A 57671-nucleotide genomic window follows, 5' to 3' on the forward strand; every position below is an offset into this window, starting at 1 on the left:
CATGATTTCGCAGATCACGGCAGCGGGAATGAGCCCGGCGAGGCGGGCAAGGTCGACGGCCGCTTCGGTATGTCCCGCACGCTCCAACGTGCCGCCATCACGCGCGACCAGCGGAAATACGTGACCGGGCGTGACGATTGCGCGATGATCCAAGCGAGGATTGACCGCAGTCGCAATCGTATGCGCTCGATCGGATGCGGAAATGCCTGTCGATACGCCCTCGCTCGCTTCGATCGAGAAGGTGAACGCGGTTTGGTGGCGGGAATTCCCGGTGCGCGGCATCAAATGGAGACGGAGTTCGTCAGCCCGCCTCCGTGTCAAAGCCAGACAAATCAAGCCACGGCCATAACGCGCCATGAAGTTGATCGCTGGCGCAGTCACGAACTGTGCAGGCAGGACGAGATCGCCCTCGTTCTCGCGATCCTCCTGGTCCACCAGAACGACCATGCGACCTGCGCGCATTTCGTCCAGCAGTTCTTCCGTCGAGCTCAACGCCTGCGTAAGTTGACTACGCCGCGCGTGTGACGGGTCCGCACCTTGCATGCTCCATCGCCCTCGCATTTTTTCTCCCAGGCCCTTATTAGAATTTCGGTATGGTCTCGTTTGGCTCGTAATTCGGCAATGTCGCCGGGCCATGCCGACGATAGGGACGAGTGCTAGCCACCCACATACCGTTTGCTTCAGAAGTGCATTTCCGATCGACAGGGACTCTCATAGGCTCGCCCAGAGCCGTCGAAGTTCCTGAGCCACCTTTTCGGGTATTTCCAAGGGCGTCAGATGCCGCGAACCCTTGAACACCGTTAGCGTCGAGTTCGGAATTGCCCGATGCAGATCTTGCGCCATCGAAGGCGGTGTGGCGTAGTCCTCGTCGCCGACCGCAATGCGGGTGGGCATGCTAAGAGATCGGAGCGCGCTGCGCAGGTCGGTATTCCCAAGCATGTGGCAAGTCGCGGCATAAGCGTCGACATCGTTGCGCCGAAAGGCCGCGATGCATCCATTTACGACGTCTGGACGCTGCTCCCGAAACGCATCGCTGAACCATCGTGTCTTCTGGAAATCGACCAGCGCCTGCATGCCCGCGGAGATCGCCTTCTCCGCCCTTTCTTGCCAACGGAGGGAGGCGTCCGCGCCATACCAGGCGGTGGTATCGAACAGTCCCAGAGCAGCAGTGCGATGCGGATAAGCCGTTGCGAAAGCCAGCGCAACCGTACCGCCCATCGACGCGCCGACAACGATCGCGCGCGCCCATCCGACATAATTCAGAACCTCGGCCAGATCGTCCGCGAACTGGCCGACCGTATACGGCCCGGGCGGCTGGCTGGACTCGCCGTGTCCGCGACAATCGTAGGTGAGCACCTGCGCGTCGTTGCCGATCTCTTCGATGACCGGCGCCCAGAACGCACGGTTCATCGCCAAAGAATGAATCAGAGCAACGCGGTGCGGCGATGCTGCATTCCCGGACAAGGACGCGACCAATGTCTGATCGTCGCGGGTTTTGATGTGCATGTGGTCGTTGCTCCTTGCCGAGCCGCCTTACGTCGGCATGCACCAAAATAGAAGACAGGGTGGCATGTCGCATGCCGCCCCGTCGTGATCGCGACCTAACCGCGCAGGCGGGGCATGACCTCGCTGGCGAACATCTCCATGCTTCGCTTGGCGAGCGCATCCGTCATCACGCCGAATTGCAGCATGGCGACCAGATTGCTAAAGCCGGTAAGATCGCGCATCTTCTCGATCTTCTCGCGCACGGTTTGTGGACTACCGATGAGTGCCGTTCCGGATTCGATGAGCGCATCGACACTTTGATGTTTCGGACGCGTACCGAGCGCTGCGCGGGCCTTCATCATCCGCTTGGTCGATTCGAGCGACGTGTAGCCCGGCGGTAGCAACATCTCCCACGGGTTGTTTAGGTAGTCGTTGAATAGCGATTCGATCGGCCTCTTTGCCTCCTCGCGCGCGCGCTCGTCAGTATCGGCCACGTAGATTGGCACGGCCCAGCCCAACTGGTCGCCTCTCGGCTCATAGCCATATGCACGAGCCCTGTCGCGATACGCGTTCAGATAACGTGCGACGAGGTCGTGCGCGCTGAACGTCACGAGGAAAGGATACCGGCGCGAAGGATCGGCCGCCCAGTCGATGGTCTCGGCTGACCCCTGCGACGGTATCCAGATCGGCGGATGCGGGCGCTGGTAAGGTCGTGGCCAGAGATTGACGTAGCGGTAGTTGTAATTCTCGCTCTCGAATTCGAACGGGCCCGGGCGCGTCCAGGCCTGCACGATGAGATCGTGCGCTTCATGGAAGCGCTCGTGCGAGAATACCGGATTCAAGCCCGTCGCGTGATACTCGGTACCGATGCCGCGCACGAAACCGGCAATCAAGCGCCCGCGCGACAGATTGTCGAGCATGGCAAACTCTTCGGCGATGGTGATCGGATTATTGACAAGTGGGAGGGCTCGGCCGAGCACCGCGATCTTCACTCTTTTAGTGCGCTGAATAAGTGCGCTGGCGATGATGTTCGGCGCGGGCATCAAACCGTATGCGGTCTGGTGATGCTCGTTCACCGCAACGACATCGAAGCCCAACCCCTCGGCCGCAACCAAATGATCTATATAAGAGTCGTACTCGGCCGCACCCTTTTCGGGGTCGTAAAGCTCGTTGGGCAGGATGACCCAAGCGGAGCGATGTTTGTGTCGTTCCGCCATGTCGAGAGGGCGATAGGGCATCAGCGTGAAGCAGACAAACTGCATGATTTACTTCCTCCCGAGGAACGCGACGATACGAGACGCCGTCTCCGCGGCCTTCTCAACGTGGGGCAGATGACCGCAAGCCTTGATGATCTCGGCCCGGCTGTCCGGGATGCTCTCCGTCCAAGCGGACGCGTAGGCGGACGGGAAGAGTTTGTCGTCGTCGCCCCACAGAACAAGTGTCCGCACATCAATGCGGTGCAGCCAGCGCTTGAGTGCCGGATCGACCCAGCGGGGCTCCCACCCCAGGCGAGCCGCCATGAAGCGACTGTTCAAAGCAAGATCCGCCTCCTCGTCACTGAGCGCGTCCGCCAACATCCGGTCGGCAAAACTCTGATCGTGGAACAGATTTCTGACGGACTCCTCTGGTCCCCAGATGAAGTTGTCTCCGGAGGGAACGCCGCTCAAGCGGACGCCCGCCGGCGCAATTAACGTCAAGCTGGCGATATGGCTGGTGTTGCGGACCGCAATCTCGGCGGCGATCCAACCGCCGAGAGAATGCCCGACAAGGTGAACTCTGTTGAGATTAAGCGCATCGAGAATATCGAGATAGTGCATCGCCATGTCGGCGACATTCCGAATCCAAGGGGGAGCTACCGAAGCGCCGAAGCCTGGATGCTCCGGGACAGCCACGTCGAATTTGCTGGCCATCGTATCGAAAAAAGGGCTCCAGACAGGAAGACCGGCGGAACCATGCAGAAAAAGCAGCGGCTCGCCGCTTCCTGCCCGGAGAGAACGCCCGTCCAGATCGCGGAAGCGATGTTGCTCCATGGTTGGCATATTCAAGTTTCTCCATCGAAATATTTTTCATCCGTAATCCGCCGCGCGGGGGCTGACAAATATGGCTTTGTTATAGTGGCTATAACTACGTCGCAGCGCACACACCGGCTGCGTAGCGTAAGTACCGAACTCTTGCTGTCGTTATGCCGGGCATAACGGAAAGCAATTTGCGCACGCCATCGGGTTGTGAGAACCATTTCCGAAACGCAAGACAATCAACGACACGGATTCCGGTGCATGAGCGATCGCCTCCCCTTCATTGTTGGCCTAGGTGGCACAACGCGGCCCGGCTCGACCACGGAGCGCGCTCTTGATCTCGCGCTTGCCTGCGCGCGTCGCGCCGGCGCCACTACTGAGATGTTCTCCGGCCCAGATCTATTGCTGCCAATGTATCAGCCCGAATCAAATGCGAGCAGCGCAGCCGGCGCGCGTGTGATCGCGAGCTTGAGGCGTGCTGACGGCGTCATCATCGCATCGCCCGTATATCACGGGGGTATATCCGGGCTGATCAAGAACGCTCTGGACTACGTCGAAGAGATGCGCGCCGACCCGCGCGTCTATCTGGATCAGCGCGTAGTTGGTACCATTGCGTGCGGCTATGGCAATCAGGGGCCGGTAATGGTTCTGGGGCATTTGCGGGAAATGACCCACGCGCTGCGGGGGTGGCCAACGCCGCTTGGCGTCGCCATCAATTCCGCGCTGGTTCGATTTCAAGATGGCTACTGCACCGAAAAAGCCACTGCGGCGCAGATTGAGGCCATGGCACACCAGATCGTTGATTTCGCCAATCGCTTCATGGGCCGCGTTTCCGCCCACGAGAGTGGCGCTGAGCAAGCCGCTGAATGAGTTCAAGAAGCTGCGCTGAGCGGTAAGGCGAGGGCCATCGGAGGCGTGCACCCACCATCACCGAGATCGCGAAACCGATGCGCAGTTTGCTGTTCTTAAGGAACGTTGACGGCCGGTATCCCCCTCGTCGGAAGCGGCTCGAAAGTCTGCTGAGATGAACCCACAGGAGTATCAGCGTAGTGATTAAGGCAACAATCATACTGCAAAATACAGTCGCGCAACAGGCGATGAAAGTGTCGGCTTCACTCCTCCATGATGAGCACCAGACGCAATTCGCTTTCGGTCAATAGGCGCAATACGACTGCAATTCTCACTATCCGTTCTCATTGACCTTCGTTCCTACAACATCGCAGCGCTAACGAAGGGCTGAACGTGTGCGATGTGCTCTCACCTGCGATGGATCACCTGGAGGAAAGCCGCGAAAGGCAGAATAGCGGCCAATACCTCGCCTTCGTTCAACTCGACCCATATCAGCTTCTGCGATCGGATGAGTTGGCGTCTCAGTCATGCACCAGAAATAAGCGAATGGACCTTCTGCAGTCTTTGGGCGTTTGCGGTCGCCCCCTTCTCGATATTTCCGAGCGCTCCGCGCAATTCGGCAAGTCCGCCGTTGCACGCTTCAATCGCAAGCACGACTTCGGAAGATGAGGCCTCTTGGTTAGTGACTGACTCCGCTATTGTTCGGAGCATCTCTCTCATCTCTCGTACGTCCGCAGCAATGGACTTGACGGACCCAAGAGAATCTTGGGACGCCTGTTGAATTTGAGCCACCTGGGAGACAATATCTTCAGTTGCTGCGGACGTCTGATTTGCCAAGGCTTTTACCTCCGTCGCTACAACTGCGAAGCCGCGCCCAGCTTCTCCGGCTCGTGCCGCCTCAATCGTCGCATTGAGTGCAAGTAGGTTCGTTTGATTTGCTATCTTCTTTATGAAGAGAACAACGGAAGATATTTTCTGTACAGCCGACGCAAGTGTTCCCGAGTTAAGAAGTGCAAGCTCGGCGTTTCCGGTGATTTGATTGATCATCTGCGCAGCTGAATCTGCTTGCCCAGAAACTTCAGCTATCGACATCCTGATTGCTTGCGCAGAGTTAGTTGCGGACTGGGCCCCTCCCTCGATGTGGGCGCAGGACGTCGTCGCCTGGGCCATTGCACTGCGCGCATTTCCAACAGCCTTCATTAAGCTATTGAGCAACTCGGAAGCGGTCGTTAATCGATCGGACGCATCCAGATGAACCTCGGAACTGCCATTAGTCAGAGAGGAGCGATCCGAAAGACCGGTCACATCAAAGGCAGTGATCTCCCCGGAAAGACAATCAAGGATCTGCTCAGCGCTGATACCGGCGGCTTTCTTTTGCTCAAGATATTGAAGGAGTCTCTGTTTTGCCACCATCTATACTTCCTCTTGGGCACGGCGATCTGGGTCGAGAATGTCATGAGGCGGGCCGGAGCGTCGGCCGGGCGGCCAAGCCGATATGCCCAATCTCAATCTGCCCATGTTGGTTTTCGTGAGTTCAATCTGCACAGATTGTTTTGCGAGCGTCCGTCAAAGACATTGCAAGCTAGCTGCAGAGAGGACTGTGTAAGCAGCTTGAAACCCGGAGAACGCTACTACGACGGATAGATCTAGCTTACTTCGTCAACTGGCCGCGCGCGGGAGAAGGAAAATGAGCTCCACCGCCGAGAGACGGTGGAGCTCTGGCCGTCAACGCAAGCCACGGCCAAGTCTAGGGAGGAAGCGACGACAGCGAATACCGCAGGCACTCGCTGTCGCCCAGATACCGTTCGGCCAACTTGGAAAGTCGAACGGATTTCGTCGGGACGACCGCGCGCTTGAATAGCGCAACGCTTGGTCGTCGCAATGCTTGGCCATATTCATAGCTCCGCGTGGAAGACTAATGCCCTGGGCCAAAGATTCAGTTGACGATAACGGCGTGTATCAACGGTCGTTTGCGCAGTGTTCTTGATTTGAGTCCCCTGAAACATTGATCCACAATGGCACGAGGTTCGTGTAGTCGGGGCTGAACTGCGTCCTAACAGTTCGGCCAGGGCTTAGATCGCGAAAGCGAGATCAGAACGTGAATCGCATACCGACGGTCGGAGCCCACTCCGAAGTATTGAGGAAGGAGAATGCAAACCCTCCGTTTACAGTAGAATAGGTAAGTCCGGCGTAGAGTTTCAGGTTTTTTGTCCAGTCAAAATCAACTCGGGCCGACAGCACCTGCATAGCGCCAGCGCAGTTGATGAATGTCGAACTGGAACAGTTCGTCCTTGAGTAGGCTGGTGCAACGACGCCTGGAATATTGTTTACGCCCAGACCGTATGACGTCTGATCATAGCGATAGTAGCCGATTGCCGCCGACCATTGTGCATCGTGCTGATACTTGCCCGTTACAAAATACACATTCACCAAGCGATCCCCACCGGTGAAGGCATAGTTCACGATGCCTGCGGCACTTGAGCCGTTAGTCGAAAACACCGGCCCCAGTTGATATCCACCGATGGTTGCGTGCCCCGGCCCGACGCCGCCGTCGTGCGGATTCGAAAAATCGATACGGTTATAGCCGGCTGTTACTGTGAATTTCGGCTCAGATGGATCACTCAGCCCATTTCGACCGAGGTCAAATACGTACTTTCCAAACACGCCATACATGGTGGTGTCGAAAATCCGCGCCCCGAGAAAGGGGGAGCCTAGGTTGGCTGGTCCTGCAAGCGCGCTTGCGAGAACCATGTCCGAAGCATGCCCGCCTATGAGGTCGACGGAGAAGTTAGGCTGCGCGTAGCCGATAGACCCTTGGTAGAACTTATTCACGTTGGTATTCGGATTCCCGTACATGGCCTCGACGCGGACGGGGCCAAAATTATTGAGGTACTTCACAGAACTATCAACGCGAGCGGCCTCTCCGGTTCCCTGGCCCGCCATGATACCGACGAATCCCAGGAGCGAGAAACCATAGGAGGCAAGCGGATCGTATGCGCCGATCATGTCTACCGAAACGGCATTGTTGCGGCCGACATGCAGCGCGCCCCAAGTCTTGTCTTGGAAACCAGCCCAAGCCTCACCATTCAAGATCTGACCGGCACGTGGTCCGTCACCGTTGAAGTTCTGCTGAACCAGCGGAATGCCGTTTGCCAACCGCAGACTCTTTAGGGTGTCAGAGATCTCGCCCGTCGTTGGATTAAAGCCCATCTCCAATCGAGCAATAAAGTGCAGTTGATCGGTGATGCCTCGGTCGACCTTGAGGCCGATATATGACTGTGCAACCTGATTGGGAGCAAGAACCCAAGTGGGAGTCCTGTTCATCGGCTGGATCATGGCCGCGCTCGAATAGGTTGCGCCCGCATAGGGGGCGCCGACCGATTCGTATTGAGCCGCAACATCATATGCACCGATAAGAGTAATCCCGTTCCAAGTAAGGTCTGGCACGACGGGAGGAGCCTTTAGTGGAAACGAGAGATCTGCCGCGTCTGCGTGGCAGCAAAACAGGGCGGCAGCACACACCAGCCCTCCCGTGCTGACGGCCGTCTTCAAGACTCCTGATAATGAGATCATGGTACCCCCCCTATGACGTTTAATGACGTAAGTGCAAACGCGCCGGATCAGCCTTCAAATCTCCCAATCGGAGAATGAGCCTGCTCGGTTCTTCTATTGCCCAAGCATCAAAGCAGCTTGGGAAAGTATCGCTATTTTCGAGTGCTATTGGCCCAGTTAAAGCCGTAGCCGCTCAGACCCGTTCACACTGCCGGGAGTCACTCCAGCCGGAGCATCCCTCTGCATCATGCCCGATCCAATCTTTCCGGATCGTCCTACGATTCCATCCGACAGTAAAGTTCCCCACCTAAGCGCTCGGGCATTATGCACTTAGTTGCAACTCAGTCAACTGTGAATTGCTCGTGGTCTTTGCCGTGATAACCTGCCCTTTTTCTCACTCTTCCTACTCTGCCTCGGGATTCCAAGCGGACCCGCACGAGCAGCTCTACTGGAAGCGCTGCTCCACCGCAGTCCAACGAGATTCGCGCACCAGCTCACGGAACATTTCCCGCGCGGACTCCAGCTTGCCGAGCTCTTCTGGTCGCGGACCACCACGAACGAATGCCTGCAAGTCATGCGCCGCCTTCTCTGCAGCGAGCATTGCCCGTAGCATGATGAAGTTCGGATAAACGATCTGGGAAAAACCAATATCGGCAAATTCGGACGGCTCGACCCATGTCTCTCGACCGTCCACCATATCGACGACCAGGTAGGTGCCCTTGAAGGCTCGACCGACCCGAGCCAACTCTTCGACCGAGGGTATACCGGGAATGAAAATGCCATCCGCGCCTGCTTTCAAATAGCTCTCTACGCGACGAAGGCAGCCATCGAGCCCTTCGAGGCCGTAGGCATCGCAGCGAGCTATAAGCAGCGTATCGCCCTTTGAACAGGATTCGGCTGCAGCTCGCAGCTTTGGCATCATCTCGTCGACTGGTACAACGCTACGAGCTCTACTGTTTCCGGACTGTTTGGTCACTCGAATCTGGTCTTCGAGGACCACCGCTCCTGCGCCGATGCTCTGGTAGAGCTCTATCGTCCGCACGACGCTCTTGGCGTCGCCATATCCGTCGTCTCCATCTACAATGCAGGGGAGCTCGGTTGCGTGTAGGATGTCTCGCGCTATCTCGATCATTTCAGCTAGCGCTGCGAGACCAATATCAGGTAGCGCGAACCTGGCGGCAAGCATAGTCGAGCCGCCAAGCGCAAGAGCCTTAAAACCCGCGCGTTCAATAATTCTTGCCGTAAAGGCATCGTGTGCCGCTGGCGTGATGAGGGGCGCTTCCTCCTTCGCCAGCTCTCTTAGCGATTTACGTTTTCGCATCTGACATCCGCTTGATTGAAATGGAGACATACCGCCTGGCGCTACTCATGGCTGCGGCGCAACGGATAGCGCGAAGGCGCCTTATTCAAGAGCACGTAGCTCGAGCTCGTAAATCCAAGGCCTTCTAGCGCGATCATTGGCACGGAAATTACGGATTTCGTCCAACCCCAACATCGTGGTGCCAATTTCGTCCAGGCCCTGCAAAAGAGCTTCTTTTTTGCGCGCGGGAATTTCAAAAGTAAGGCTAAGGTCGCCGCTGCTTACGATTTGATTGGGAAGATCAACCTGGATCTGAAATTGGGAACGCTCAAGCTGAGCCACTAGCGCGGTCACATCGGCATATGAAAGTACGATCGGCAAAACGCCGTTCTTGAAACAATTCTCGTAGAAAATCTCCCCAAAGCTTGACGCAATCACACATCGGATTCCGAAGCGTTTGAGCGCCCAAACGGCATGTTCACGAGAGCTTCCGCAGCCGAAGTTTGGCCCCGCGACCAAAGCGCACGCGCGTGTGAACGGGTCGCGATTCAGAATGAACTCGCCTCGCGGTTTTCCCTCTAAGTCGAAGCGCCGGTTGAAGAACAGTCCGTGCGCCAGATCGGCAGTTGGTGTGCGCAGGAATGGCGCCGGAATAATAGCATCTGTATCGATGTCGGCTTCGAGGAGGGGCGCCGCCGAGCCGTTCAGCGTCAGAAACTTTTCCATCAGATGTACCTCCGGACGTCTGCGATTTTTCCTTCGAGAGCGGCAGCAGCTACGGATGCGGGGCTGGCGAGATGCGTTCGGCTGTTCGGACCTTGCCGGTGCTCGAAGTTGCGGTTTGACGAGGAAATGCATCGGCTTCCGGGCGGCACAAAATCGTCGTTGAGCGCGAGACACATGGAACAGCCCGACTCTCGCCAGTCAAATCCAGCGTCTTTGAAAACGCGGTCCAGGCCGAGAGCTTCGGCCTCGCGCCGGACAGTCGAGGATCCAGGAACGACCAGCGCCGTCACGTTTGAAGCCACCTTTCGTCCCTTGACCACGTCAGCCGCCGCTTGCAGGTCGCTCAGCCTCGCGTTCGTGCAGGAGCCGATAAACGCGTAGTCGATAGAGATATCGGTCAAGGGTTGACCGGGGACTAAGGCAAGGTACTCAAGCGCCTTAGCAGCCCTTTCGCGGAGTTGTGCAGTTGCAAACGACGACGGATCGGGTACTCGAGCTTCAACGTCGGTAACGTCTGCTGGTGTAACCCCCCAGGTTATCTGCGGAGCGAGATGGGAGCAGTCTACCGTGCGACTATGGTCGAAGACGGCGCCTGGATCACTCGGCAATGTGCGCCAAGTGCGCACCGCTAGCTCCCAGAGCTGGCCCGTTGGCGCAAATGGACGCCCCGCTAAATATTCGAAGGTCTTCTCATCAGGGGCGACGAAGCCGCAGCGGCTGCCGAGCTCTATCGACATGTTACATACCGTCATTCGCTCTTCGATCGATAAGCTCCGGATCAAGGACCCGCCATATTCGACGGCGTATCCGCCGCCAAATTGGGTGCCGAGTTGGCCGATAACATGCAGGATGACGTCTTTTGCATAAACACCGGGAGAAAGGCGGCCCTCGATAGCAAGATGCAGAGTCTTGAAGCGCTTTTGAAGAACGGTTTGGGTGGCAAGCACGTGCCCGACGTCACTCGTTCCAAAACCCCAGCTTAGCGTGCCAAGCGCACCATTGGTTGCGGTATGGCTGTCTGCGCAAACCACGGTACAGCCCGGAAGCACGAGTCCGAGCTCGGGCGCGACCACGTGCTCAATTCCCTGCCGAGAGTGATTGATATCGAACAGGCGTATCCGGTGCTCGCCGCAGTTTCGAGCCATGAGGACCAGATACGGCCTGCCACCTTCGTAGGTTGAGGCGTCTCGACCAGGCTTGGTAGACACGACGTGGTCCGTAACACCGACCGTCAAGCCGGGGCACTCGACGGAACGATTTGCATTCCGTAGCCCGTCGAAGGCTTGCGAGCACGCTGCTTCCTGAAGAATGTGTCGGTCTACATGGACCAGCGTCACCCCTTCACCCATCTCTCTGATAGCATGGGCATTCCAAATTTTTTCGAACATCGTAGCTGGTTGAGGCATTGCTTTGTCCTCCGAAGGCACCTGGCACGCTAGTTAATCCGCTCCAAGGGGCGGTTCTTGGTCTCGATTCCGAAAGTCACGAGAGTGATACTCAGCAGGATGTAGAGGCCTGCGATCGAGTAGATAACACCGCCCACTCCAAAGCTCTCGAACAACGCCACAACGAGAAACGGCGTGAAGATCGTCGCAACACGTCCAGCAAATTGCGCTAGACCGCTGCCGCGCAAGCGGTAGTTCGTTGGAAACAATTCTGGCAGATAGGTGCCTATTCCCAACGCGATGAGGAGCAAGATTGAGGCCTGTAGCAAGAAGCCGCAAATCGTGATTGCCGAAATCGAGGTTACGTTGGGGTAGATCACACCGACAACGGCCGTAAATACGGCAACGAGTGCGATGCTGTATCTTCGGCCAAGGTTGTCGGAAATCCATAAACCAAGAAGAGGCCCGCAAATCGAGCCTACCGCCATTAAGGTTGAGATCCACAGAGACGAGAAGACGTTGTGGCCTTGTTTGACGAGGAACGTAGGTATCCATGCGATAAAGCCGTAGTTGCCCGTCAGCACAACGATGGCCAAGAGCATACCAATCAAAGTGCGACCTAGCAGAGCAGACCGGAATAGTTCACGAATGTCGAAGGCCCCTTCACGCACGATCTCCATGCGCGCCAGCGGCTTTGGACCAGGCTCCATTCCCGCTTCGACTTCGATGTGACTGACGATCCGATCAGCCTCGTCGATGCGCCCCACCGATTCGAGCCAACGCGCCGACTCCGGCATGTTCTTGCGGAGCATCCAGACCGACAGCGCCATGACACCCGCAATGGCGAACATCCACCGCCATCCCAGCGTCGGAATGACGGCGAGAGCGACCAGAGACGCGATGAGCTGCCCCGAATTGGAGACAAGCGCAGCGACGGCAATGCTTCGGCCACGAACCGCAGGCGGGACGAACTCTGAGATGAAGCCGTAACCTATGACAAATTCGGCCCCCAAGCCGATGCCCATGAAAAAGCGGATGACTATGAGCCAGGACATGCTCGGCGCGAAAGCGGCGAGAAAAGAAAGCAACCCAAACAACAGAAGGTTGAACTGATATGACGCCTTTCTGCCGAATTTGTCCCCGATCACCCCAGCGAACAATGCTCCGGCCGCCAGGCCGGCGAAGGTTGCCGATATGAACTTCGCGTTTTGAGCGAAATCTGACACACCGGACTGCACCAAGGCAGCAAGCACCCCGCCCATGATCATGACCTCGAAGCTATCAACGAATAGCCCGAGCGCGATCAATGTGAGCATACGGTAGTGGAACTTCGAGAGCGGAATCCGGTCAAGTCGTGCTCCGATCGACGAACTGCTCATTGTAATTGACTGGTGCATGTACGTTGCCCCTCTCGCAACACTCAGATTGATTTTGTCCCGTGGCGGCGCTCCGTCGAGCTAGGCGCCGCCACGCTACCGGCGTGAAAGCCGGCTTGGATGGCCGTCGGATTCGGGCCGAGATGATCGGTGGGGCCCACTCCCCATGCCGCCCCCTCCCCGGAGATCCGTCTTTTCAGGAATCGAAAAGCCTCGGCAGTCGATATGCGCACGCGGCGGCGACACGGCGAATTTTACATCGAGATCTGCTGCAGTTGCGGTGGTCGTTGCTGAGAACGCGCACGAGCATGCCGGACACGTCGGTGCTAATCGCACAAATCGCTGCATCGGGCCGGGTCGACAGCGATCTTCGGTCTGATAGCCGTCCACCCTCCTCCTGTGGGCTATTGTTGAATGGGAAAGGGAAGCCGGTCCAAACGACGCAAGATGGCGCTGACTTGGCGACTGCAACCAGCGGTCTGCCGACCGGGGATGCTTGAGCCACTGCGACCGGATAGACGTTCCAAACTTGGAAAACTTGGTGCGAGATCCTGCTCGGCAACCCGACGCGAGAGATGGCACTCCCCTTCCTCCCTTCTGAGCCATTCTCTTTACCCGACCTTGGTCCAGGCGCGGCTCGCTTACGGGCGAACGTATCGCCCATCGATATCGTCGGACGATTTCGGGCAAATGTCAACGCCCTCGCGAACGTGAACAAGTCAATGGCTTCGGAGCTTCGATCCGTTCGCAATTGCACACCCCGTGTTCAATCTCGTGACGAAGACATTTTGCCGGCTTTGGTCGACGAACTGCGAGCGTTAAAGCGGATGGCGAAACGGCGCTCCGCAGAGCGCGGAGCGGTCAGGGTTGGCATGCCCGTTCAGTTGCGGCTAAAGCCCATTCGGACTGACGCGGCGCGGGGAGCAACCTGACACCTGCCGCTCGGGATTTCAGTCATGCTTGGTGCTATATTGCAGCGCCAGTGGTCCCTGTTTATGCTGACCGATCAGGGGCAGCAGTACTGAGGATTTCTCCGCAGAACTCTTGCTTGCGAGCAACGGACGCAATTAGGAGACTCATACTCAGTGGTGTCGAGATCAATCGCGGCCTCCGGATCAACGGCGGCGGTAGCTTCACCTGATTTGATAGTAGCAGACATCGTCGATGGATTGCGCACTGGGCGCTATTCTCCTGGGCAGAGGTTGATCGAACCGGATCTGATGCAGCGCTATCAGGTGAGCCGGGGCTCGGTCCGGGAAGCACTCCGGCGACTTGCGGCGGAGCGGGTCGTCGATATCCAAATGCACCGCGGCGCAATCATCCGCCTCTTGAGTCGCGATGAAATGATAGAGGTTTTGCAACTGATCGGCGCACTCGGTGAGCTCGCGATGAAGTTGGCGGCCGAAAGGGTTCGCCTCGGCGAAAACTGCGACGCCTTCAAACGCGCTTACCGGGAACTCATGGGGCTCAAGAACGCGTCCGACTTCTTGGCCGTTGTTCAGGGGCGAGAAGCCTTTTTTGGCGCAATCGTCGCTCTGAGTGGCAATCGCGAACTCGTGCGCACGTGGCCTGCGGGGCAGATGCAAACGACTCGCCTGCAGGTTTGGGACACTGTGATCCGCGAAAGGCTGTTTGACGACTACCGGGAAATCGGCGAAGGGATTCTAAAAGGTGATGGGGCCAGGGCTGCGAAGGCAATGAGCGCCCACATCAATGCCGCGATTCGCGCCATTAGGAAGCTCCCCGACCAAGCCTTTGCTGGTATTGGCAAATGAGCAGGCGGGGCTCGGAAAGCTGGCCGGAACTTATTGGATCCTGGTTGCTTGGGCAGAAAGGCGTTTGCGCGTCGCCCGAAAGGGCCATCGCCGGAGTAACGCCCTGCCGGAATCTAACCAAGAGCAACACTCCAGGGATTGAGTCGAGTCCGGCGAGAGTATGAGCCTGCTGTTCGCGTGAAGGCCGACTGACGCTTTCTCGCGACGTCTGCTGAAGCGAAGCTGGTACCCGGCCTGAAGCAGCCGGACGCCACTGCTTACGGGCGAGAGCGGCACCGCAGAAAGTTCCTCGGCTCCTGGCGACCATATCTCCCTTCGCCCGATCTTTCACCTTGGTCTTACCTAGTCGCAGACCAGACGGAAACGCACGTCCGTCTCGAACGGCTATGCCCACCGTTAAAACCATTTCACCTGATCCATCCGGTATGATATCGTCCTAATAAATCGTTCGACGATCTTGGGGGAACAGATGACTAGTGGCGATCTCGTTAGCGGCCTGAATGTATCGCTCGACGACAAATACTCTTTGGAGAGAGGTCGTGTTTACTTGACAGGGACCCAGGCCCTGGTCCGGCTGCCATTGATGCAGCGGACGCGGGATCGTGATGCCGGACTGAACACCGCCGGTTTTATTTCGGGATACAGAGGCTCGCCGCTCGGCGGTTATGATACCGCACTCCAGTCGGTCGAACCGCTTCTGCGGAAGAACAAGATCGTATTCCAGCCTGGGCTCAACGAAGATCTTGCTGCGACGTCGATTTGGGGCACCCAGCAGGTCAATTTATTCGAAGGTGCCAATGTCGACGGTGTTTTCGGCATATGGTATGGGAAGGGGCCCGGAGCAGATCGTTGTGGCGATGTATTCAAGCATGCTAACGGCGCGGGCACGGCCCCATGCGGCGGCGTGCTAGCGGTCGTCGGCGACGATCATGGCGCGCACTCTTCGACAATGCCGCATCAGAGCGAGCAGGTTTTTGTTGCATCTATGATGCCGGTCGTGGCCCCGGCTACGCTCCAGGACTTCTTGGACTTCGGTCTGCAGGGGTTTGCCCTATCCCGATATTCAGGTTGCTGGGTTGGATTTAAGGTTTCGTCGCAAACGGTTGAAACGGCGGGAACAGTGGATCTGGATCCTGAGCGACCCGCCATCGTCATACCCCGGGATTTTGCGAATCCATCAGGCGGCCTGCATATTAGGCTCACCGATCCCCCCCTTGACCAGGAGAAACGGCTTCACGGAGCCCGGATGACGGCCGTAGCGGCCTTCGCCCGCGTCAACCGATTTGATGAACTGGTCTGGAACCCACGTCAGGCGCGGATTGGGCTTGTCGCTGCCGGCAAAGCCTACCTGGATCTGCGGGAAGCACTCGGCGAACTCGGCATTGGTGAAGACATGGCGGAGCGTCTCGGCATCCGCCTTTATAAGATCGGTTTGGTCTGGCCCATTGAAGAAAGCGGCTTGAGGACATTCGTCGACAGCCTGCAGGACATCATCGTCGTCGAGGAAAAGCGTGGTCTGATTGAGGATCAGATCGCGCGAATATTATACAACGACCCGTCCCGCCCCCGCATCGCCGGCAAGCACGACCTCGCCGGCAACGTCCTCATCCCAAGCGAGGGGGAGATTGACCCCGTCTTCTTGGGCGCACGGCTCGGCAAGGTCATTCTTTCGTTGATCGGAAAGCACCCGCTAATCGAGCAGAACGTAGCGCGTCTGGAGCAAATTGGGCAGACGGCGTCGAAATTGACGACGCTGGTGGCGCGTCCGGCGTTCTTCTGTTCCGGTTGCCCTCATAATTCTTCGACGACCCTGCCGGAGGGAAGCCGAGCGATGGCCGGCATCGGCTGCCACGGGATGCTTGCGTTTATGCCGGAACGGCGGACGCACCTATGGAGTCATATGGGTGGCGAGGGACTGGCATGGGTCGGACAAGCCCCATTCACCTCGCAGAAGCACGTCTTCCAAAATCTCGGCGACGGCACCTACTCCCACAGTGGGCTGCTCGCAATTCGCGCGGCGGCTGCCAGCAAGGTCAATATCACCTATAAGATCTTGTTCAACGATGCGGTTGCCATGACGGGAGGACAGAGTGTCGAAGGTCACCTCACCGTTCCGCAGATCTGCCAACAGGTTCTTGCGGAAGGTGCCCACCGCGTCGTTGTCGTGACCGACGATCCTAGCAAGTTCCAGACACTGAAGTTACCTAACGGCATCGACGTACACCACAGGGATGCGCTCGACGAGGTGCAGCGCGAGTTGAGGGATATCAAAGGACTAACAGTTCTGATCTACGACCAGACATGCGCCGCAGAAAAGCGCCGGCGGCGCAAGCGCGGCAAGCTCCCCGATCCCGACAAGCGTGTCTTCATCAACCCTTCGGTTTGCGAGAACTGTGGGGACTGTACCGCGAAATCCAACTGCATTTCGGTACAGCCCGTCGACACTGAATTTGGTCGAAAGCGAAAGATAGACCAGTCTTCTTGCAACAAAGACTATTCTTGCGTGAACGGGTTCTGTCCGAGTTTTGTGACGGTCTCAGGCGCAAGGCCCCGCAAGAGCAAGCCCGCGGGACTTACGTCCCGCCCTAACTCGGCCCAGCTACCACGCCCCGACAAACCAGTCATCGACGGTATCCATAGTATTTTGATAACCGGCATAGGCGGCACCGGCGTCATTACGATCGGGGCGCTCTTGGGTATGGCGGCCCGTTTGGACGGACTGCATTGTACCGTGATGGATTCGACCGGCATGGCACAAAAGAATGGTGCGGTCATGAGCCATATCCGCATCGGAGTCCACGCATCGTCCGTCGCATCTCGGATTCCAGCGGGTAAGGCCGACGCGATCATTGCCTGCGACATGGTCGTCGCAGCAAGTCCAGCTGCGATTTCGACCATCTCGCGAGGCGCGACACGTATCGTGGGCAATACGCAGATCGTTCCGACTGCGGCGTTCTTAAGAGATCACGATATTGATTTCCAGGAAGCCGCCTTGCGTAAACGCCTCGTCGATTCCGCCGGGGGAGCCAATGTCGATTTCATCGATGCCCAGTCCATTGCAACGGCCCTACTTGGTGATGCAATCGCCACCAACACGTTCATGCTTGGCTACAGCTTTCAGAAGGGTCTCTTGCCGGTCAGCCTCGAGGCTTTGCTGAGCGCGATCGAGCTCAATGCCGTCTCTGTCGAGTTTAACAAGCAGGCGTTCAGTTGGGGGCGCTTGGCGGCCGTAGATGCGAAAGCAGTGGAACTCAACGCTGGTTTAAAGCGGATCGGGAGCGAACCTGTCGAGCTCGATGATCTGATTGAACACCGAGTACGTCATTTGACTGCGTATCAGGATGGCGCCTACGCGCGTCGCTACCGAACGCTCGTCGATCTCGTTCGGGCTGGAGAGAATGCGGTAGCAACGGGCAAATCAGAACTTGCCAGGGCGGTTGCAATAAACTTTGCGAAGCTCATGAGCTATAAGGACGAATATGAAGTGGCACGGCTTTACACCGACGGTCAGTTTGCCCGTATCCTTCGAGAACAGTTTGAAGGTGAACCACGGATTTCCCTGCAGATGGCGCCGCCCTTCCTGTCAAATCGGAAGCAGAATGGCGAGCCGAGGAAGCGAAGTTTTGGTCCCTGGATCCTCCCGCTGCTCAAGCTGCTGTCTCGTTTGAAGCGATTGCGCGGCACCAAGCTCGACGTATTCGGTTGGACAGCTGAGCGGCGAATGGAGCGTCGGCTGATTCTAGAATACGAAGAGACAATAATGATGTTGCTCCCGGCACTTAGTGCAGGCAACTACGAGTTAGCCATCGAAATTGCCTGCCTACCCGACTTGATCCGGGGTTTCGGCCACGTCAAATTGCGCAGTGCGTCGTCGGCGAAAGATCGGAAAGCAGCATTACTGTCGCGTTGGACCAAGGTCGCGGCACTTCCGATTGAGGTCGCAAAACCTCGTCGCGCGAAAGTGAACTAGATCCGGACTCGTAGTTGATGATACGGCGGCATTTGAAACGCATTAGCCGCCGTTTAGACGAAAGATTCGATTCTGCCGATCTACTACCTTTAGGGCGTCAGTTGCCTGTCGGCTGAGCGGACCTCAATCATGAGAGCACCGACCTTCTGTTCGGAATGGCCGGCGTCGCCAAGATGATGACCGCGCGGTTCGATCGGCTCACTCAGTACTGCGACATCCTTGAGACTGGCGAGATGACGGCTGGCCGCTCAGAGCCATGAGGCCGCCTAACTGCAGCTCAAGCGCACCATCCTTGCGAGTTGATCCGCCGGGTTGATCCGACCGCTGCAGGAGGTTCTGACCAAACTTAGTATGAACATTCTCATTCCGTATCGACCGCCGGACCGGGGAGAATCACTGGCCTGAAAAAACGGGCTGGCGCTTAGCCAAGAAGGCCGCGATTCCATCCCGTGCATCCCCGTCGCTAGCACTGGCCACTATGCCGCGCGCCTCCCGTTCGAGGTGCCCTTCGAAAGTCTCGCCATAACTGGCGAGCAGTAGTTCGCGGGTGCGGCCGAAGGCCCGAGTCGGTCCGGCGGCCAGCGCTTTGGCAATCCGCAGGGCTTCGGCCCCGAGTTCTGCATCGGGAACGACACGCGTCACCAACCCCGCGGCCAATGCGTCATCCGCCCCAAGGCGTGTGTTCATCAGGATCATCTCCTGGGCCTTGCGTAAGCCCACCAACCGGGGCAGCAACCAACTGGCGCCACCGTCAGGGGTGAGCCCGATGCCGGTGTAGGCCATGGTGAACTGCGCCGCCTGTCCTGCGATCACAATATCGCCCAGCATAGCCAGGCTGAAACCGGCACCAGCGGCGAAGCCTTGGACTGCAATGACCAGCGGTTTGTCCATCCGCGCTAACCGCGCGACAGCCGAGTGAAAATACGCAGTTTCCATCGACAACAGATCCGGAACTTTGTCCGCTGCCGACGCGAAGCCATTGAGGTCGCCGCCAGCGCTGAAGAGCTTGCCCTCGGACGTGATGAGGACTGCTCGCACCGAAGGATCGCAATTCACCTCGACTGCTGCTTCAAGCAAAGCCCGGGCCGTGGCCACGTCAATCGCGTTGCCCGCGGCAGGGCGGTCGAGCACGACGATAGCAACCGCGCCATCGCGGGTGATTTTGATCGGGGCTACCTGATCGCTCATAAATGCTCCTCAACAACAATGGTGCTCCGCGCGTTTGGTGGCTTCGGTCCGGCAAGGATCGACTGCGCGAGTTTCAGACAAGGTCGAGCTCTCTTGTGGTACGGCCCAATAAATGCTCATCCTCGACGCAGTCTTGCGGCGTCCCATCAGACGGTCGAAGGATCGATGAAGATGTCCGCCAAGAGCTCATTTCCGGGAGCCACGGCATAGCCAGCGAAATTGGTCACACCTTCCCCGCGCAGCACCGCATCGTCTACCAGGCAGTGCCCAGTGAAAGTGACCGCAGGCTTGCAGAAGATGGCGTAGGCGGCATCGGCCATAATTTCCGGCTTCCGCGACTTCTTGAGCATCTCCTCCCCACCGAGCGCGAACTCGACCGCAGCGGTAGCTATGGTGGTACGGGGCCAGAGCGTGTTGCAAGCGATACCGTCGGCGCGGAACTCCTCTGCCATTCCCATCATTACCATGCTCATGCCGAACTTGCTGATTGAATAGGCCACGTGCGCGCCGAGCCATTCAGGACGAAGATCGAGCGGGGGCGATAACGCCAACAAGTGCGGATTCGCGGCCTTCTTCAAGTGCGGTATGCAGGCGCGCGAAACAAGAAACGTGCCGCGCACATTGACCTGCTGAATTAGGTCGAAACGACGGACGTCCATTTCGAGGGAGCTGACAAGATTAATCGCGGAAGCATTATTCACAGCGATGTCTATCCCGCCGAAGTGTTGCGCGGCCTTGCTCACCGCGGCCTCCACGCCGTCAGCATCCCGAACGTCCAAGATCAGCGGCAGTGCCTTGCCTCCAGCGGCCTCGATGTCCTCAGCGGCGGTATAGATGGTACCGGGCAACTTGGCGTGAGATTCAGCGGTTTTAGCGGCGATCACGACATTGGCACCGTCCCGCGCAGCGCGGAGCGCAATCGCAAGGCCGATCCCACGACTACCGCCGGTGATGAACAGGGTTTTGCCAGCGAGGGTCATGCGAGTTCTCCAGTGAAGCCTTAGAATTGGATCGATAAACGATGGATCGCGACACGTGTGCAATGCGCAGCCGATTGGTTAGAGCAAGAGGCCGAAAGAAGACTGGACTTCCGGTCTCGCGCGGCATCCAGCGCCCGTGCTCCAAATAGCGTTCTCACGAACTCCTTCGATTCATAAACACACGATGAGCGACGATTCTGCCCCTCAAGCATCGAAGCCTGCCGGCTTCGGCCACAGCCCCTCGCACGCCATTTGTTCTGCCTCCACAAGGGTAAGGACATCTGCGCTCCCGCCCGTGCGAGCCGGATCGGTGCCGTGATGACGCCTGATCTCCATTTTCGCGATCTGGTTGCGATGAACCTCATCGGGGCCGTCAGCGAGTCGCAGCAACCGAGCGTTTGCAAAGGCGGCTGCAAGCAGATGGTCGTTGCTGGTCCCACCTCCACCGAACAACTGCATCGCCCAGTCCGCAATCTGCTGCGCCATCCGCGGACCGGCCACCTTTATCATCGCTATTTCACGGCGAGAATTCTTGTTGCCTACCGTGTCCATCTTTTGGGCGGCGTTCATCGTCAGAAGGCGGGCTTGTTCGATCATGACCCGGGATTCTGCAATGCGCTCAAGCGTGACCGACTGATCAGCCAATGGGCGCCCGAAGGGAGTGCGAATTTCCGACCGGCGGCACATGCGTTCAAGTATCCGCTCCGATAGGCCGATCAGCCTCATGCAATGGTGGATCCGCCCCGGCCCGAGCCGTCCCTGCGCTATTTCGAAGCCACGGCCTTCGCCGAGAAGCATGTTCGAGACCGGCACTCTCACGTTCTCGAAGACAACCTCCGCGGCGCGATCCGGCACGCCATAGAAGCCCATTATCGGCAATGCACGGACAACCCGGACGCCCCGCGTCTCGCGCGGGATCAGAATCATGGACTGGCGCCGGTAGGGATCATCAGCTTCAGGCTGGACTCTGCCCATGAAGATGAAGATCTTGCACGCGGGGTTCGTGGCGTTCGTCGTGTACCACTTGCGTCCATTTACAACGTATTCGTCTCCGTCGCGGACGATCGAACTGGCGATAACGGTCGCATCGGACGAAGCCACCGCCGGTTCTGTCATTGCGAAGGCAGAGCGAATTTCGCCGGACAGCAGCGGATGCAGCCATTGTTTCTTCTGCTCAGCCGAACCATAGCGCAGCAATGTTTCCATGTTGCCGGTGTCCGGGGCAGAACAGTTGAACACTTCAGGGGCGAAGAGACTGCGCCCCATGGTCTCGCAGAGCGGGGCGTAGTCCACGTTCGACAGCCCGTCGGGAGATTCGTCTGCCGGAAGAAACAAGTTCCACAAGCCCGCCGCCCGGGCTTTGATCTTGAGCTCTTCGACAACCGGATAGATCGCCCACGGCCCGAGCCGCTCCGCCTCAAGGTAATAGCGGCGCTCCTGAGGATATATGTACTCGGCCATAAAGGCTTGAAGCTGCTCGGCCAAGGCAATTCCGCGTTTGCTTTGCTCAATCACATCCAACTCCCCAGCCTCTTGAGATCTCAACAGTAGGTCAGAACACTTCGGCATGCAATCTCGTCTGACGATCTTGACAGTCCAAACACGCCGAGGTTATACTTTCGCAATCTTTTGGAACTCGCCAACAGCAATGAACAGCCCTTTAACTTCATCCGGTAGCGGTGGCCCCCTTCCTCTGGATCGCCTCACTGACTGGTTATGTGGCAACTTGGATGGATTTCGTGGTCCCTTGCGGGTTGAACGGTTTGCCGGCGGCCAATCAAATCCGACCTTTAAACTTGAAGCGGCTTCCGGAAATTACGTGCTGCGCCGCAAACCCGCAGGAGACGTACTGCCTACAGCTCATGCTGTTGATCGCGAATTCCGCGTCTTAGGAGCAGTTGGTCGCGCTGGCATCCCGGTGCCTCGCGTTCACGCGCTGTGTACGAACCCAGAAGTTCTGGGCAGCATGTTCTACGTAATGGATTGGATACCGGGCCGAGTCTTCTGGGATCCGCAATTGCCAGGTCTCGGGGCACGGGACCGGGGCCATATTTTCGATTCAATGAACAGTGTGATTTCCGCAATTCACAGCCTCGATCCCGACGCCATCGAGCTCGGTGACTTTGGTCCTCGACAAGGCTATTTAGCCCGGCAGGTGACGCGTTGGACGAAACAATATCGCGCCTCGGAAACGACACCAAACGAAGCAATGGAACAACTGATCCGATGGCTTCCCTCGCATCTTCCCAACGAAGGCGAGTTGCGCGTCGTTCACGGTGACTATCGTTTAGACAACGTCCTGATCCATCCGACCGAACCCCGAATCGTTGCGGTGCTCGATTGGGAATTGGCGACGCTAGGAGACCCGCTTGCCGATTTCGCCTATCACGCGATGACGTGGCGCATCCCTCCAAAACTCTTTCGCGGCTTGGCAGATGTCGATTTCGCGGGTCTCAGGATTCCGGACGAACGGCAATACTTGACGAACTATGTTGAACGCAGAGGTGTGAAGGCACCTTCAAACTGGGACTTCTACATCGTTCTGGGTCTATTTCGGCTTGCCTCCATCCTCCAAGGAATCGCCAAGCGTGCGATCGACGGCACGGCCGCGAATGCAGACGCGGGCGACCTCGGAGGCAAAGCCCTGCCGCTCGCCGAGTTAGCATGGCGATTAGCCAGTCGTCTCTGAATTGGAGCCTTTCCGAAGAAGCAGCACGATCGCAACAGAATACCAAGAGCGCCGGAAACTGACGGGGAAGCAGAAGCCGATCTTGGCGAAGCCGATTTTGCGTGGTGAGATGTTTGCGACAGGCTCGATTGTGCAATATGTCCATGGGCTAGGCTGAGGGAGCGCCATATTCCACAGACACAATGCGTGGATCGACGCAGGCCAATGATGTTTTTCGATTTGGGGAATGATGATGTCCAGAACCTGGAGGCAAGCCGAACAGATCATACCTGAGGCTTGTGACAGACACTTTCGGGAGCGGTCGCGGCTCGAATCATGCGTTCGGGAGAGCCAATTCGGCGGGCTGGGCCGGAACGGGCGGCGGAACCGAGCCGATCGATGAAGCTCAAGCCATCTGCCAATTCCCTCGACTCGACGGCCAGTGCGTCCGATCGCGTCGTGGCCGACGTAGTGCGTGGCCTTTATGATGGGCGATACGCACCGGGCCAGCGGTTGGTCGAGTCGGATCTGATGCAACGATACGAGGTCGGGCGAAGCACGGTACGCGAGGCAATTAAGCGCCTTTCAGCGATTGGCGTCGCGGCAGCTCATCAATTCAGAGGAGCACAAATCCGTCAGCTCTCCCGGAAGGAAGCGCGGGACATCCTGCTCATACTCGAGCTAATGGTCGGGCTCGCCGCACGTCTAGCCGCGGCCAGTATCCAAAAGCCGGGCCATCGGCGTCAATTCAACGAATCCTATCGGCAGCTACTCACTTTCGCCAATGAGCGCGAGTCTTACGAAATGATCCGCGCGCGCAACCGTTTTTATCGGGCGATGACGCGTATCGGCGGAAACGCTGAACTGGCCCGCTTGCTGCCAAATACCCAGGTTCATCTGGTGCGCACGCATCTGAGCATGCCCCCGGAGCTACGGTTTGAAGATTACCGCCGTATTGGCCAAGCGATTCTCGAGGGGGACGAACAGGCGGCGGAAGCGGCTGCCAGGCGGCACGTTCGTCGCAGCATGGCTAAGCTTGACGAATTGCCGGACGACACTTTCGGCCCAGATTCGCTGGAGCAGTTCGACCCGCTGAAGCAAGACGAAGACTGATCAATAAGCTGGTCTACCAATGCACCGCTTGTTTCAGAATTTCATCGACCTGTTGGTTTTGGTGACGTTTTGATGATCCCGGGCGAGACGGCGTTGACGCGGACACCGGTGGCCCTTGGTAGTTGATTAAAAGCCACCGTTCGCACGCCATCCCTCCGATCTGACGGCGGGAAGCCCTGCGTCCCGAACGCAAAGAATATCTTCTAAGTTGTTGATTTTTCTTGTGGCGACAGGTGCTTCTGGCTCGTTTTGTTCACGGTCGTTTCACCCAATTCGTTGCGATTTCGTTGCGGCGTTACCTTACGAGAACAAGCTCACTAAGATATTGGCCTCTTCGGAGGCCTACGCGTTTGGTGGGAGTCGAAGCAAGCCCGACGTCTAACGGGGCTCCGTTGAAGCGACTCGGCTATCAAGGCGGTCGTGCCGTATTCACCGCCACGGGCACAACGCCGGCATAGATTGCGTCGAGAAACGCGATCGGCCAATCGATCACATCTTGCATCGTTATAGTAAGTCGCAACGACGACCAACTCCTTGCCGTCAACGCATTCTCCTCATGACACAAGGGCTGGGCAGCGATTGGAGTGCCGCGACCACCGCCGAATCGCTTCCAGTCCGCCAACTGTTGCTGAGCCGCCCCGCGTCTTCGAAGCCGCCCATTCCGGCGGCAAGCTGGTCACTCCGACCGGAAGCAACGCTCGTATGTCACTTTGACATCTTTTAGAACACCGATGAACTCTTGGGCCAGACGAGATGGCAACCTATGGCGCGGTTGAACGAGCCTGCCCATGACTTTGATCGCAGGATCGAACGGCCGCATCACCAGATCTGGCGCCGGTGTCCCCATCATTGCTAGCCCGTCCAGCAGCGCCAGGCCTGCGCCTGCGCGCACCAATGCGCATGCGACGGTGGACTGCGATACCTCGATTGCAATCTTCAACGGGACGTCGGCATCGGCAAAGGCGCGCACGGCGTGGATTCCCAAGGGGAGCTGCCTGCTCAGGCATATCAGCGCTTCGGGCTCAATATCAGCGGGCACGACGCAAAGCTTCGATGCCAATGGGTGCGTACGCGGCATCACGCATCCGAAATCGGTTGCCCAGAGATCGCTTACCGAGACGCCCGGCGCCGCCGTGGAGTCTATAACCAAGCCTAAGTCTGCATGGTAGTTGGCGACATGGGTGGTGACCTGAAGCGCACTCATTGACTGAAGCGTGATCACGACGTCAGGCCGTGACCGGCGAAATTTTGCCACCGCGGTCGGCAGCACCGCATTGGCGAAGGCCGAAATCGCTGCGATGTTGAGCACGCCCGCTCGCCCGGCTCGCAGATCGCCTGCGCGTCTTTGTACGACGTCAAATGCCGCGAACGCGCTGACGGTCTCGGGAAACAGCGATTGCGCTTCGGCCGTCGCCAGCAGCCGCTTCTTGCGCCGCAGAAAGAGCGGAAATCCGAGCCGTCGCTCGGCCTGCTGAAGCGTTCGGCTGACGGCGGGCTGCGAAACGTGGAGTTCCTCGGCAGCGGCGGTGATGGTGCCCAACTCCATGACGCGCCGAAACACCTCCAGTTCGCGCATACTCAACATCATAACCCCAGAACATGATTGGTACAGCTTTTGGCATTTAGACCACATGCATCAGGGGGCCACAATGGCCGTGACGGTTGGCTCAGGCCGCCCGTTCAATCAAAGCCGCATCGTCCAAGGACCCATCAATGAACGCACCCAAAATTGCGACGATCACGGCGTTTCCGCTGGGGATCCCGTTCGACCATTGGGCATCTCCGCCCATGTTCGCTGGCCGGCCGCGCACTAGCCTCGATACCGTCCTGGTCAGGGTAACGACCGATCAGGGCACGGTGGGGTGGGGTGAAGCCTATGGCAGCTTCCGGTCCGCGGTCGTGGCGGCGATCGAGCAATGGGTCTCGCCGCTGGCGATCGGGCAAAGCGTCGACGACGTCGAACTGCCGGCGCGGATCGAACGGACCTTGCACAATCTCGGCCGTGCCGGTGCCACCATCCACGCGATCAGCGGCCTCGACATCGCGCTGTGGGACATCCGCGGCAAGCACGCAGGCGTGCCGGTCTCAACCCTCCTGGGAGGACGGCAGCGCGACCGCATCGAGGTCTACGCATCGCTGCTGCAATATAACGGCAACACCGAAGAGATCAGCCGCGTCGTGGATCGTGCGCTCGGAAAAGGCTTTCGCCAGGTCAAATTGCATGAGCGCACAGCCAAGGCCGTCGCCGCTGCCCGCGCCGCGGCGGGCCCGAACGTACCGTTGATGGTCGATACCAATTGCGCGTGGCTGCCGGCGGAGGCCACCGCAGCCGTTATGGAAATGTCGCCATCCAATCTGCTGTGGGTGGAAGAACCGATCTGGCCGCCGGAAGACTTTGCGTCGCTTGCGGCGCTCAGACAAACGACGGGCGTGCCGACCGCCATCGGCGAGAATGCCAGCAACGCTCTCGATTTCAAAAAGATGCTCGCCGCGGACTGTGTCGATTATGTGCAGCCCAGCGTCATCAAGATCGGCGGTCTGACGGCGCTCTGGCAGATCTGCCGCGAGGCGGAAGCGGCGGGAGTGACCTGCGTTCCGCACTCACCGTATTTCGGCCCGGGCTATCTTGCCACCATTCACGTGCTGGCGGCCAAGGCGAAGGTGAGCGCGCTGGAACGATTTTATTGCGAGCTTGCCTTCGATCCCTGCGGCGGTTTCGTTCCGATCGAAGCGGGTTTCCTCGCCGTGCCTGCGACGCCGGGCCTCGGCGGCGATCCGGACATGGCGTTGATCGATCGATACCGGGCCTGACGGTCGTACAAAAACAGGGAGGGAAAATTCATGCCAGGCATCGACCGGCGTTCGCTGCTGATCGGACTGACGTCCGCCGCGACGGTGTCGCTCTCCGGCGCGCGGGCGAAGCAGCAAGCCTATCCGCAGCGTCCGGTCCGCGTCATCGTTCCCTACGCCGCCGGCGGCGCATCTGACATCGTGGCGCGTCTCGTCGTCGCCGCCATGGCCGAAAAGCTCGGCCAGTCGCTGTTCGTCGATAACCGGGGCGGCGGTGCGAGCATGATCGGCACGCAGGCGATCGCGACGGCCGCGCCCGACGGCTACACGATCGGCGTCGTCGACAGCGCGTTCACGATCAATCCCAGCCTGTTCGGCGTCAAGCTGCCGTATGACACCAAAAAGGATTTCACGCCGGTGTCCCTGCTGGCGCGCACCTCGCTGGTGCTGGTCGTTCCGGAGCAGCTTCCCGTGAGCAACGTGAAGGAACTGATCGCGCTCGCCAAATCGAAGCCCGGCGCGCTCAGTATGGCGACCGCCGGCCTCGGCACCGCGGTCCATCTCGGCTGCGAACAATTCCGTCAGGAGGCCGGCATCGACGTTGTCGCGGTGCCCTACCGCGGTGGCGGGCCGTCCATGATCGATCTGCTCGGCGGCAAGGTCGATTTTACATTCGGTACCATTCCCACCGTTCTGGAGCATGTCCGCGGCAACAAGCTGAAGCCTCTTGGAAGCACGACGGGACGCATCGCGCACCTGCCTGACGTGCCCAGCATGGCGGAGGCTGGTCTGCCGAAGGTGGATGCGGCGCCGGACTTTGGAATCGTGGCGCCCGCCAATTTGCCGCCGGCGGTCCTCGCCCAACTCGCAACCAGTACTCAAAGCGCGCTGAAATCCGACGAGGTGCGCCGGCGCTTCGATGAAAACGGCTACCAGTCCATCGGCTCCACGCCGCAGGAATATATCGCCCATATCGATTCATCGATCGAGAAATGGCGCCAGATCATTACCGCCGGCAACATCAAGCCGGAGTAGCGCGCACCGCCGGGAGCAAGATGAAATTGGAGAATGGAATGCGCTATCGATCACGTGCCTTGATCGCCCTCATTCTCTTGGCGACCGGTGTCTCGACTGCGGCGCCAGCCTGGCCGGACCGCAGCATCAAGATCATTGTCCCGTTCGTCGCCGGTGGCAGTTCGGACACCCTGGCCCGCATTCTGGCGCAGCGAGGTGGGCTTCGGCTTTGCGGCTGACACCGGACATTCGCGCTGCATCAAAACGGAGTCTTCGTACAGACCCCCTCCCTATCTCCTATGTCGTCAAATTCTCCAAAAAACCTTTCGAGAATGTCGTCTCATCTCGTTTCGGTCGCAGTTGACAACTGCGCGTATGAGGCGGAGCCACTCTCCTCGCGTTGATTTCGCGTGGCCGCGTGCGCCTTGGCGGCATCGAGCGCGGCTTCGGCGACGCCGACGGCGGCGCTGAGCCGACCGACCGAGATGGGCGAGTACTGGTTCGGGGTCAACTCGGGCTTCTCTCCAGCGAGCAGCGCGTTCAGCAACCGATCGCGAAGGGGACAGATATTCCCGGTCGAAATAGGCGGTCTTGTTGGCGGCCAAAGCGCTCGACAGCGCCGGCGGCAGCTGCATGCCGGCAGCGGTCAGCTCCAGTGCGTTCCAGCCGATGTCGATGCCACCGAGGAATTTGCCGTAATTGGCTTTGATCTCCGGCGTCATCTTGCCGCTGGAGAGTCCGGTCGAGATGATCAGCGAGGCTTCGCCGGCGGTGTTGCGCAGTAGCCAGGCAATCTGCTTGACCGCGAGCAGCTGGTCGATGGTGGCGTCCTTGTGGTTGACGTCGGCGGCGAGCACGGCGGACAGCTTGTCCATGACGTCAAGCAGCGCGTTCACCGTGACGGTGTAGTCCTTCGCGAGGTTCGCCGGGCGCGACGCCTTCGGCTTGCCCATCGCGTCCCAGAATTCCTTCTGCTGTTCGGCGGCGCTTCGTGAACTGGGAGTACTCTACAAGAAGGAAGGGCGAGGTTCCGCCACCAAGGACTATCTGGTGAAAATCACCTAACATTCCAACGGCCGCACCCAAGGTTTTCCATTTGGAGCCGCAAGTGCGGCCTTTTCTTTCGGAAGCGCAGCACATAGTCCGCTTAGAGGTGAACAGCGGTCAAGCCGCAGACCCGCTGGAATGATCGGCATAGGCCACAAGGCGACTCTCTCCCCGTATAATAGGGCTGCTGAAATGGAGATAACATGAGCGTGCCGGAAATCATTCGACGAGCTATCGAAATCAGTGAACGGAACGGCAAGATTACCTTCGATGAATTGAATCAACTGTGTGACAGTAAGGTTCTAGATCCCAAAGACATCGAACGTATTCTTAACGCTCTGAGCGAAGCTGGAATTTGGATTGAAGGAGACTGAAACTTGGTTCCGGTACAACGAGATGGGGTGCGCAATGTGTCTCTTACAAACTAATGAGGCCGTTCGTGATTTGATAGAAAGGCTCGGCTCCGCGCCGATTATTGCCCGCTACGGTCAAGGAGAAGCAGCTACGTTGGCGCACGCTTTCACCGATCTCGAAGTATCGCTGCGAAGATTTTTGAATGAGCAGCTTCCAAAACTTGCTGATCCCTCCTTGCGAGGCGAACGGCTAGAGGATCTCCTTCTGGACTACCTTGAAACCCCAATGCACGATCCAATAGGCTGCCAACAGGAGCCGCAGCAGCAACGCGCCCCAACGTGCTGTGTAATTGATCGATTCCATATCGGTTTCCCTTTGACTTTAACGCCCCGTCACACGAGCTTGATTGACATATCCGGCAAGCCCTCCAGCTTGCAGAGCAGCACATCCCCTTTGACCACAGGACCAACATGTTCCGGCGTCCCGGAATAGATGATGTCGCCCGGTGCCAGCTCGAATGCTTCCGAAAGCCGGGCGATTTGTTCGGCAACGCTCCAAATCATCTTGTCCAAATCGGAGCTCTGTCGAACAACACCGTTGATGGCGAGCGAGATCGCGCCTCTGGTGAAGTGCCCGACCTTGGCGACCGGATTGATCGGACCGATCACGGCGCTGTGGTCGAAGCTCTTGCCGATTTCCCACGGCTTCTTTTCCGCGGCCATGCCGTTCTGCAAATCGCGCCGCGTCATATCGAGACCGACGGCGTATCCGTAGACATTGTCGAGCGCCTTTTCAGGCGGGATGTTCGTGCCGCCCGATTTCAGAACGGCCACCAGCTCGACCTCGTGATGATAGTTTTTGGTAAGCGACGGATAGGGATGATCCGCGATCTCGCCGATTGCGACATTCTGGATTGCGTCCGTTGGCTTTTGGAAGAAGAACGGCGGCTCGCGATTGGGGTCCGAGCCGCGCTCGATTGCGTGGGCGGCGTAGTTGCGACCTATGCAATAGATGCGGCGGGCCTGGAATAGTCGAGATTCACCGACAACCGGGATCGTTGTGATCGGCACCGAGAAAAGCAGTTCCGGACCGGTCTGAGCGCTTGCCTTGCTCACATCCGAGAGTACGGCGGCAGCCGCCGTCCCAGTGGTCATGGTCAACATTCCGCGTCGAGAAGTCGTTCGCATGATAGAATATCCATTCGGTCAGCTCCGCCGGGCTGGTTCGGAGCAAGAGTTTATAAGACTGTCAGTGTGCCAAAGGATCTGGCCGCATCTGCACCTTGAATACTTTCGGATAGGCCTCCTTCCCGCCCTCGCCGTGGAAGTTTGCGCGTGTGCCTGATGTTGTCCAGACTCCGCGGCCCTTCCACCCCGTCGACGGATCATCGATGCGCCCATCGACGTTTTTGGTGAAGAAGCCGAGCGGATAAGGGACGCGCAGAGTAACGAATTCGCCATTGAGGAGGGCCAGTAGCGACTCGCCGCCATTGGCAGATGCAATCGGCACATTGGCGCCGAGGCCAAGCGCGTTGTAGCGGTCTACCCAGACATAGTAGGCGTGGTTTGCGCTGCCCTTCGGGTCCAGTCCTCTAAATTGCGGACCAGGCAGCCGGAAGACCTTCCAGCCTTCCGGACATTGCTTTCCATCAGCCGTGCTGGGTCCATTGATTGGACCGTTGCAGAGCTTGCGATCGAAGCTTGCGAGATGCCCGCTTGAGAGCGCTGTCCAGACCACGCCGTCGAGCCCGATGTCGATTCCGCGAGGGCCAAAGGTGCCTTCGGGCGGCTGATAGACTTCGGCCAGGGCCGTCTTGGCCGGATCTGGCCCGGGCACAACGCGGACGATATAGCCAGGCTGATCGATGCGCGAAAAACCGCGATCCATCGATTGTCCCCAAATTGAATCGTCTACCGGACTTGGCATGATGCCGTAGAAGGACGCTGCGATGCGCTTGTCCTTGCTCGGATCGAGCGGATCTTTTGCTTCAACGTAGTCGTCGCGCCTGCCGTTGCCATTGGTATCGATGACGAGCGGGGTCCAGCCTTGCGAGGCGACTTGGTCGCCGGTCTCACGGAATTGCTTCGTGTTCAGCCAACCAACGATGCCGCCGCCAAGCCCCGGCCCGCCCGCGCTCATCCATAACGTATTACGCGGATCGTGACCAAAGTAGAGATGATGAGTCGAGAAGCAGGTATTGATGAGATCCCATTTGCCGCTGACCGGATCGAATCGCGACAATTGCCGCAGCGAAGTCGCCTGGGGGGCGATCTTGGCCGATGGATGGCTGGAGCCCTGTTTGCAATAGTCCGGGTTCTCGGGAGGCCGCAAACGCGCGGTGAACCAGACTTTCCCCTGCTCGTCCATGATCACGTTGTGAATGCTCGTGTGGCCGTCCCAAATCGGCTCGTCTCCCCAGTATGCGGATGGACCTTGCGGAGCATCCGCCGACGATGCCGTCTGCGGATCGAGGTAGGGCTGTTTGATCGTCGCGGCGACGTTCTTGATGGGGTCCAGCGTCGGTATTAGGTCGGTGCTTTCTTCCGGCGAACCATAGATCAGGCCGTTGGCGTTGACGGTGGGGTTACGCTTGTCGGTTGAAATCGCATCGTGCTGATAGTGCTTGGGCGAGGCCCAATCCCACATCGTGTAGACGACGTTGCGTTCAATCCCCTTCGGTCGCTCAGGCTTGTCGAATGGAAGCTCCCCCTCTGCGATGCGATCGGTCCATCTCGAGAAGAGCGAGTAGACCTTTTCAGGACCCATACTGCCCAGAGCTAATGCCATGTACTCCATCGCCTGGCCGGCCTGGGTGCGGAGCGCCCAAGCGGTATGCGAGTTGTTGCCGTCCATGAAGACCTTGGGTACTTCGCGGATGCCGCGCGTACCGAGGGCATGACAGGATTGACACATGTTCTTGACCGTATCGATCCATTGCTGCTGAGACTTCATGGTCTCGGGCATCTTGTTGCCCTTGTCACCAGTTCCAGGAAATTCATTCGCGGCGGGAATTTCGAGCAGCGAATACCAGTACATGCCCGGGTAAAGCTGCGCCGCAGCGGCGAGGGATGGCGCGGGCGCTGCTTTGAAAGAGACCAACTTGCCGCGACGCGCATCGATGGGCGCCGAATCCTGCAGCCCGTAGCCGCGCACCCAGATTTTGTAGCCCGCGTCTGGCAGATCGGGAATGACGAAGCGCCCTTGATCGTCGGTCACCACGACCTTTGCATATTTGGTTGGAAGGTCCTTTGTCTCGGCGATAACCCACACACCAGCCTCTGGGCCATTGTCGCCTATGACCTGCCCGCCTATGTCGTGCGCCGAAATGTCGACGGTGGCGGCAAACGCGACGCCGACGTGCAGCAGGGCGCTGGCTGAGAGCCACGCCGCAGTGATCCGCGCAAACTTCATTTCGCCTCCTCGCTCCAGCTATCACCGCACCACGGTCGACGACGTGGGCAGCGATCTGTTTCCTCGATAATGGTTGACCAATTATCGAAATTGGTTATTAGTGGTGAACCAATGAGGCGCGGAGCCAAAACTGTCAACTGCTTTTTGCTTCCGATCGGACCGCGCGAGGGCAAATCCAGAGGACCCGATGATAGACCTTGAGCGCTACATGGACGGAGTTGCCGGGTCCCGACTGCCGCCGGAGCGGCAACTTGCAAAAGAATGGCGCGTAAGCCGAAGCGAGGTGCGGAAGGTACTCGCGCGTCTCGAGCTGGAAGGCCGCTTGGAGCGGAAGGTGGGTAGCGGCACATACGTCAAGGCGCGTCCCACCGACCCGCTTCCGGATGTGTCGGCTCTCCGTCGCATCACCAGCCCGCGTGACGCTATGGAGGCACGCATGATCGTCGAACCCGAATGCGCTCGCTTGGCTGCGATGAACGCGACGGGTGATCAAATTGAGTCAATGCGCCAAGTCGCCAAGCGGATTCGTGCTTCCCAAAACTGGACGGCTTACAAACAAGGTGACAGGCAGCTGCATGAACTGATCGCGCAGGCTTCGGGAAACAAACTACTGAGTGTGCTCCAGCGCATCGTTGAGGAAGTACGGGCGTCGGTCGTCTGGGACAAGCTGGACACCAGTTCGCCGGCACCGCCCAGCGATTATTGGTCCTTCGCAGAACACGACAGGATCATCAAAGCTATCGCAGGCCGCGACCGAGATGCAGCCTCAGAAGCGATGCGTTGTCATTTGAGAACGACCTACGACCGCCTGCTCGCGTAGAATCCAGACTAGACCCACTGTTGTCGGGTAGGCAAGTATTGCTGATCTTGCAAACTGCGATCAGATGGAATGATTTGATATTAGCCGAGCGCCCTCCAGCCGCTGCTGGCAAAGCAAGCGGGCTCTTCGATGCGGACACTGTCCACGATCTTCCGAGGTCGTCTCGATTACCTCCGATCCGTAGATCGTCTGAAAGCGAACGGTTGCCAAGGCACCGATGGCCGACGACACGCCATTGTGCAGCCCCTGATCCCTGCAGTTGATTGCGATCGCGTGGCCACGCCCGACGCCCTTGCGGATCGCCAGGTGCGATCTGAGCGAGGCGCGCGCTCTACCACTCGGACGCAGCGACCGACTTCTAAGATACCGATTCTATTAATAAAGGCATCAAGCCCCTCCACCTCGACGCGCCCGCGAGTCGGGAGGTGCAACTCGTTCACCAGCCGCAACACCGTGAACCATTGTCACCATTCAGGCCAAGGCGCTTCGCGTCGGACAGCTTCAATCAAGACGATTCTTTCGCCTCGGTCGCGCTAGGGAGTTGGCTGGAGTATCACGTTATCGATAAGCCGCGTCGAGCCGACATAGGCGCACGCACAGTGCCGCGGGGCGGTGCAGCGGACTGACGGCGGGCTTGAGCGTATCGCCGTCGACGAGTTCAAGATACTGAAGCCGATCGACTGTTTCCAAGTGCCTCTTGGCGATCGCAATTAGCTTGTCCACTTTCCGCTCTCCCAAGCGGAACTCCTCCGCCGCCGCGAATAGTTCACGACTGATGGCGAGGGCCTGCCCTCGATCTTCCTCGCTGAGATACCTGTTGCGGTTGCTCATGGCGAGACGGTCCTCTTCCCCAACCATCGGCACGGTAACAATCTCGATCGGAAGATTGACATCGATGGCCATCCGACGCACGACCGCGCACTGCTGAAAATCCTTCTACCCAAAGAACGCGAGGTCCGGCTGTACCATGTTGAACAGCTTGTACACGACCGTCGCGACTCCACGAAAGTGCCCCGGCCTGAAAGCTCCGCAGAGCGGCTTTGAGAGCTCGCCCGCTCCGACGAAGGTGTCGAATTGAGCAAGATAGAGTTCTTGTGCAAGGGGCGCGAAGACGATCGCAACAGCGGCATCGCGGCACAGCTTCTCGTCGCGCTCGAAGTCGCGCGGATAGGTGCTGAGAATCCTCGTTTGGCCCGAACTGAGTGGGATTGACGAAGGTGCTGACCACGGTGGTGTCGCATCGCGACCGGCTGGCCTCGATCAGCGTCAGGTCATCGTGCAAATTAGCCCATCACTAGTCCCAGTCAGCAAACAAGTTCCATTCGACGCGCCGGGCGCGTGCGCTTGACAAACTCCTAAACGTAGTATTCCGTAATGCATAAATGATTACGCATATCGGAAATACGGTAACATGATGCTGTCCGATTGAGTGTTGCCAAGGATGCGGCTCCCCAGCGCGGTCGTGATGATCAAGTTGTCGGGTGGCCGTAGAGGCCAGCCTCTACAAACGGTCTTCCGGATGCGGAGCCGCGCCGACCTACTGAACCTTGAACCCTGACACCCGTGGCGGGCCTCTCCAGGAGCTAAAGTCATGTTTCTTCGAAATGCTTGGTACATCGCGATGTGGGCGAAGGATCTCAGCGAAAAGCCCCTCGCAAAGACGTTGTTGAATGACAAGGTGGTGTTCTACCGAAAGAGCACCGGGGGGATCGCGGCAATCCAAGACCGCTGCTGCCATCGTGCCGCGCCGCTCTCAATGGGTTGGGTCGAAAACGACCTGATCGTCTGCGGTTATCACGGGCTTACCTTCAACGAGCAGGGCGCCTGCGTGAAAGTTCCCGGTCAAGACCGGATCCCGCGTAACGCACGTGTCCGGGCCTATCCTGTGATTCAGCGTTGGAACGCGATCTGGATCTGGATGGGAGACCCCGAAGCCGCCGACGCCGACCAGATCCCCGCACTCACTTGGCTTGACAGCCCTGAATGGGCGAGCACGCCAGGCTATATCCACCTGAAATCGAACTATCAGCTGCTAATCGACAACTTGCTCGATCTTACGCACGTCACTTACGTCCATAAGAACACGATCGCCGGCGACCCGCGCGAGGCGACTACCCCGGTTCGCGTCGAGCGCGGTGAAAAGAGCGTAAAGGTCGGCCGCTGGATGATCGACTTCGTCCCACCGCCCCTGTTCGCCAGGGCTGGCAACTTCACAGGCAATGTTGACCGCTGGCAGTGGGTAACGTGGACCGCGCCCTCAATCGTGTTCCTCGACGTCGGCGCGGCGAGGACCGGCACCGGTGCACCGGAGGGTGACCGCAGCCAAGGTATCTCCATCTGGGCCAACCACCTGATGACGCCCGAGACCGAGACGACGACCCACTACAATTTCGCCTTCTCGCGCAATTTTGCGCTCGATGATCCGGAGATGGCGAAGCTTCTCTACCAAGGCTCTCTAACCACCTTCATGGAGGACGCCGACATTTTGGAAGGCGTCCAGAGTAATCTGCGCGGCGGCCTTCTAGAGGATCTGGTCGACATCGTGAACGATGGTGCGCAACTCCAGTGCAGGAAGATGCTCGCTAAGCTGATCGAAGAGGAACAGGCAGCGTCTCCATCTCCGATCACCCCTTCCCGCGGTCTGACGCCTACGCTCCAAACCACCTGAGCCGGAAATCCATTTGGTACGTGAGGACTGAAGAGAATGAACGTCGAATTGATCGATGACAAGTTGCGCTCACGTGCCAAGGAAGCAACCACCTACGATTATGTCATCGTCGGGGCCGGATCAGCGGGGTGCACCCTCGCCAATCGGTTGACGGAGGACCCCAATTGCAAGGTTCTGTTGCTCGAAGCTGGAGGATGGGATCGCGATCCCTTGATTCACATTCCGCTTGGCTGGGGCCGCATCTTTTTCGGTCGAAAGCACGACTGGATGTATTTTGCTGAGGCCGAGGAAGGCGTCCATGGCCGTGCGCTCGGGTGCCCGCGGGGCAAGGTGATCGGCGGCTCCTCCTCGGTGAACGCGATGGCCTATGTTCGTGGCCACCAAGAAGACTACGCGCGCTGGGCGGCGAACGGCCTGCCCGACTGGAACTTCGCGAGCGTCCTTCCCTATTTCAAACGTCAAGAGAGCTGGCAGGACGGCGCAACGGAGTATCGCGGCGACAGCGGTCCGCTAACAACGCAATACTGCCGCTACGATGACCCGTTGGTTCCCGCCTATATAAAAGCCGCCCAGCAGGCCGGACACCCGTATGTCGCTGACTATAACGCGGCGACCCAAGAAGGTATCGCTCCCTATCAGATGACGATCCGGAAAGGACGGCGGTGCAGTGCTGCGGTCGCCTATCTTCGTCCTGCCCTTCGGCGGGCGAACCTCACCGTCCTCACCAATGCGCTCGCGCTACGCATCATATTCAATTCCGATCGCGCGGTCGGAATCGAATATCAGCGCGGCGCGCGGTCCCGCCTGGCGTATGCGACCGGGGAAGTCCTTCTTGCAGGCGGGGTCATCAACTCGCCGCAACTGCTGATGCTGTCCGGGATCGGGGACCCGGCCCACCTCTCGGCGATGGGCATCAAGACACGAGCGGAGTTGGCCGGCGTCGGAAAGAATTACCAGGACCACATGTCGGTGGGGATCTTCTATAAGCGCAAGAAGCCGGGGCCCCTTCACGCCATGATGCGCGCCGACCGAATCGTACGAGAGCTAGCCAAAACCTACTTCGTCGGAGGAGGCATTTCGAACGACGTGCCGGCTGGTACCATGGCGTTTCTGCGCACCACGCCAGACGAGCCGATCCCCGATCTCCAGATTCTTTTCAACGCCGCGCCACTGGTCGCCAAGCCCTACTTCACACCATTCGTGAAATCCTACACCGACGGCTTCGCTGCCCGTGTGGTAGGGCTGCGGCCCGAGAGCCGGGGCTCACTCGAGCTGGCGTCGTCCGATCCGACAGCCCCGCCGCTTATCAGGCCCAACTTCTTTACCGAGCCCCAAGACATTGTCGTCATCCGCAATGGCATTGGGATCGCGCGCGAGATCGCCGCCCAGCCGGCGCTCCACGACTTCGTGGCCGAGGAACTTGCCCCCGCAAGCGCGGCACAGACCGACGCCGAGCTTGACGGCTACATTCGCAACACCGCCATCACCGTCAATCACCCGCTCGGTACCTGCCGCATGGGCCGCGTCGGCGACCCAGGTACGGTAGTCGATTCGGAGTTGCGTGTTGTGGGTGTGCGGGGTCTGCGCGTGGTCGACGCCTCGGTAATGCCAGACCTGGTCGGCGGCAACATCAACGCGTGCGTCATTATGATCGCGGAGCGCGCCTCGGACCTCATCCGCGGTCGAGCCGGGCTCGCAAGCGAACGCCCGCAGCCGCAGATCGCATCCTGACCGTCTTCGCTTTCAATCGGAACGCTTTATGACCCAACGCTACCAGCTGTTCATCGACAATGAGTGGAGGGATCCCGCCGACGGCACCTGGTTTCAGAGCGAGGATCCATTCTCGGCCGAGGTCTGGGCGGATATCCCGCGCGCCAGCGCGGCCGATGTCAATGCCGCGGTGTCGGCGGCTAAGACGGCGTTGACCGGCCCTTGGGGCACCATCACCCCGACCGATCGTGGACGCCTGCTCTATAAGCTGGGTACGCTGATCGAGGATAATGCGACGAGGCTCGCGGAGATCGAGGCCAAGGACAACGGCAAGCTCCTGAGCGAGGTGACTGGTCAGATCCGCTATGCGGCGAAGTACTTCCATTATTATGCAGGCCTCGCCGACAAGATTGAAGGCACCGTTATTCCGATCGATCGCGCCAACACCTTCACGTATTCGCGCTACGAGCCCGCGGGCGTCGTCGCCTCCATCACGCCGTGGAATTCGTCACTGCTACTGACCGTCTGGAAGGCCGCGCCAGCGCTGTGCGGCGGCAACACGTTCATCGCCAAGCCGTCCGAGTTCACGTCAGCCTCGATGTTCGAGCTGGCCAAGCTTGTGCTCGAGGCGGGACTTCCCAAGGGCGTCTTCAACGTCCTGACCGGCTTTGGGACCGAGGTCGGCGAACCGCTCGTTCGGCATCCCGATGTGGCCTGCGTCGCCTTCACTGGCGGCGACCAAGGCGGTCGTTCGGTAGCGAAAGTCGCGGCTGACGGATTGAAAAAGGTCCTGCTCGAGCTAGGCGGCAAGTCGCCGAATATTGTCTTCGACGATGCCAATCTGGACGATGCGGTGAATGGCGTCATCACCGGCATCTTCTCGGCCGGTGGCCAGTCCTGCATGGCCGGATCGCGACTCCTTGTGCAGGAGACTATCTATGACGAGTTCATGGAGCGGCTGCTCGAAGTCACCAAACGCGCGAAGGCTGGTGATCCTCGAGCCGAGGACACCCGCGTCGGACCGATGGCAACTAAGCCACAGTTCGAGAAAGTCATGTCGTACATCAACATCGCCAAGAACGAAGGTGCAAGGTGTCTCACCGGCGGGCGCGCGCTGACCGGTCCCGGCTATGGCGCGGGCCGAATCGTCGAGCCTACGATCTTCGTCGACGTCACCAACGACATGCGTATCGCGCAGGAGGAGGTGTTCGGACCGGTGCTCGCCGTGATCAAGTTCAAGGACGAGGAAGACGCGATTCGAATCGGCAATGACATTCGCTTTGGACTTGCGGCCGGGATTTGGACCAAGAGCTTGGACCGGGCGATGCTACTCAGCGAGAAGCTCCGGGCTGGAACCATTTGGGTCAACAACTATCGTGCGACGAGCTTCACCGCCCCGTTCGGCGGCTTCAAGCAGAGCGGCATCGGCCGGGAGAACGGCCTCGAAGCCGTTAAGGAGTTCATGGAGGTCAAAACGGTCTGGATCTCGAGTAATCTCAAGATGCCAGATCCGTTCGTCCGCAGATACTGACTCTTAAAGGCAGGAACTTTGGCTCCCGTGTGCTCACTGTTCTCGACCGCTGCCCAGGCAGCATTGTCGGGCACTTCGCCGAGCATGCAGAATAACCCCCCGCTGTCCAGGTAGACCGGTGAATGACGACATCATCAACCAATGAGTGGCAAACGCTCAGGCTATCGGCGATCCGTTATGCGGCGCGGGGCACTTCGCTGTTCGAGCTGAGCCATCCAGAGGGAGGCACCCTCCCAGCGGTGACTGCCGGGGCGCACATAGACGTCTTGCTGCCGAACGACATCATGCGTCAGTATTCGCTGCTCCATGCCGGCAGCGATCTTCGTTCCTACACCTTGGGAGTGAAGCGGGATCCGGTCAGCCGCGGCGGCTCGTCCTACATGCACGATAGCTTGCGCGTCGGGCAGATCGTCAAGGCGTCCCGCCCGCGAAACAACTTTCCACTCAACGAAGATGCGCGCTACAGCGTCATGATTGCCGGCGGAATCGGGATTACGCCGGTTTGGTGCATGATTCAGCGACTCGCCGAACTAGGCCGGTCTTGGGAGCTGCATTATTCCTCACGGTGTCGCGAGGACGCCGCCTTGCTTGACACGCTTCAGGAATATGGACACGTCCACTTCAACTTCGACGAAGAGAATGAACGCCGGTATTTGGACTTGGCGACGATAGTGGCGGCCGCCTCCCCTGACGCGCACTTCTACTGCTGCGGGCCGCAGCAGATGCTCAAGGCGTTCGAAGCGGCGACGCAGGGGCTCGCGGCCGAGCGGGTTCACCTTGAATATTTCGCATCGAGGCACAAAGCGGCGGTCGACGGCGGCTATATGGTTGAACTCGCGCGGTCGGGGCAGACCTACGAAATTCCCAAGGGAAGCACGATTCTCAACATTCTGCGCGATGCCGGCGTCCCGGTAAACTTCTCATGCGAGCACGGCACGTGCGGCGCTTGCGAGACGAATGTGCTCGGCGGCATTCCTGATCACCGGGATTCGCTCCTCAGCGAGCAGGAGCGTGCGGTCAACAACACCATGATGATCTGCTGTTCCGGCTGTAAGGGAGATCGCCTTGTACTAGATCTTTAGCCGAAGCAAGCAAGTTGTTTCGGCCGCTCGGCATTTCACATCTGGGATATTTCCATTTCCGACGAGGGACCGCCTCTTGGCGTGCGGCGCACCCGCTGAGCGCAACGAGGCCGGCCCGCAACGAAATGGTGGGCAAGCTCAAGTATGGCTTCGTTCCGTTAGTCCTCATTAGGCGGCTGCTCGCGGCTCTATCCGGCATGACGCATTGGCGCGAACCACGCGAATCCTCGCGGGCGTCCAAGCCTCAAACATCCGTCTTCGCTCCTGCGCAGATGCGGGAGATGCCCGAAGCTGATCAGCTTGGACAGCTTCCCGTTCAATGGAACGCTTGCGCAGCCGGGCATCGGGGGCTATGGCGTTCGGTTATCAGGACGCAGCTGCGGGGTGGTTGCCCGCTAAAGGCGATTCGGCACATTTCGCCCTGGCGATCGGCCGATTTCCGCGTCTCCGCAGAACCGCTTAGTCGGCAACATAGAGACTGTGCGGAAGCTTTGGGGGATTCATGTCGACATCCGAGCATGACGTTGAAGAGAGCCGGAACAGGGTCCAATCGGTCGATATCGCGATGTCGATCCTGGCCGCGATCGCGACGGCCTCCCGGAGAGTGTCGCTGACTGAAATCGCTCGGCAGCTCGGTTACGCGCCGAGCAAGGTACACCGCTATTTTACCAGCTTCGTGCGCGCTGGGATCCTGGTGCAGCAGTCGGAAAACGGATTGTACGAGTTCGGTCCACTCGCCCTCAAGATTGGGCTGTCCGCGATCGGCCAGATCGATGCTGTTCGCTTTGCCTCGGAGGGTCTTGCTGTACTTCGCGAAACAACAGGATTGAGCATTCTCCTCGTGGTATGGGGTGACATGGGTCCAACGGTGGTTCGTCTCGAGGAAAACATCGACGCTGTGCGAACGAACATTCGGCTCGGTTCGGTTTTGCCCGTCCTGACCACGGCGATCGGCCGCGTCTTCTTGAGCTACCTTCCTGCGACCTCAACTGCTGCGTTCGTGGCCCGCGAGTGCAAGGAAAGTGAGGTCGCGGCCGCCATCGACAAAGATGCGCTAATCGCCCAAATCCGCCGTGACCGCTTTTGCCAGATCAAAAGTTATATGCTGCCCAACGTCATTGCGATGGCCGCGCCGATCCTGAACGCCGACGGTTATGCCGCCGCTGTTGTCGCCGCACTGACGCGCCCGCTCTCAAACCTCACCGCGACGCACGATGCACCGGCTCGAGCACTGAGTGACTTCTGTCACGACGTCTCTACGCGGATCGGCGGCAGCTGACGCGTCCAGCGGCCGCGACAGAAGTTGGAAGCCCTTTGTGCTGAAAGTGGCAGCACAGCTTTGGCATTTTGAACAAAGAGCTGATGACGATAATCGCCGGCGCGACCGTTGCTATGATCTCTCCCTACCTTGGGAAAGCCCTCGCACTCATCGAGCGGCTTTGAATGGTAGAGTTTTCCAGTCGGACGCCGGTTCGAACGCGACCTGGTTCTGGCCGAGAATAAAGCGGGTCGCCGCGATATAGATCGATTCATTCAGTTCACTTGGCCGATCCTTCGGCATGTTCTGTCGGATGTAGTCGTAGAAATCGCCTATCGGCGCATCTGACCAATGGCTTACGAAATTCTCCCCAGTAAGAGGCGGGCCTGCCCGTTCATCGTTCGCGAGATTTCCTTGAAGCCGGTCGCCGTGGCACCGGGCACATGCTTCCTCGAAGGCCTGTCTATCCTGGGCGAGACAGGGTTCACTGAATCTACAGAGAACGAGGCTGACTCCAATAAACGGCAAGATGCTGCGCCAACTGGCATGCCAAACGTTCATTCTTAATCCCTGAGTTGGGGAAGCTCGGACCAACGAGGCGGCTTTGGCAGGGATAGCAGATAGGAGTGAATGGCTCGCAACTCTGCGTCACTGAGAACGGCCGAAGAGTAGGCTGGCATCACATTGCGCGGCCGACGTACCAGTTCAGTAAATAAATTGAATGGCAACGGAGGCATCCCAATGCGAGGACCCGTCGACAGGGAACCCTGGCCTTGAAGACCATGACACTCGTAGCACCCCTTTTGCCGAAATACTCTTTCACCATCCTGAGCGGGAGGGGTGAGTTCCTGGGCGCCACACGGCCTAGCTAGCGAGAGCGACAAGACAAGCAAAGTAACAATCCGCATCATCAAAGTCCTTCTTGTTACCGCGGCTGGGAGACGACATCGACCAATGCCGGTTCGCCCGCTTTGACAACATCAAGAGCACGTTTGAGGACCGCCCCCAGGTCCTTTGGATCATCGACCGGCCCTTCGGCCTTTACGCCCATGCTCTTCGCAAGTTGCACGTAGCTGATAGAGGGATCATCGAATTTTGTACCGATTGAGCAACGGTCAACGCCACGTTGGCGCCGGTCGGCAATCCTCTGCACGTGCATAATCTCTTGATGATACCCTCCATTGTTGTGAACGATTGTCAGCAGCGGAACCTTGTGGCGAGCGAGTGTCCACAGCGATGCGGGCACAGCCATGAGATCACCGTCGCCCTGAATGTTGATGGATATGCGACCCTGGTCGCGGTTGGCTAGCGCCGCACCAACCGCAGCCGACAGATTGCCCCCTATGCCGTAACCGCCGGAATTACCGAGATAGTGATGATGGTTCTTGATGTCCCAAAGTCGTTGGGGCCAGAAGTTCGTGTAGAAGGCATCCGATACAAGCGACCAGTTTTCGTGACGGAGCAGCTCCCATAATTCGGCGTGAAGGCGCGCCGTGCTGACGGGAGAGGCGTCCCATGCATAGGTCGCTGCTACCTTGGCACGATGCCGCAGCTCGACGAAGGCGGCCTTTAGTTTCTGTCGGCGTGCGTCTGCCAAATCCGCTTTCCCCGCATTCATCTCCCGTCTGACCGCCTCGATCAGGGAGGGCAGCGTTGCCTCGCCGTCGCCACTGACGGCAACGTCGACAGACGTGAAGCGCTGGAAATCCTGATAGTTGGCCTTCAAGAACAAGTCTTGCGAGGTGACCGAAATAAGCTTTGCGGTCTCCTTCGCCGCTGGGATGACATCGCGATGAACCCGATCACGAAATTGATTTACCGTGCCCCAGAAATCCGTCAGCTCAATTCCGATAATTACGTCGGCCTCCTGGATGAGCTCACGGCCTCGCTCACTGTGATTCAGGTAATGACGGTTCGGCATGTTCATTCGGCCGAATTTGTCAACGACTGGCGCGCCCAGCGCCTCAGCAAACTCAACGAGCAGGTCGACGCCGGCCGGCGTGCGGGCGAGTCTGTCAACCAGAATGACGGGCGTTGTTGCCCCGACGAGGAGGCGCGCGGCTTCAATAACGGAACCCGCATCTCCCTGAGGAGCCGATGACCGAACGAGTTTGGGCACGAAAGGGGCACCCTCGACCTCTCTTTCTTGCAGTTCGGAATCAACGACCAAGACCACGGGCCCCATCGGGGGCGTCATAGCGATTTTGTGAGCCCGTAAAAACGACTCCGCAAAATGTTGCAGAGAGACAGGTTGATCGTCCCATTTCGTGAAGTCCCGAACCGTAGTGGCGCAATCTTGCACGCTATGGGTCCATTCGACGCCAGTACGCCGCATGGCGGCATCCATGGTATTTCCGGCGATGCAAATCAACGGCACTCGATCGCACCAAGCGTTGTAGATGGCCATCGAACCGTGTTGGAGGCCGACAGTCCCGTGAATGCACGCCAGCAAAGGTTTTCCGGTAACCTTGGCATACCCTTGGCCCATCCCGAGCGCAATTTCCTCATGCAGCACGGTGAGCATTTCAGGCTTAATATTATGACCGTAATTGATGATCGACTCGTGCAGCCCCCGAAAACTTGACCCCGCTGTCGTAGCAACATAGTCGACGTTTGTGGACTTAATGACATCGACCATGAAATCCGACCCGGCGCGGCGTACGAAAAATTCGTCGTCGCGTTGTTGGATCGGCGCACTTTCCTTTGCTACCGCAGCGGCGGAGGGTGGCGGCAATGGTCCATTCCCTCTGACCGCGGCGGATTGCTGGGCTGTGACACTTGAAGCGACGGTCGCTCCAGAGGTCGCGAGTGCCGCGGTCATGAAGGTACGCCGATTGAGTGAATGCGCTTTGTCCTTGGCCCCCACTCCTCATCTCCTCTTAGTCTGCTTTTATGAAATCCAGCTGGCACGTCGATGTCGCAATTTGCGCTCATGTCTTCTGCCGCGACGTCGCGACGAGAATCGGCGATAGCTGGCGCGGCCGACGGGCCCTAGGTTGCAAGTATTAAGACCGCGTCACGCTCGGCCTCAGTGATGGATTGCCTGTCGGCTCATGATAACGCTCTTGTGCCCGATCGCGCCGGGCACCCTCGACATCGCGGCCATACAGAGCGCGGCCACAAAGGCGGGGAGCGCGGCAACGGTAAACAGCCCGGAGAAGCCCAGATTCAGCGCGATCAAAAAGCCTCCCATCATGGATCCGAGGATCGAGCCGAGGCGCCCGATCCCGAGGGACCAACTCACACCGGTCCCCCGAACGGCGGCAGGATAAAAGCTTGCCGCGATTGCATTCAATCCGATGATGGTTCCGCCAATTCCCGAACCGGCAAAGAAGATCGCAACGCCGAGGGCGAAAGTATTGGTGTAGACCTGCCCAAGCGCGATGATGGAGGCGGTCGCCACGATCAACGAGGCGGAAAGCATGCGGTAGGGATTGAAGCGGTCCATGATGACGCCGAGCGACACTGCGCCGACCGTCGTGCCGACCGGGATCATGGCGGCGAGGAGCACGGCTGTCCGGATTGTCACTCCGCCGCTGTGGATCACCGTGGGCAGCCAGCTGCTGAGGAAATAGTAAACCAGGAGGGCCATGAACTGGCTGGCCCAGATCAACATGGTGCCACGCCGGAGATCGGGGGCGAACAGGGCGGCGACCGGCGAGCCTTTCTCATGTCCGGCAGGCGCCACAAAGGTCGTGCCGGCCAGCGACGCCATCGGCGCGATGCGCCGGATCGTCTTCGCGATCTGCTTGTGTCCGCGATCTTTAGCGATCAGGTACCGCACCGACTCCGGCACCGCCAGCAACAGGACCGGGACCAGAAGCAGTGGCAGGGCGCCGCCGAGGATGAGCACGTGCCGCCAGCCTTCGGGGCCGGTCGCGAGCTGCGCCGCGATCACGTTGCCAAGGGCGCCGCCGATGGCGAAGCCGCACGACACGAACGTTAGCATGGTGAAGCGGATTCGCGAGGGTACATACTCCGACGCCACCGTGATTGCGTTCGGCAAGGCGCCGCCGAGGAAAATCCCGGCGATAAATCGCATGACGACGAGCATCTCAAAGCTCGTGGAATAGCCGCCTGCGAGGGTGGCACCACCGACGCCGATCACCGAAAGGACTAGCGACGAGCGTCGGCCGAACTTGTCGGCCAGGGGACCGAAGATGAGAGCACCGGCGGCTAGGCCTACAAGGCCCGCACCGAACAGGTTGGCGAGCCGGTCGGGCGAGACATCCCACTCCATCCGGATCGACGGCGCCAGCGAGCCGATTACAACGACGTCCATCCCGTCGAGGACAGCCACAACGAAGCAGACCAGCGACAGGAATATCTGAAACGGCGAGAGTCTGTGCGCGTCTATGATCGCCTGTACATCGACTGCGGATGATTCCCTGCCCATGCTATCCTCCTGTCATTCTGATTATTGTCGGACGGGGCGCCGCTATCGGCGCCGCGTGTCTATTGGCCAGTAATCGGATTGCCGGGAGAACCGGGTGCGACGAACAGTCATTGCGATGGCACGGTCCCAGCCGCGCCTATCGCACCGCTTTGGCGGAATCCTTCTTGCCGCCAAACAGATTCTTCACCCGCCCGACCAGCCCGGGCTCGGCTGACGTGTCCTCGGCGGCAGGTCCGCTATCTTCCGCTGGCGGCGCGCCGACCTTATCGGCGAACCGTGTAAAGAACTGGCCGGCGAGCGACCTGGCAGTCGCGTCGATGAGGCGGGCGCCAATCTGAGCCATCTTCCCGCCCACCTGCGCGCTCACGACGTAGGTTAGCAACGTCATGCCGTCGCGGTCCTCGAGCCGAACGACAGCACCGCCCTTGGCGAAGCCCGCGGCGCCGCCCTGCCCCTCACCAGCGATCCGGTATCCGTTGGGCGCGTCGATGTCGAAAAGGGAGACCTTGGCGGAGAACTTGGCGGCCATGGGTCCAATTCTGACCTTGGCAATCGCCGTCATTTCCGTTTCCGACAGGCGCTCGATTTCCTCGCACCCGGGGATGCACTCCTGGAGGATCGCCTCGTCGTTCAGCGCCCGCCAGACATCCTGACGCGCGGCAGCGATCAGATGCTCTCCAGACATATCCATGCGGCCATTTTGTATTACAGTATGGTAGGCATACATAATTGCTGTCGTACTTGCAAGCGACTTGGCGCTATGCGCATAAGTGTCATGGTAAGCGTTCGGCCGAGGGCCGGTGGTATTATCGTAGCTTTGGGAAAATGTGCGGAATGGATAGCGAGGCGTTAGCGCCGCTGCGTCACGAGCCGGCCCCACTGAGGAACCAGATCATCGTCGCGCTTCGCGGGGCCATCGAGTCGGGCAATTTGCAACCCGGTCAAAGACTGGTGGATCGTGAGTTGTGCGCGCGGCTCGGTGTCAGCCGGACATCGCTACGCGAGGCGTTGCGTGAGTTGCAGGCGATTGGTGTGTTCGCGAGCGACAACAGGGGACTTTCTGTCGCGGTGCTTACCCCCGACGAGGCGAACAACATCTATGCTATCAGGGGTGTCATAGAGGCTCTTGTTGCCGGCCAGTTCACTGAGAAGGCAACCGACGAGGAGGTTGCGGCGCTCGCTGGTCTGGCTGACAACCTGAAGGCCGCCTACGCCACCGGCTCCGTGCAGGACATAATCCGCAGCAAGCGTGCGCTCTATGATCAGATGTGCCACGGCGCGCGGAATACAATCGCCTTGGACATTATTGACCGTCTAACGTTGCGCACCTCGAGCCTGCGCAGCCAGTCTCTTTCCCGGCCGCAACGCCAGAAGCAGAGCATCGCCGAGATCGACGCGATCGTGACGGCGATCAAGGCGCGAGACCAGAGCGCCGCCGCTGCTGCCGCCGCGGCTCACGTCGCCCACGCAGCGAATTCCGCACTTGACAAGACGGCGCTTTCCTCCCTCGCGACGCCGGAGCAGACGCGCGCCGTTGCCGCTCGTCGAACCAAGGGGATGCAGTCCGCCTAATCGGCAGGAGGAAACGAGCCTCTCCGCCCTAGGGTAGAGAGGTCCTACGATGTGGTTTGACAGGACATGGAGCGTCAAGTGCTAGACGCGCAAAGGCCAAGCGCAAGGACGAACTGGCCGCGGCTGATGCCCGACGAGCGGCCGTCACTCGAGCGGTGCCCCGGCGATCATCGTTTGCCTACGAATTGGAGCTCAAGGGTGAAGCGAAGAAGCTGGTTTCGGCGCATCATCTGACTTGATATACCGAAGTCAAACATCAATGGAGAGCCGGCGCGCCTTCTATTTGAAGACTTGGATCGCGCCCTGTCCAGAGACCGCCCGCTTGGTCATGGATTTGACGAGTGCCGCCCGATAAGCCGCCGTTGCCGCAGGGTCGGCCAGCATGTCCTCAGGATCGATGTCGAGCGGCTCGATCGCGATTTCGGCAAATTCCGCGGTCAGCGCTTGCTCGAGCGCTGCGGGACGAGTGACGCCCGTATTGTAGGCGCCGGTCACCGCGATGCGGACTTCGTCGCCGGTCCGACACACGAAGCTCGCCGCCAGCGCATAGCGTGACGCAAGGTTGCGGAACTTAGCGTATCCGGCCGAGTCCGGGATCGGGAACTCAACACCAGTAACGATCTCGCCGGGCTTACGGCAAGTCTCGTAGAGGCCGATGAAATAATCGTCGCCTGAAACCCGGCGGCGGTCGGTCACGACGGTGGCACCAAGGCTTAGCACCGCGGCCGGATAATCAGCCGCCGGGTCATTGTTGGCGACCGAGCCGCCAATCGTTCCCCGATGTCGGACGTGACGGTCGCCGATCGACCCCGCGAGCCCAGCGAGAACCGGGATTTTCGAACGCACCAACGGAGAGGCGGCGACGTCCGAATGGACCGTACCGCCCCTGACGAGAATTCCCCCTGCGATTTCCTCGATGCCTCTCAACTCGGGAAGTGCCGACAGATCGATGACGTCGGAGGGCTGCGCCAATCGCGCCTTCAGGGTTGGGAGTAGAGTATGGCCGCCCGAGATGTAGCAAGCATCATCGCAAGCATTAAACAGCTGCACCGCCTCCTCGACGTTCCTCGGCCGCCGATATTTGAAGGGATACATGCTCATGCCGCTGAATCCGCGACTGCGGTGCCTCCGTGGACCTGGCGGTGCGCCAACAGGATCGCCTTCACGATATTGTGGTAGCCGGTGCAACGACAGAGATTACCTTCCATCTCCTCGCGCACATGGTGCTCGTCGAGCGGCCCTTCCCACGTGTGGATCAGTTCGGCACCGGCCATGATCTGACCGGGCGTGCAGAAGCCGCACTGGAGACCGTGGCAGGTGCGGAACGCCTCTTGCAATGGATGGAGCGAGCCGTCCTTGCTAGCAAGCCCCTCGATCGTCGTCACTTCGTGCCCTTCCGCCTGCGCCGCGAGAACCGCGCATGACTTGGCCGAGATACCGTCGAGATGGATCGTGCAACAGCCGCACTGCGTCGTGTCGCAGGCGACGTGGGTGCCCGTCAACCCGAGTCCCTCACGCAGATACTCCACGAGCAGGGTGGAATCCTCGACGTCGCGCGAGACCACCTCACCGTTTACAGTCATCGACACCGTAATCATGTCACGCCTTCCTCTTCGGTCAGCTGCCTGGCTTCGGCTCGTTTGGACTTAAGGATCTGGATCGCGGTCCAGATCTTGAGCGGAGTTGCCGGCATCACGATTTCCTCGACGCCAAGCGGCGCAAGCGCATCCTCGACCGCCGACATGATGATCGCTAGCGCAGGTGTGGTCCCGCCCTCGCCGCCGGCCTTCACGCCGAACGGGTTGGTCGGAGAATACACCTCTGCGATCTCGCAGGTGAACGAGGGCAAGTTATCCGAGCGCGGCATGCCATAGTCGGTAAACGAACCGGCCAGAGGCTGGCCGCTGTCGGGATCGATCGGGAACGCCTCCCACATCGCTTGGCCGACGCCCTGCGCGATCCCGCCATGGGTCTGACCGTGAACGATCAGTGGGTTGATGCAGCGGCCGACATCATCGACGGTTGCATAGCGAACGATATCGATGCCGCCCGTCTCCGGATCAATCTCGACCTCGCACATTCCGGCGCCGTTGGGAAAGACCGGCTGGTGCATCTCGTTGTCGCGACGCACGCGCAGACCTTCCGGTGACTGGGCAGCAGCGGCCACTGCGAGTTCCTGCCAGCCCACCTTACGATTGGTCCCGGCCGCACCGAACAGTCCATCGGCAAAGCTTACCTGAGCAGGTTCGACCTCGAGGATCTCGGCAACAATCGCGCTCGCCTTCTCGACTAGATCCTCTGCCGCGAGCGCCATAACTGCCGAGGCGTGCCGCATGGACCTCCCGGAATGCGTGCCACCTCCGGCCGTCACTATGTCGGTATCGCCAAGCGTGATCGTCACATCGTCGAACGGGACGCCTAGCATATCCGCCATAACTTGGGCGAAGCTCGTCTCATGCCCCTGCCCCGCCGGCTGGGTACCGATGATCACCTCAATCCCCTTCTCGGGATGGACGATGATGTCAGCGCGCTCCTTGGGCGAACCGATCGAGCTCTCAACGTAATTAGCGAAACCGATCCCGTAGAGCTTGCCCCGCGCCACCGCCTCGTCGCGACGCGACTGCGCTCCCGTCCAGTCGCCGATCTCCAGCAACCGATCCATGTTTTTCTCATACTCACCACTGTCGTACGGTGAGCCGATTGCGTTTCGATACGGCATCTGGTCGGGTCGCACGAGATTGCGCCGGCGTAGCTCAAGCCTATCGTAACCAAGCTCGCGCGCCGCCTTGTCGATCAGACGCTCGATCGCGAAGCAAACTTCGGGACGCCCGGAGCTCCGATATGCTTGAGTGCACATCGTGTTGGTATAAACCGCTCGCGAACGCAGAGTTGCGGCTGCTATGTCGTAGGATCCCGTGATCAGCCCGGAGCCCTTGGACAATGGCGACAGGGACACGCACCGAGCGCCGACATTGGAGAGATTATCGGCCCGCATCGCGAGAAAGCGGCCGTCGCGATCGAGCGCGAGCTCAACCTTTGAAACGAGATCACGTCCCTGATAATCGGTGAGGAAGGACTCCGAACGCTCGGCGCGAAATTTGACCGGGCGGCCGAGCCTCTTCGAAGCCCACATCACCAGGCCGAATTCGACGTAGGTCCGGTTGCGCGTGCCGAAGTTGCCGCCGACGTCGAACGAGACGACCCTGATCGTTGCAGGTTCAACACCGAACACCTTCGCGATCTCATGCTTTTGGCGAACCGCGCTGCCGCTGCCGGCATATAGCGTATAGCGCTCGGTCTCGACATCCCACCAGGCAAGCGCCGCGCGGGGCTCCAATGGGACGCCCGTGACGCGCGGAATCACCCACGTCGTCTCGACGACGTCGTGCGCCGCATCGAAGGCCGCATTAGTAGCGGCAATGTCTCCGAAGGTGGAGTCGACGAGGACATTGTCCTCCATCGCATCCCATAGCTTGGGAGCATCGGGCTCCGCCGCCTTCCGGCTGTCCGCCACCCAGGGCAGTTCCTCATAGTCTACCAACACCGCCTCGGCGGCGATGTAAGCGAGCTGCCGGGTCTCCGCGACGACCATCGCGATTGCCTCACCAACATACCGCACGCGGTCGGACGGCAGCAAATAATGCTCACCGATATAGATAGGCGCCCCGCCGCGTCCGGTGAGCTTCACGTCGAAATCAGTCGATGGTACGGGATTGTGCGGGATTTCGCCCAGGCCGTCGGCTCGCGCATCGGCGCCGGTGAAGACGCCGAGCACCCCTTCCATCGCCAGCGCTGCCGAGCCATTGATCCCGAGGATGCGCGCGTGGGGATGCGGCGATCGGACGATCGCTGCCCAAGCCTGGTTTGGTAGCGAGAAGTCGTCGGTGAACCGCCCCTTGCCGATGATCAGCCGTTCGTCTTCCTTGCGCTTGAGCGGCTGTCCGACTGCGCGGAGCGACTTGATGATATCCATCTTACGATAAGGCGTCATGCCGGGACGTTCTTCATCCAACGCAGGTCGAGATACTTGTCTACGTCGGTCAGAGGCTCGGCTCCTGAACCATATCGCGTGCGCAGGTCGAGTACTGCGCGCGCCCCATCGCGCAAGATCGCGCCGTTCGGCGTTAGGCCAGAGGTGGGCGACAACAGGCTGCGCATCACCGTTTGGAGCACCTTTGGCTGGATCTCGGGCATGCGCGCAGCGAGGATCGCGGCCGCAGCTTCCCGGTTGGCGGGATCGAGCACCCAGTCGAGGCCACGACGGTAAACGCCGAGGAACGCCGAGAGCAAATCGCCATTGGCTTCGGCCCAGTCGCGGCGCACCGCGATGACCCCGCCTTGGTAGTTCGGGAGGAAGTCGCTGCTGTTCAGTAGCGTCGGAAAGCCATTGGCATTCGCGATGCTGGTGAACGGCTCGATCGTGATCGTGCCGTCGTGAACGCCTTCCTTGACGGACCGCCACCGGTCCGGCGTCGAGCCAACCGGTGCGACCTGATAGTGCTCGGGGGCTACGCCCGAGCACGAGAGCATGTGATAGAGGGCGAAAGCGAAGCCGGTGTTGACCGCATCGACCGCCAAGCTCCGGCCCTCCACGTCCGCCGGCGTCCGAATGTGTGGTGAAACGACGAAGCTGAGCGCGAGTTGGGTGCAGCCCATCACCGCGCGGTAGTCGTGCTGGGTCGGCAGCATCGCCACCCCCTGCTTTTCGCTATAGGCGACGACGTTGTCAAAGGCCGTGAAGGCGACGTCGAACTTGCCGGTGCCGAACTGCTCGAACTGGAAGACGGAGCTGGGTGTCGTCTGGAAATCCAGCTCGATGCCGGCATGATCTAGATAGCCCCGCTCCATTGCCGCGAAGACCGGCAGATTAGGCGCGCCCGGAAAAGCGATGACCGAGAGCTTGCTCACGCTGCGACCTCCATGAGCGAGAGTAGCATCGTGGACACCTCGTCGACCCGCTCGAGGGGCGTGAGATGCGCCGCACCGTCGAGGACCTGCATCGTCGCGCCCGGAATGGCATCGCGCATCGCCTCGGCCATTGCCGCCGGGGTCGCGTAATCCTCCGAGCCCACAAGGATTCGCGTCGGCATTGACATGGCAGTGAGGCCTACGCGCAGGTCCGCCGCGCCGAGCATACGGCAGGTTGCAGCATAGGCGTCGATGTCGTTGGCGAGGAAGATCGAGACCGCCTCATCGAGCACCTCCACGTGGGTCTCGGCGAAGCCCGCAGTGAACCAGCGGCTCTTCTGGAACGGGACGAGGACATCGAGCCCGCCAGCAATCGCCTTTTGTGCGCGGTCCTCCCATTGTTCGGACGCCTTCTCCCCGTACCAAGCCGTCGTGTCGATCAGCCCGAGCGCCTTGGTCAGCTGGGGGTATCGCTGTGCGAAGGCAATCGAAATCGTGCCGCCCATCGAAGCGCCTGCTACCGCGGCGTTCTCCCAGCCGATCGCATCAAAGAGGTCGGCGAGATCGTCGGCGAACTGCTCGACCGTGAATGGTGCACCGATCTTCGAGGACTCGCCGTGGCCGCGACAATCAAAGACGAGCACCTCCCCAGCCTGCTTCAGGCGCTCGGCGACCGGTAGCCAGAAACGATGATCCATCGCCAGCGAGTGCACGAGCGCAATCCGCGCCGGACCGGTTCCTTTAAGAAGCGAATAAGAGATGGCCGCCCCATCGCGGACGACCTCCCTCGCCAAATCCTGTCGGGCGGGCATAGGCGCGATCCTGGTGCTCATTGAAACCTCCTTCGGCACGCCGGGGCGCGCCGCTGAGTTCGCATCCCGAAAGAAAGTTGCTTTGATGCTTTGGTTCACGTCGGACACGCGACTGCTCCGTCAGGCCAGCTTCGACATGTCTATACTACTACCATACTGTAGTACAATACAATACATCGTCCATCGGTCCTAGTCGGACCACGATCAGGGAAGCCGCCGCCAGCCACGCCCTTTCGGCGGCCCGGCGTCGCATTCCTGGGCTTGAGCGCTGCAACAACATCGATCGCGTGGTCTGGAGAACAAAATGCCGCCCGCATGCGATTACCGATCGGCCGGCGGGAGCGGGAGTTCCAGTCTCTATGTCCAATGCTTCGAGGCTTTGGACGGCCGGCGCGCCAGTCGCGACGACTCGTCTTCTGTCCGCTTCCATCACTGCGTGTTCCTCACCAAAGACTAGCTGCAGATGCAGCGGGCCCCTGGCACACCGCCTCTTTCCCTCCCACTGCGGTCGCGCAGCGCAAGAATGGCAGTGCGCTGACCGAAGGGCACGATTTGGGGACTTATTACCGAGCCTGCGCCGAGACCATAATCACGGCAATGCTGGACGTGATCGCGGCCGAACGGCAGCAATCATGAGAGCGATTGGATTGTTGGTGTTGACGGCAAGCAAATCGCAGTGACGCCTGACCGCATCGTGATCGCTCTAACTGCACGATAGGCCTAGTCGGATTTAGCCAACCGCATCTATGGGCTGCTTCGCGCTATTATCTCGGACGACGTGTCGCGATTGAGGCTCATGACCTTTCCACAAAGCCGCGCGATTCCGCCGGGCAGGGACGAAAAGCTAGTCGTGGAAATACACCGACGCCATCACCGCATCGAGCGCGGCGAATTCGGGCCCGTCTCGACAGGATGGCCGACGCCGCCTGAATTGCCGGCGCTACTTCATCTGCAATTTCCCTAGAATGTCTCCTAGACACACTTCCCGCCTGCCTTGCTATCTCCTTAGGGCCCAATCAAGGCGGCCGCATACAAAAGGGAATAGGCGATGAGCAAAAGGGTCATGTTCACTCGGGCCGCAACATGAAACGGCATTCGGGCCGCCGAACGTCGGACCCGCAAACGGCGGCCGCCCCGTCGGCAGAAGCCCTGCGATTCAAACAAGCTATTAAGCCGCCCGTACGTTTGCCATGAAGCGATCGAGTTCGGCGCGCAGGCGCGTGCTTTCGGCCGAGAGCGTCTTGGCCGAGTTGAGCACCCTTTGTGAGGCCGTGCCAGTCTCGGCTGCACCCTGATCGACCTGCCCGATGTCGGTGGCCGCAGTCTGGGTTCCGTGCGCCACGTTTTGGACGCTACGCGCGATCCGCTGGGTGGCGGCGCCCTGCTGCTCCACCGCGCTCGCAATCGAGGTCGCAATGGCAGATATCTGGCCGATGGTATCGCCAATCTCCTTGATCGCTTCGACCGAGTCGGCTGTCGCGCCCTGTATGCCCGCGATGTGCGAGGAGATCTCGTCTGTGGCTTTCGCGGTCTGGCTCGCCAGGGATTTCACTTCGCTTGCGACCACCGCAAAGCCTCGCCCCGCTTCTCCCGCGCGGGCCGCCTCAATGGTGGCATTAAGTGCCAAGAGGTTGGTCTGCGCCGCGATGGCGGTGATCAGCCTCACGACCTCACCGATTTGCTGGGCGGCGTGCGACAGATCGCCGATGCGGCTGTCGGTCTCCCTCGCCTGCAACACCGCGGCTTCCGCGATACGGCTGGAGGCGCGGACCTGGCGGCCGATCTCCTCTATGGAAGCTGAGAGCTCTTCAGTTGAGGTCGCGACCGACTGAATGTTGGAGGACGCCCGTTCGGAGACGCACGCGACTTGGCTCGACAGTGTCTGCGTGGTCTCCGCCGTCCGCGTCAGGGTTGAGGCTGCGGATTCCAGCTGCACGGCGGAAGCTGAGACGTTAGAGACGATGGTGCCAACCGCACTTTCGAAAACATCGGCGAAGCGGATCAACTCGACCCGCCGTGCCGTGCTGGCTTCCCTGTTCTGCGCTTCGATCGCAGCCGCATCACGCTCGGCCTTAGCGAGCGCCTGCAGCTTGAATTGCTCCACGGCCTCAGCCATCTCGCCCAGTTCATCCTCGCGCCCCAATCCCGGTAGCACCACGTCGAAATTGCCCAATGCCAGTCCCCGCATCGCCTTGCACATCGCGACCATCGGACGGGAGATGCCGGTGCCGAGTAGGAAGGCGAGCACGGTGCCAAGCACCGTGCCGCCAGCAGCCAACATCAGGATCAAATGCTCGGTTTGGCCGATTGTGCCTTCCGACTCAGCCTCCAGCCGCTGCTGCTCGGAGACGAGATCCGACTTTATGGCGGTCGCCCCCTCCATGATAGCGCCAGCCGAGCCGCTCATCTCGGTCGTCAGCGCGTCGAGCAGCTTGGCATTGGCAATGAGTTTCTCGAGCGCCTCGCGATAAGCCGCAAGCAGCACTTTAGCATCCTTCAGGCCGGAGACGATCCTGCCGTCAATCGAATAGATCGCGCCCAGCGACTCCTCGACGAATTTCAGCCGCGCCAGCGCGCTCGAGGCCGCCGACTGATTGGAGTTGAGGACGAAGTTGCCCGCAGCCGCGCTAGCGGTTTGAAAGTGGGTGTTAGTTTGCTTGATGCCGATTTCGATCGATTGCGCCTCGCCATCGGAGGCGCTGTCGGCGATGCTGTCGAGTTTGAATTTCAGAAGATTGGCATTCCGGGATAGTTGGTTCTGCGCGATGAGCGTGCTTTCGCGCTTGGCCGCCAAGATCCTGCCAAACGTCGTGGTGAAATCGGTAAATTCCTTGGCGAGGTTATCGAGACTGTCCAAGCGCGCCGGGTTCTTGACGTGCTTGATCGCATGATCGATCGTATTCTTCAGGCTGACCTCGGCATCTAGGGCCGCTTTTGCATCGTCGTCCGTGCCCGCTACGAGGAAATAGCGGACAGTTGACCGGTAAGCGAGCAACTCGCGATCGATGTTGCGGGCACGATCCGCTTCCGAGACGCTATTGCGATAAGAGCCAACGACAGACGACACGTGCTCGAAGCCAAGATAGGCGAAAGTCATGTTAACCGCCGAGATGATGAGAACCACGGCAAAGCCTAGAATAATCTTTGCTCGAAACTTAAGGGTTGGAATCACTGCGCGCTTGAACGGCGCCACCATCAGCTCGGACATCCCACCACCTCAATTTTGAACAGCCGTAAGCGTGAGGCGCCTCGCCTCGCGCAATGTGCAAACTGGGGCAGAATCGATAAGCGGCAGTAAAGAGCTGTATGCGAACTGTATCACTTGGTACGAAATCGACTACAATTTCTTCCAGCTCGTCCTCGCCACCATTGCCTTCTAAGTTTCCTGTCACTCTTGCCAAGTTGATGGTCGTCGTTCCTCGGCGAGTGCAAGCGAGCTTTGGTGCAGGGCCGGAGAGTAGCCGCGCGGGCCTTCACGGAGTCAGCATCACAGGCTCCAAGACGGCGACACAAAGCTATGCTGTTGTGTATGGGCGATCTGATTTCAGCAGGCCTCTTAACTCCCTAGTCGCCGTCGGCTTGGCGATACCTACCCCATTCGTCCCTCGAGCAACTCCGGTGTTGGGAGCGCACTTTTGGTCGAGCATCGGGTAGGCGAGGTCAGCTATGAAGGTTAGAAGGCATGCGACATGTTCGGTATCGTACACTAGTGACACAAATCGATCACGCCTTGCTTACTGCTCGCCTCTGTCTGTCCGCTTCCGCGCAGAGTTTGCGCACCGACTGAGCAATAATCTGTCAACGTGGTGACGCGAGCGGCGGAATGATCCGCACCGCGACGTCCATAGCACCGTGTTTCACTGGGCGTTCGAGGAAAGATTGATTGGGGACGAAAGTGGCTTGCTCTTGTTCGACA

The 57671-nt window shown here is 59.4% G+C and carries 44 protein-coding genes and 1 pseudogene (1 of these 45 cut by a window edge); 16 read left to right on the top strand and 29 right to left on the bottom strand.

Annotation, left to right across the window (positions count from 1 at the left end):
* The 4 genes from ribB to RAD15_RS05920 form a co-directional block, all read right to left on the bottom strand.
* Positions 1 to 543, bottom strand: partial view of a 3,4-dihydroxy-2-butanone-4-phosphate synthase gene (gene ribB / locus RAD15_RS05905; protein ID WP_458175351.1) — the 5' portion only. 165 nt of this gene lie to the left of the window's left edge; only the first 543 of its 708 coding nucleotides appear in the window; its start codon is at positions 541 to 543; its stop codon lies beyond the left edge, outside the window.
* Positions 544 to 711: 168 nt separating this feature from the next.
* Positions 712 to 1506: an alpha/beta fold hydrolase gene (locus tag RAD15_RS05910; RefSeq protein ID WP_458175353.1), complete on the bottom strand. Its 795-nt coding sequence runs from the start codon at positions 1504 to 1506 to the stop codon at positions 712 to 714.
* 95 nt (positions 1507 to 1601) lie between these two features.
* On the bottom strand, positions 1602 to 2747 hold the full coding sequence (locus RAD15_RS05915) for an LLM class flavin-dependent oxidoreductase (protein ID WP_458175355.1): 1146 nt from the start codon (positions 2745 to 2747) through the stop codon (positions 1602 to 1604).
* A gap of 3 nt (positions 2748 to 2750) precedes the next feature.
* The gene (locus tag RAD15_RS05920) at positions 2751 to 3524 is read right to left on the bottom strand and encodes an alpha/beta fold hydrolase (protein WP_458175357.1); all 774 of its coding nucleotides are present in this window, start codon (positions 3522 to 3524) and stop codon (positions 2751 to 2753) included.
* Between the two features lie 237 nt (positions 3525 to 3761).
* On the opposite strand from RAD15_RS05920, the gene RAD15_RS05925 reads away from it, so the two are divergent.
* A complete protein-coding gene (locus RAD15_RS05925) occupies positions 3762 to 4370 on the top strand; it encodes an NADPH-dependent FMN reductase (RefSeq protein ID WP_458175359.1) in 609 nt (202 codons plus the stop codon).
* Between the two features lie 504 nt (positions 4371 to 4874).
* Here RAD15_RS05925 and RAD15_RS05930 read toward each other — a convergent pair.
* The 6 genes from RAD15_RS05930 to RAD15_RS05955 form a co-directional block, all read right to left on the bottom strand.
* Positions 4875 to 5762: a methyl-accepting chemotaxis protein gene (locus tag RAD15_RS05930; protein ID WP_458175361.1), complete on the bottom strand. Its 888-nt coding sequence runs from the start codon at positions 5760 to 5762 to the stop codon at positions 4875 to 4877.
* A 678-nt stretch (positions 5763 to 6440) separates the two neighbouring features.
* On the bottom strand, positions 6441 to 7922 hold the full coding sequence (locus tag RAD15_RS05935) for a porin (protein WP_458175363.1): 1482 nt from the start codon (positions 7920 to 7922) through the stop codon (positions 6441 to 6443).
* 424 nt (positions 7923 to 8346) lie between these two features.
* Positions 8347 to 9222 carry an isocitrate lyase/PEP mutase family protein gene (locus RAD15_RS05940; RefSeq protein ID WP_458175365.1) on the bottom strand — a complete coding sequence of 292 codons (876 nt, stop codon included), beginning with the start codon at positions 9220 to 9222 and terminating at the stop codon, positions 8347 to 8349.
* 81 nt (positions 9223 to 9303) lie between these two features.
* Entirely contained in the window at positions 9304 to 9927 is a 624-nt protein-coding gene (gene leuD, locus RAD15_RS05945) for a 3-isopropylmalate dehydratase small subunit (protein WP_458175367.1), read from the bottom strand.
* On the bottom strand, positions 9927 to 11333 hold the full coding sequence (leuC, locus tag RAD15_RS05950; RefSeq protein WP_458175369.1) for a 3-isopropylmalate dehydratase large subunit: 1407 nt from the start codon (positions 11331 to 11333) through the stop codon (positions 9927 to 9929). The genes leuD and leuC overlap by 1 nt, the downstream gene beginning before the upstream one ends.
* A gap of 29 nt (positions 11334 to 11362) precedes the next feature.
* On the bottom strand, positions 11363 to 12709 hold the full coding sequence (locus tag RAD15_RS05955) for an MFS transporter (RefSeq protein WP_458175371.1): 1347 nt from the start codon (positions 12707 to 12709) through the stop codon (positions 11363 to 11365).
* A gap of 1067 nt (positions 12710 to 13776) precedes the next feature.
* On the opposite strand from RAD15_RS05955, the gene RAD15_RS05960 reads away from it, so the two are divergent.
* Together RAD15_RS05960 and RAD15_RS05965 are read left to right on the top strand one after the other, a co-directional pair.
* Positions 13777 to 14463, top strand: a complete 687-nt coding sequence (locus RAD15_RS05960) for a GntR family transcriptional regulator (protein ID WP_458175373.1) — start codon at positions 13777 to 13779, stop codon at positions 14461 to 14463.
* Between the two features lie 469 nt (positions 14464 to 14932).
* Complete coding sequence (locus tag RAD15_RS05965) at positions 14933 to 18433, top strand: indolepyruvate ferredoxin oxidoreductase family protein (protein WP_458175375.1); 3501 nt, start codon at positions 14933 to 14935, stop codon at positions 18431 to 18433.
* Positions 18434 to 18826: 393 nt separating this feature from the next.
* Here the strand turns inward: RAD15_RS05965 and RAD15_RS05970 are convergent, their stop codons facing one another.
* The 3 genes from RAD15_RS05970 to RAD15_RS05980 all read right to left on the bottom strand — a co-directional run bounded on the left by RAD15_RS05970 (position 18827) and on the right by RAD15_RS05980 (position 22116).
* Positions 18827 to 19621 carry an enoyl-CoA hydratase/isomerase family protein gene (locus RAD15_RS05970; RefSeq protein ID WP_458175377.1) on the bottom strand — a complete coding sequence of 265 codons (795 nt, stop codon included), beginning with the start codon at positions 19619 to 19621 and terminating at the stop codon, positions 18827 to 18829.
* Positions 19622 to 19767: 146 nt separating this feature from the next.
* On the bottom strand, positions 19768 to 20601 hold the full coding sequence (locus tag RAD15_RS05975) for an SDR family oxidoreductase (RefSeq protein WP_458175379.1): 834 nt from the start codon (positions 20599 to 20601) through the stop codon (positions 19768 to 19770).
* Between the two features lie 204 nt (positions 20602 to 20805).
* Positions 20806 to 22116, bottom strand: a complete 1311-nt coding sequence (locus tag RAD15_RS05980; RefSeq protein ID WP_458175381.1) for an acyl-CoA dehydrogenase family protein — start codon at positions 22114 to 22116, stop codon at positions 20806 to 20808.
* 52 nt (positions 22117 to 22168) lie between these two features.
* On the opposite strand from RAD15_RS05980, the gene RAD15_RS05985 reads away from it, so the two are divergent.
* Together RAD15_RS05985 and RAD15_RS05990 are read left to right on the top strand one after the other, a co-directional pair.
* Complete coding sequence (locus tag RAD15_RS05985) at positions 22169 to 23290, top strand: phosphotransferase (protein ID WP_458175383.1); 1122 nt, start codon at positions 22169 to 22171, stop codon at positions 23288 to 23290.
* Between the two features lie 378 nt (positions 23291 to 23668).
* Positions 23669 to 24382, top strand: a complete 714-nt coding sequence (locus RAD15_RS05990) for a GntR family transcriptional regulator (protein WP_458175385.1) — start codon at positions 23669 to 23671, stop codon at positions 24380 to 24382.
* A gap of 676 nt (positions 24383 to 25058) precedes the next feature.
* Here the strand turns inward: RAD15_RS05990 and RAD15_RS05995 are convergent.
* Entirely contained in the window at positions 25059 to 25958 is a 900-nt protein-coding gene (locus tag RAD15_RS05995; RefSeq protein ID WP_458175387.1) for a LysR substrate-binding domain-containing protein, read from the bottom strand.
* Between the two features lie 137 nt (positions 25959 to 26095).
* On the opposite strand from RAD15_RS05995, the gene RAD15_RS06000 reads away from it, so the two are divergent.
* From RAD15_RS06000 to RAD15_RS06010, 3 genes are read left to right on the top strand one after another with little or no spacing between them, the layout of a single operon-like run.
* Positions 26096 to 27193 carry a mandelate racemase/muconate lactonizing enzyme family protein gene (locus tag RAD15_RS06000; RefSeq protein WP_458175389.1) on the top strand — a complete coding sequence of 366 codons (1098 nt, stop codon included), beginning with the start codon at positions 26096 to 26098 and terminating at the stop codon, positions 27191 to 27193.
* A 30-nt stretch (positions 27194 to 27223) separates the two neighbouring features.
* Complete coding sequence (locus RAD15_RS06005; protein WP_458175391.1) at positions 27224 to 28207, top strand: Bug family tripartite tricarboxylate transporter substrate binding protein; 984 nt, start codon at positions 27224 to 27226, stop codon at positions 28205 to 28207.
* A gap of 38 nt (positions 28208 to 28245) precedes the next feature.
* Positions 28246 to 28425 (top strand): hypothetical protein, encoded by a 180-nt coding sequence (locus RAD15_RS06010; RefSeq protein ID WP_458175393.1) that lies wholly within the window; start codon positions 28246 to 28248, stop codon positions 28423 to 28425.
* Positions 28426 to 28491: 66 nt separating this feature from the next.
* Here the strand turns inward: RAD15_RS06010 and RAD15_RS06015 are convergent, their stop codons facing one another.
* Complete coding sequence (locus tag RAD15_RS06015) at positions 28492 to 29139, bottom strand: hypothetical protein (RefSeq protein ID WP_458175395.1); 648 nt, start codon at positions 29137 to 29139, stop codon at positions 28492 to 28494.
* A gap of 297 nt (positions 29140 to 29436) precedes the next feature.
* On the opposite strand from RAD15_RS06015, the gene RAD15_RS06020 reads away from it, so the two are divergent.
* Entirely contained in the window at positions 29437 to 29607 is a 171-nt protein-coding gene (locus RAD15_RS06020; RefSeq protein WP_458175397.1) for an RNA polymerase sigma factor region1.1 domain-containing protein, read from the top strand.
* 372 nt (positions 29608 to 29979) lie between these two features.
* On the opposite strand, the gene RAD15_RS06025 is transcribed toward RAD15_RS06020, so the two are convergent.
* Together RAD15_RS06025 and RAD15_RS06030 are read right to left on the bottom strand one after the other, a co-directional pair.
* Positions 29980 to 30774 carry a fumarylacetoacetate hydrolase family protein gene (locus RAD15_RS06025; RefSeq protein ID WP_458175399.1) on the bottom strand — a complete coding sequence of 265 codons (795 nt, stop codon included), beginning with the start codon at positions 30772 to 30774 and terminating at the stop codon, positions 29980 to 29982.
* Between the two features lie 61 nt (positions 30775 to 30835).
* On the bottom strand, positions 30836 to 32998 hold the full coding sequence (locus tag RAD15_RS06030) for a carboxypeptidase-like regulatory domain-containing protein (RefSeq protein WP_458175401.1): 2163 nt from the start codon (positions 32996 to 32998) through the stop codon (positions 30836 to 30838).
* A gap of 208 nt (positions 32999 to 33206) precedes the next feature.
* Here RAD15_RS06030 and RAD15_RS06035 point away from each other — a divergent pair, with 208 nt between their 5' ends.
* Entirely contained in the window at positions 33207 to 33818 is a 612-nt protein-coding gene (locus tag RAD15_RS06035; protein ID WP_458176060.1) for a FadR/GntR family transcriptional regulator, read from the top strand.
* A gap of 533 nt (positions 33819 to 34351) precedes the next feature.
* Here RAD15_RS06035 and panC read toward each other — a convergent pair.
* Positions 34352 to 35100, bottom strand: a pseudogene (gene panC / locus RAD15_RS06040) (pantoate--beta-alanine ligase).
* A gap of 309 nt (positions 35101 to 35409) precedes the next feature.
* Between panC and RAD15_RS06045 the strand changes: the two are divergent.
* The 5 genes from RAD15_RS06045 to RAD15_RS06065 all read left to right on the top strand — a co-directional run bounded on the left by RAD15_RS06045 (position 35410) and on the right by RAD15_RS06065 (position 42088).
* The gene (locus RAD15_RS06045) at positions 35410 to 36486 is read left to right on the top strand and encodes an aromatic ring-hydroxylating dioxygenase subunit alpha (protein ID WP_458175403.1); all 1077 of its coding nucleotides are present in this window, start codon (positions 35410 to 35412) and stop codon (positions 36484 to 36486) included.
* 36 nt (positions 36487 to 36522) lie between these two features.
* Positions 36523 to 38217, top strand: a complete 1695-nt coding sequence (locus tag RAD15_RS06050; RefSeq protein ID WP_458175405.1) for a GMC family oxidoreductase — start codon at positions 36523 to 36525, stop codon at positions 38215 to 38217.
* Positions 38218 to 38245: 28 nt separating this feature from the next.
* Complete coding sequence (locus RAD15_RS06055; protein WP_458175407.1) at positions 38246 to 39727, top strand: aldehyde dehydrogenase; 1482 nt, start codon at positions 38246 to 38248, stop codon at positions 39725 to 39727.
* 122 nt (positions 39728 to 39849) lie between these two features.
* Positions 39850 to 40809 (top strand): PDR/VanB family oxidoreductase, encoded by a 960-nt coding sequence (locus RAD15_RS06060; protein WP_458175409.1) that lies wholly within the window; start codon positions 39850 to 39852, stop codon positions 40807 to 40809.
* Positions 40810 to 41311: 502 nt separating this feature from the next.
* Positions 41312 to 42088 carry an IclR family transcriptional regulator gene (locus RAD15_RS06065; protein ID WP_458175411.1) on the top strand — a complete coding sequence of 259 codons (777 nt, stop codon included), beginning with the start codon at positions 41312 to 41314 and terminating at the stop codon, positions 42086 to 42088.
* Positions 42089 to 42235: 147 nt separating this feature from the next.
* Here the strand turns inward: RAD15_RS06065 and RAD15_RS06070 are convergent, their stop codons facing one another.
* From RAD15_RS06070 to RAD15_RS06090, 5 genes are all read right to left on the bottom strand, one after another.
* Entirely contained in the window at positions 42236 to 42628 is a 393-nt protein-coding gene (locus RAD15_RS06070) for a c-type cytochrome (protein WP_458175413.1), read from the bottom strand.
* A 2-nt stretch (positions 42629 to 42630) separates the two neighbouring features.
* Positions 42631 to 42978: a c-type cytochrome gene (locus RAD15_RS06075; RefSeq protein WP_458175415.1), complete on the bottom strand. Its 348-nt coding sequence runs from the start codon at positions 42976 to 42978 to the stop codon at positions 42631 to 42633.
* A 14-nt stretch (positions 42979 to 42992) separates the two neighbouring features.
* Positions 42993 to 44933, bottom strand: a complete 1941-nt coding sequence (locus RAD15_RS06080) for a thiamine pyrophosphate-binding protein (RefSeq protein ID WP_458175417.1) — start codon at positions 44931 to 44933, stop codon at positions 42993 to 42995.
* 162 nt (positions 44934 to 45095) lie between these two features.
* A complete protein-coding gene (locus RAD15_RS06085; RefSeq protein WP_458175419.1) occupies positions 45096 to 46463 on the bottom strand; it encodes an MFS transporter in 1368 nt (455 codons plus the stop codon).
* Between the two features lie 136 nt (positions 46464 to 46599).
* Complete coding sequence (locus tag RAD15_RS06090) at positions 46600 to 47190, bottom strand: SRPBCC family protein (protein WP_458175421.1); 591 nt, start codon at positions 47188 to 47190, stop codon at positions 46600 to 46602.
* Between the two features lie 107 nt (positions 47191 to 47297).
* Between RAD15_RS06090 and RAD15_RS06095 the strand changes: the two genes are divergently transcribed.
* On the top strand, positions 47298 to 48035 hold the full coding sequence (locus RAD15_RS06095) for a GntR family transcriptional regulator (protein WP_458175423.1): 738 nt from the start codon (positions 47298 to 47300) through the stop codon (positions 48033 to 48035).
* 279 nt (positions 48036 to 48314) lie between these two features.
* Here the strand turns inward: RAD15_RS06095 and RAD15_RS06100 are convergent, their stop codons facing one another.
* The 6 genes from RAD15_RS06100 to RAD15_RS06125 form a co-directional block, all read right to left on the bottom strand.
* The gene (locus RAD15_RS06100) at positions 48315 to 49136 is read right to left on the bottom strand and encodes an FAD binding domain-containing protein (RefSeq protein ID WP_458175424.1); all 822 of its coding nucleotides are present in this window, start codon (positions 49134 to 49136) and stop codon (positions 48315 to 48317) included.
* On the bottom strand, positions 49133 to 49633 hold the full coding sequence (locus RAD15_RS06105) for a (2Fe-2S)-binding protein (RefSeq protein WP_458175426.1): 501 nt from the start codon (positions 49631 to 49633) through the stop codon (positions 49133 to 49135). The genes RAD15_RS06100 and RAD15_RS06105 overlap by 4 nt, the downstream gene beginning before the upstream one ends.
* Entirely contained in the window at positions 49630 to 52026 is a 2397-nt protein-coding gene (locus RAD15_RS06110) for a xanthine dehydrogenase family protein molybdopterin-binding subunit (RefSeq protein ID WP_458175428.1), read from the bottom strand. The genes RAD15_RS06105 and RAD15_RS06110 overlap by 4 nt, the downstream gene beginning before the upstream one ends.
* On the bottom strand, positions 52023 to 52943 hold the full coding sequence (locus tag RAD15_RS06115; protein ID WP_458175430.1) for an ABC transporter substrate-binding protein: 921 nt from the start codon (positions 52941 to 52943) through the stop codon (positions 52023 to 52025). Before RAD15_RS06115 ends, RAD15_RS06110 begins: the two co-directional genes overlap by 4 nt.
* On the bottom strand, positions 52940 to 53863 hold the full coding sequence (locus RAD15_RS06120; protein ID WP_458175432.1) for an alpha/beta fold hydrolase: 924 nt from the start codon (positions 53861 to 53863) through the stop codon (positions 52940 to 52942). Before RAD15_RS06120 ends, RAD15_RS06115 begins: the two co-directional genes overlap by 4 nt.
* A 1060-nt stretch (positions 53864 to 54923) precedes the next feature.
* Positions 54924 to 56963 carry a methyl-accepting chemotaxis protein gene (locus tag RAD15_RS06125; protein WP_458175434.1) on the bottom strand — a complete coding sequence of 680 codons (2040 nt, stop codon included), beginning with the start codon at positions 56961 to 56963 and terminating at the stop codon, positions 54924 to 54926.
* Positions 56964 to 57671: the final 708 nt, after the last annotated feature.

The sequence above is a fragment of the Bradyrhizobium sp. 14AA genome (genome assembly GCF_054185205.1).

Bases quoted from the DNA above. Each gene is read 5' to 3' on its own strand.
- RAD15_RS05990 (WP_458175385.1), top strand. From the start codon at position 23,669: ATGAAGCTCAAGCCATCTGCCAATTCCCTCGACTCGACGGCCAGTGCG.
- RAD15_RS06015 (WP_458175395.1), bottom strand. From the start codon at position 29,139: ATGGGCAAGCCGAAGGCGTCGCGCCCGGCGAACCTCGCGAAGGACTAC.
- RAD15_RS05940 (WP_458175365.1), bottom strand. From the start codon at position 9,222: ATGCGAAAACGTAAATCGCTAAGAGAGCTGGCGAAGGAGGAAGCGCCC.
- RAD15_RS05925 (WP_458175359.1), top strand. From the start codon at position 3,762: ATGAGCGATCGCCTCCCCTTCATTGTTGGCCTAGGTGGCACAACGCGG.
- RAD15_RS06060 (WP_458175409.1), top strand. From the start codon at position 39,850: ATGACGACATCATCAACCAATGAGTGGCAAACGCTCAGGCTATCGGCG.
- RAD15_RS06055 (WP_458175407.1), top strand. From the start codon at position 38,246: ATGACCCAACGCTACCAGCTGTTCATCGACAATGAGTGGAGGGATCCC.
- leuC (WP_458175369.1), bottom strand. From the start codon at position 11,333: ATGCCTCAACCAGCTACGATGTTCGAAAAAATTTGGAATGCCCATGCT.
- RAD15_RS05910 (WP_458175353.1), bottom strand. From the start codon at position 1,506: ATGCACATCAAAACCCGCGACGATCAGACATTGGTCGCGTCCTTGTCC.
- RAD15_RS06075 (WP_458175415.1), bottom strand. From the start codon at position 42,978: ATGATGCGGATTGTTACTTTGCTTGTCTTGTCGCTCTCGCTAGCTAGG.
- RAD15_RS05995 (WP_458175387.1), bottom strand. From the start codon at position 25,958: ATGCGCGAACTGGAGGTGTTTCGGCGCGTCATGGAGTTGGGCACCATC.
- RAD15_RS05915 (WP_458175355.1), bottom strand. From the start codon at position 2,747: ATGCAGTTTGTCTGCTTCACGCTGATGCCCTATCGCCCTCTCGACATG.
- RAD15_RS06000 (WP_458175389.1), top strand. From the start codon at position 26,096: ATGAACGCACCCAAAATTGCGACGATCACGGCGTTTCCGCTGGGGATC.
- RAD15_RS06065 (WP_458175411.1), top strand. From the start codon at position 41,312: ATGTCGACATCCGAGCATGACGTTGAAGAGAGCCGGAACAGGGTCCAA.
- RAD15_RS06045 (WP_458175403.1), top strand. From the start codon at position 35,410: ATGTTTCTTCGAAATGCTTGGTACATCGCGATGTGGGCGAAGGATCTC.
- RAD15_RS06020 (WP_458175397.1), top strand. From the start codon at position 29,437: ATGAGCGTGCCGGAAATCATTCGACGAGCTATCGAAATCAGTGAACGG.
- RAD15_RS05970 (WP_458175377.1), bottom strand. From the start codon at position 19,621: ATGAGCGATCAGGTAGCCCCGATCAAAATCACCCGCGATGGCGCGGTT.
- RAD15_RS05975 (WP_458175379.1), bottom strand. From the start codon at position 20,601: ATGACCCTCGCTGGCAAAACCCTGTTCATCACCGGCGGTAGTCGTGGG.
- RAD15_RS06125 (WP_458175434.1), bottom strand. From the start codon at position 56,963: ATGTCCGAGCTGATGGTGGCGCCGTTCAAGCGCGCAGTGATTCCAACC.
- RAD15_RS05930 (WP_458175361.1), bottom strand. From the start codon at position 5,762: ATGGTGGCAAAACAGAGACTCCTTCAATATCTTGAGCAAAAGAAAGCC.
- RAD15_RS06105 (WP_458175426.1), bottom strand. From the start codon at position 49,633: ATGATTACGGTGTCGATGACTGTAAACGGTGAGGTGGTCTCGCGCGAC.
- leuD (WP_458175367.1), bottom strand. From the start codon at position 9,927: ATGGAAAAGTTTCTGACGCTGAACGGCTCGGCGGCGCCCCTCCTCGAA.
- RAD15_RS06005 (WP_458175391.1), top strand. From the start codon at position 27,224: ATGCCAGGCATCGACCGGCGTTCGCTGCTGATCGGACTGACGTCCGCC.
- RAD15_RS05965 (WP_458175375.1), top strand. From the start codon at position 14,933: ATGACTAGTGGCGATCTCGTTAGCGGCCTGAATGTATCGCTCGACGAC.
- RAD15_RS06035 (WP_458176060.1), top strand. From the start codon at position 33,207: ATGGACGGAGTTGCCGGGTCCCGACTGCCGCCGGAGCGGCAACTTGCA.
- RAD15_RS06050 (WP_458175405.1), top strand. From the start codon at position 36,523: ATGAACGTCGAATTGATCGATGACAAGTTGCGCTCACGTGCCAAGGAA.
- RAD15_RS06085 (WP_458175419.1), bottom strand. From the start codon at position 46,463: ATGGGCAGGGAATCATCCGCAGTCGATGTACAGGCGATCATAGACGCG.
- RAD15_RS06070 (WP_458175413.1), bottom strand. From the start codon at position 42,628: ATGAACGTTTGGCATGCCAGTTGGCGCAGCATCTTGCCGTTTATTGGA.
- RAD15_RS05955 (WP_458175371.1), bottom strand. From the start codon at position 12,709: ATGCACCAGTCAATTACAATGAGCAGTTCGTCGATCGGAGCACGACTT.
- RAD15_RS05920 (WP_458175357.1), bottom strand. From the start codon at position 3,524: ATGCCAACCATGGAGCAACATCGCTTCCGCGATCTGGACGGGCGTTCT.
- RAD15_RS05935 (WP_458175363.1), bottom strand. From the start codon at position 7,922: ATGATCTCATTATCAGGAGTCTTGAAGACGGCCGTCAGCACGGGAGGG.
- RAD15_RS06110 (WP_458175428.1), bottom strand. From the start codon at position 52,026: ATGACGCCTTATCGTAAGATGGATATCATCAAGTCGCTCCGCGCAGTC.
- RAD15_RS06010 (WP_458175393.1), top strand. From the start codon at position 28,246: ATGCGCTATCGATCACGTGCCTTGATCGCCCTCATTCTCTTGGCGACC.
- RAD15_RS06095 (WP_458175423.1), top strand. From the start codon at position 47,298: ATGGATAGCGAGGCGTTAGCGCCGCTGCGTCACGAGCCGGCCCCACTG.
- RAD15_RS06090 (WP_458175421.1), bottom strand. From the start codon at position 47,190: ATGTATGCCTACCATACTGTAATACAAAATGGCCGCATGGATATGTCT.
- RAD15_RS06100 (WP_458175424.1), bottom strand. From the start codon at position 49,136: ATGAGCATGTATCCCTTCAAATATCGGCGGCCGAGGAACGTCGAGGAG.
- RAD15_RS06025 (WP_458175399.1), bottom strand. From the start codon at position 30,774: ATGCGAACGACTTCTCGACGCGGAATGTTGACCATGACCACTGGGACG.
- RAD15_RS06030 (WP_458175401.1), bottom strand. From the start codon at position 32,998: ATGAAGTTTGCGCGGATCACTGCGGCGTGGCTCTCAGCCAGCGCCCTG.
- RAD15_RS05985 (WP_458175383.1), top strand. From the start codon at position 22,169: ATGCAATCTCGTCTGACGATCTTGACAGTCCAAACACGCCGAGGTTAT.